We start from the raw sequence: 48,935 nt of genomic DNA, 5'->3' as shown, positions 1-48,935 counted from the left end.
ACACGCCCGCCGCCCCGCCAAGGCGGAGGCCGCGCCCGCGGCGCAGCCGCAATCAGACACAGCAAATCCCGTCAGGACCGCAGTATGAGGGGCCCGTCCGATGATGGACGGGCCCCTCGGTCTTTTCCCGGCACGCCCGCCGCCCCGCCAAGGCGGAGGCCGCGCCCGCGGCGCAGCCGCAATCAGACACAGCAAATCCCGTCAGGACCGCAGTATGAGGGGCCCGTTCGTCACGAACGGGCCCCTCGGTCGTTTCCCGTGGCAGCGCCAACGCCTGCCTCGCAACGGGCGGGCAAACGGCCGAGAATCGCCCTCACGCCCCCGCGGAGCGGTCGCGGAGCTTCCGGCTCCTCTTGCGGCCGGGCGCCCTCGAGAGGGCCCCGCGGCCTTGACGGCGTCACATTCCGCCAGTACCCCAGAAGCACGGACCCGTTCCCCGCGGGACTGACGGAGGTGGCGTATGGCGGCATCGGCGAAGCACGAGACGCGAGCGCTGCTCCGGGCGCATCTGTCGGCCGCTTCGTCGTACCGGCATCTGACCCGTCACTGCCCGATCTGCCACCGCCTGCAGCGGCTGGCGCTGGCGACGGCTCCGGCGAGCCCGCCGCCGGCCGGTGAGCCCGCCGAGGTCGAATCCCCCGGCGAGGCGTGACGGCGTACGCGCCCAACACCCGTACGCGCGTGGGAGGCTGGAACCTGCGCTTCCACTAGCGCACCCCGACGCCGGGCAACAAGGACAGTGGCATGTGACGGGAGTCACCGCACGAGTTTCCGGAGCCCCCCTTCTTACCCCGCTCCTACAACCCGTCAATTTAATATGTGCAATTGCACCTGGGTCAGGGCTTCCCCGCAGCGTCCCACCAGACTCCGACACGGGCACTCACAGACCCCCGCCGGGACACGCACAGTCGGCACCGCACGCACAAAAAAGATCGCGCTGGACCCGGCGGAGTCCAGCGCGATCGACGACGCACCCTTGCGTTCCGTGTGGGCGTGGGGCCTGTTGGGGCAGTCCCCGCGTCGTTTGGAGCTGTGATTCCGGGCGGCCCGACAGGTTGGGGGACCTGGCGCTTCGCCCGTTATTCGGTTGTTCAGGCCTCGCTGCGCTGCTGCGGGATGCCCGCGAGCAGAGCGCGGACCTCGGCCTCGCGGTAGCGGCGGTGCCCGCCGAGCGTGCGGATCGACGTGAGCTTGCCGGCCTTCGCCCAGCGCGTGACCGTCTTCGGGTCGACGCGGAACATGGTGGCGACCTCAGCCGGGGTCAGCAGCGGCTCGGCATCAGGGGTGCGAGCGGTCATGAGCGGCCTCCTCGGGAGAACCGAACCTTCTCGGTTCTTTCCTCTAAATTCTGCACCTTGACCCGCGTTGCCCGAAATGGCGGACGCGAGTCGAGTCGGTTATAGGACGAACGGCTTGTCCTCGGCACTACAACTACACCATCTGTCCAGCCGCGTCGGCCAAACCGATGGAATTGCCCTCCCAGGTGTTCATCAGCGACGGAAGCCGATGGACCATGCCATAGCGGACAGTCACGCCACTGTGACGATCAGTCACAGTGGCGTCAGGAGATACCAGACCCCCCAAAGCGTGCAATGCTGAGATTCCGCCCACAGTGGAACACAGTTGGGCGGACGGAGCCCTCCCCGGACTCCTTGTCCTATTTTGGCACGAGGGCGGGTAACGGGCGCAAGGGGCGTGTACGTGCGGTCTGTCACGCTTGACGCAAACGCCCGGATCGGGGCCTACGTCCCGTCAACTCGCGTAGTGCGGAGTCCGTCCGGTGCGTAGACCGTACGCGGTGACCGGCGTCACGGCCGTGACGCACATCACTCCACTCGAACCTCTGTCGGATCCTCCGTCACACGGCTCACGCGGCCTGGCGATATGTCAGTTCGCCGAGCGCAGCTCGCGCACCGACCGCCAGCGCTCCACCAGCCGCCCGTAGGCCACGCCGGCCGCGGCCCCGTCCCCGCGCCGCAGCGCCGCGATCCCCTCGGCCACGTCCGCCGCCGAGTGATCGTCCTCCAGCGCCCCCGCGGGCAGCGCGTGCACCAGACCGCCGTAGTCGAGCTCCACCAGGGAGCGCGGGTGGAACTCCTCCAGCCAGCGCCCCACGTCGACGACCCCCTCGACCAGCGGCCCCTCGTCCATGGTGTCCTTCAGCGTGCGCAGCGCCCGGGCCACCCGGCGCCGGGCCTGCACCATCGGCGTGCGGTAGCGCAGCACCGGGGCCAGGTCGGCGGAGCCCTTGTCGTACTCCCGCTCCTCGTCGGAGACCAGCACGAACCAGTTCAGCGGCACCTGCCAGGTGGCCGTGCGGATCCACGGCCGCGCGTCGGGGTTGCTCTCCCGCCAGCGCTCGTAGTCCTGGGCGGCCTGGCGGCGCACCACCTCGGGCAGGACGGCCTCCAGCACCGGCTTCGGCAGTTCCTCGCCGAGGTCGGCCAGCGCCTGCCAGCCGCGCAGCCGGGTCCGCCACGGGCACACGCACACCACGCCGTCGACCTCCAGCACGAAGGCGTCGTCGCTCTCCCGCACCGGCACCGCGACGGGCGGGGTGGGCAGCAGGTCGGCCAGCGAGCGGCGCAGCTCGTCCTGGTAGGAGGGGAGCTCGGGGCGGCGGGCGTAGCGCGTCCAGTGGCCGCGCTCCGGTTCGGAGAAGGCGGCCAGCGGCTCGTACACCCGCAGATACGCCGCATACGGGACGATCACCGAGGACACCTTGGGCACGCCTGCTCCCTCCCCCGCGGGCCGCTGCGGAAACCTGCCGGGCCCGCACCCGCGCCTGCGGGAAATCCATGCAAATCGTCGCACGGCCGCGCACGCGCGTACGTGGTCGTACTCCCTGAGAAGGTGATCTGGGGCACTGCGCGGCGCGTGGCCGGTAACAGGCTCTACCCTCATGCCACGGGGCCCCGTCCACCCCCATGGAGCCCCGCGTCACTCGCCGCTACTTACTCAGGAGTCACCACCGTGACCGACGTAACCGGCGCACCTGTTGGTGTACTGCACACCCTGTTCCACTCGGACCAGGGCGGCCATGAGCAGGTCGTGCTCTGCCAGGACCGCGCGAGCGGCCTGAAGGCCGTCATCGCCCTCCACTCCACCGCGCTGGGCCCCGCCCTCGGCGGTACGCGTTTCTACCCGTACGCCACCGAGGAGGAGGCCGTCGCCGACGCCCTCAACCTCGCGCGCGGCATGTCGTACAAGAACGCCATGGCCGGACTCGACCACGGCGGCGGCAAGGCCGTGATCATCGGCGACCCGGAGCGGGACAAGACCGAGGAGCTGCTGCTCGCCTACGGTCGTATGGTCGCCTCGCTCGGCGGCCGGTACGTCACCGCCTGCGACGTCGGCACCTACGTCGCCGACATGGACGTCGTGGCCCGCGAATGCCGCTGGACCACCGGCCGCTCCCCGGAGAACGGCGGCGCCGGCGACTCCTCCGTGCTCACCGCCTTCGGCGTCTACCAGGGCATGCGCGCCTCCGCGCAGCACCTGTGGGGCGACCCGTCGCTGCGCGGCCGCAAGGTCGGCATCGCCGGCGTCGGCAAGGTCGGCCACCACCTGGTCGAGCACCTGCGCGCGGAGGGCGCCGAGGTCGTCATCACGGACGTGCGCGACGACGCCGTACGCCGCATCCTCGACCGGCACCCCGAGGGCGTGAGCGCCGCCCTCGACACCGAGGCGCTGATCCGCACCGAGGGGCTGGACATCTACGCCCCCTGCGCGCTGGGCGGCGCCCTGAACGACGACACCGTGCCGGTGCTGACGGCGCGGATCGTCTGCGGCGCCGCGAACAACCAGCTCGCCCACCCGGGGGTGGAGAAGGACCTCGCCGACCGCGGGATCCTCTACGCGCCGGACTACGTGGTGAACGCGGGCGGCGTCATCCAGGTCGCCGACGAGCTGCACGGCTTCGACTTCGACCGCTGCAAGGCGAAGGCCGCGAAGATCTTCGACACCACGCTGGCCATATTCGCACGTGCGAAGGAAGACGGCATTCCGCCGGCCGCGGCGGCCGACCGGATCGCCGAGCAGCGGATGGCCGAGGCCGCCGCCGCCAAGCGCGGACGCTGACGTTCCGTGCCGCTCCCCGCAGGGCGAGCGGCACGGGTTCGTGCGGTACCTGCCGGTGGCGACTTCGAGAGAACTCTCACTTCCACCGGCGGGTCGTCCTCGGATAAGTGGTTAAAATCGCCATTGACCAGCGAGGACGGGGCGCCTCGGTGGTCCTGTGCACACGCGCGTGCTGCGGGCGACGTACCGTATGGGCGCGGGCTCAGGTACCGTGGAAGCCCTACGGACCGGCCTCTCTGCGGAGAGTCCGTGCCGGAACATGAACGCGTGTCAGACTCTGGGGCCGTCGAGCCCCGTCGTTGAGGGGGTCGAGCCATGGGGCGCGGCCGGGCCAAGGCCAAGCAGACGAAGGTCGCCCGCCAGCTGAAGTACAACAGCGGTGGGACTGACCTCACACGCCTGGCCGAGGAGCTGGGCGCATCGACATCGAATCCGTCGCCGCCGAACGGCGACCGTTTCGAGGACGATGAGCACGACGACGATGACCTGTACTCCCGGTACGCCGACCTCTATGACGAGGACGACGACGAGGAGGACGAGGACGGCCCGTCCTCGCAACACCGTCGCGGCGCGTAAGGCTGCGCGGCATTCGCCGTTTCACCCGGTCCGGGGTCCTGCTCCGGACCGGGTTTCGTGCTGCCGTACAACGGGCTCACGCCCCTGAAGGCCCCCGCGCTCCGCGAGCGGGTGGGGCCCCCAGGGGCCGGGCCGGGCGTCAGGCGTAGTCGCCGACCAGCTCCGCGCCGGTGGTGTGCTCGCCGCGGTCGGTGATCTCGCCGGCGACCCATGCCTCCACGTCGCGGTCGGCCAGCGTGGCCAGGGCCACGTCCACGGACTCCTGCGGGACGATCGCCATCATGCCGACGCCCATGTTCAGCGTCTTCTCCAGCTCCAGCCGCTCCACCTTGCCGGTGCGGCCGACGAGGTCGAAGATCGGGTCCGGCGTCCAGGTGGAGCGGTCGACCACGGCGTGCAGTGTGTCCGGGATCACCCGGGCGAGGTTGGCGGCGAGACCGCCGCCGGTGATGTGGCTGTAGGCGTGGACCTCGGCGGTCCGGATGAGCGCCAGGCAGTCCAGCGAGTAGATCTTGGTGGGCTCCAGCAGCTCTTCGCCGAGGGTGCGGCCGAGCTCCTCGATCCGCGCGTCCAGCGACAGACCGGCCTGGTCCAGCAGGACGTGCCGGACGAGCGAGTACCCGTTCGAGTGAAGCCCGGAGGACGCCATGGCGATGACGGCGTCACCCGTGCGGATGCGATCCGGGCCGAGCAGCCGGTCGGCCTCCACGACGCCCGTACCGGCGCCCGCGACGTCGAAGTCGTCCGCGCCGAGCAGGCCGGGGTGTTCGGCCGTCTCACCGCCCACCAGGGCGCAGCCGGCCAGCACGCAGCCCTCCGCGATGCCCTTGACGATCGCGGCGACCCGCTCGGGGTGGACCTTGCCGACGCAGATGTAGTCGGTCATGAACAGCGGCTCGGCGCCGCACACCACGATGTCGTCCATGACCATCGCGACCAGGTCGTGGCCGATGGTGTCGTACACGCCCAGCCGGCGGGCGATGTCGACCTTCGTGCCGACGCCGTCGGTGGCGGAGGCGAGCAGCGGCCGCTCGTAGCGCTTGAGGGCGGAGGCATCGAAGAGGCCGGCGAAACCGCCGAGGCCGCCGAGGACCTCGGGGCGCTGCGTCTTCTTCACCCACTCCTTCATCAGCTCGACGGCGCGGTCGCCCGCTTCGATGTCGACGCCGGCAGCCGCGTAGGAGGCACCAGTTGTCTCAGACATGGTGAGGAGAACTTTCGTGTCGTACGGCAGGTGATGCGGCGCCCTACGGGCGGCGGATGGCGTCGGCGGCGGCCGTGGCGGCGGGGCCGGCGGCCAGCTCGGTCTCCAGCAGCTGCTTGCCGAGCAGCTCCGGGTCGGGCAGCTCCATCGGGTACTCGCCGTCGAAGCAGGCGCGGCACAGGTTCGGCTTGGCGATGGTGGTCGCCTCGATCATGCCGTCGAGGGAGATGTACGCCAGCGAGTCGGCGCCGAGCGACGTGCCGATCTCGTCGATGGTCATGCCGTTGGCGATCAGCTCCGCGCGCGTGGCGAAGTCGATGCCGAAGAAGCAGGGCCACTTCACGGGCGGCGACGAGATCCGGATGTGGACCTCGGCGGCGCCGGCCTCGCGCAGCATGCGCACCAGGGCCCGCTGGGTGTTGCCGCGGACGATCGAGTCGTCGACGACGACCAGCCGCTTGCCCTTGATGACTTCCTTGAGCGGGTTCAGCTTCAGCCGGATGCCGAGCTGGCGGATGGTCTGCGAGGGCTGGATGAAGGTCCGGCCCACGTAGGCGTTCTTCACCAGGCCGGCGCCGAACGGGATGCCGGAGGCCTCCGCGTAGCCGATGGCGGCCGGGGTGCCGGACTCCGGCGTCGCTATCACCAGGTCGGCCTCGACGGGCGCCTCCTTGGCGAGGCGACGGCCCATCTCGACCCGGGAGAGGTAGACGTTCCGGCCGGCGATGTCGGTGTCCGGGCGGGCCAGGTACACGTACTCGAAGACACAGCCCTTGGGCTTTGCTTCCGCGAATCGCGATGTCCGCAGGCCGTTCTCGTCGATGGCGACGAACTCGCCCGGCTCGATCTCGCGCACATAGCTGGCGCCGCAGATGTCCAGGGCGGCGGACTCGGAGGCGACCACCCAGCCGCGCTCCAGACGGCCCAGGACCAGCGGGCGGATGCCCTGCGGGTCGCGGCCGGCGTAGAGGGTGTGCTCGTCCATGAAGACGAGGCTGAAGGCGCCCCGCACCTTCGGGAGGACGACGTGCGCCGCCTCCTCGATGGTCAGCGGCTTGCCGTCGTCGTCGACCTGGGCGGCCAGCAGGGCCGTCAGCAGGTCGGTGTCGTTGGTGGCCGCGACCCGGGTGGAGCGGCTGTTGTTGTCGCTCGGCAGCTCGGCGACCATCTCCGCGAGCTGCGCGGTGTTGACCAGGTTGCCGTTGTGGCCGAGCGCGATCGAGCCGTGCGCGGTGGCACGGAACGTCGGCTGGGCGTTCTCCCACACGGAGGCACCGGTGGTCGAGTAGCGGGCGTGTCCGACCGCGATGTGACCCTGGAGCGAACCGAGCGAGGTCTCGTCGAAGACCTGGGAGACCAGGCCCATGTCCTTGAAGACGAGGATCTGGGAGCCGTTGCTGACCGCGATTCCCGCGGATTCCTGACCCCGGTGCTGGAGGGCGTAGAGCCCGAAGTACGTGAGCTTTGCGACCTCTTCACCGGGAGCCCAGACGCCGAAGACGCCGCAAGCGTCCTGGGGGCCTTTTTCGCCGGGAAGCAGATCGTGATTGAGTCGACCGTCACCACGTGGCACGCCTCCGAGTGTAGGCGAGATCGACCACTGGTCCGAATTGGGGATGTGCGGACCCTACGGATCACTTCCGTGCGACGGCTTGGATGATCGTTCCGTTTGTGCAGGTCAGAGTGAGGGTGCCGCGCTCGATGCGGTACTTGAGGGTGGTGTTGAAGACGCCGAGGAGGGTCCGCTCGGTGCGCATGAGTGAGGCGTCGCACATCATTCGGGTCGTGGTCGGGGACCCCAGGGTGATACCCCCGTCGCGCACGGTGGCGGTGGCGCCGAAGTGGTTGCAGCCGAGGCGGCCGCCGGCCTTGCCGGTCCTCGCGTCGAAGCTCATGTGCGCGGTGCTCCCGGGGCGGTCCGTGCTGCCGTGCGCGGTGATGCTCTCGATGCGCCAGTCGGTGCCGGTGAGAGGCGGTTCCGGGGTGACCGAGGCACTGCCGGCCCGCTGTCCCGCCTGCTCGCTGCCGCAGGCCGCCAGTAGCGGGACGAGCACGGCGGCGGCCCCGAGAGCGATGCGCTGTGCGTACCGGTTCATGCCCTTGTGACGGGGTACGGCAGCAAGCGGTTCCGTCACATCAGCAACGGCAGCAGCCCGCTCAGGTCGGCGCGCTCCCCGCTCGCGCTGACCTTGGCGGCCTCGACGGCGTCCTTCCACTCGAGCCGCCCGGTCGCCAGCCGGATCCAGGTCAGCGGGTCGGTCTCGACCACGTTGGGCGGGGTGCCGCGGGTGTGCCGGGGCCCCTCGACGCACTGCACGACGGCGTACGGCGGGATGCGCACCTCGGTGGCGCCGCCGGGCGCCTTCGCGGCGAGGGCGTCGGCGAGCAGCCGGGTGCACGCGGCGAGCGCCTGCCGGTCGAAGGGCACCTCCAGCCCCGGTACGGCGGCGTTGAGGTCGTCGGTGTGGACGATCAGCTCGACGGTACGGGTGACGAGGTAGTCGTCGAGGGTCAGCGGGCCGGCGCTGGTGTCCAGCAGCCGGGTGCCGGGGTGGGCGGCGAGGCCGGCGGTGAAGCGCTCCTCGGTGGCGGCGAGGTAGGCGTCGAGGTCCGGGTGCTCCTCGGCGAGCCGACGGGCGTACCCGGCGATGCCGGGCGCTTCGGCGGCGATGGCGAACGGCCAGTCGTGCAGTGCCCCTTGCGCGCCGGTGGGCGCCGGCAGGCCGAGCAGCCGGGTGGCCGCGCCCAGGGTCATCCCGAGGTGGGCGACCAGGTCCCGCACGGTCCACTCGCCGAGCCGGGTGGGCGACCGCAGCTGCTCGGGGGTGAGGGTGCGCACCGCCTCGCGCACGTGCCCGAACTGGGCGTGGACGGCGGTACGGATCTTGGCCGGGTCGTAGGTCCGGGTGCGCTTCTTCGCCGTGGGCATGGCGGCGAGCCTATGCCTTCGCGCCCTGTCCGCTCACGCCGTTTCCGATCGCCTCGACGCCCGTCGGCGCGAACGCGAAGGCCCCGCCCGTCGGACACGGGCGGGGCCTTGGCGGTCGTACGGCCGGCGTTACTTCAGCAGCGCCGGGATCGTCTCCTCGTGGGCCGTGCGCAGCTCGTCCAGGGACAGCTCGAACTCGCCCTGGAGCTCGATGGTGTCACCGTCCACGACGCCGAAGCGGGTGGCCGGCAGACCCCGGGCACCGCACATGTCGTTGAAGCGGACCTCCTCCGAACGCGGCACCGCGACGATCGCGCGGCCCGCCGACTCGGAGAACAGGAAGGTGAACGCGTCCAGACCGTCCGGGACGATCAGGCGGGCGCCCTTGCCGCCGAGCAGCGCCGACTCGACCACGGCCTGGATCAGACCGCCGTCGGACAGGTCGTGCGCGGAGTCGATCATGCCGTCACGGGAGGCGGAGATCAGGATCTCGGCGAGCAGGCGCTCGCGCTCCAGGTCCACCTTCGGGGGCAGGCCGCCCAGGTGGTCGTGGATCACCTGCGACCAGGCCGAACCGCCGAACTCCTCACGGGTGTCGCCCAGCAGGTAGAGGAGCTGGCCCTCTTCCTGGAAGGCGACCGGCGTGCGGCGGGCGACGTCGTCGATCACACCGAGGACCGCCACGACCGGGGTCGGGTGGATGGCGGCTTCGCCGGTCTGGTTGTACAGCGAGACGTTGCCGCCGGTCACCGGCGTGCCCAGCTGCTGACAGCCATCCGCCAGACCGCGCACGGCCTCCGCGAACTGCCACATGACGGCCGGGTCCTCGGGCGAGCCGAAGTTCAGGCAGTCCGACACCGCGAGCGGCTTCGCTCCGGTCGTGGCCACGTTGCGGTAGGCCTCGGCGAGGGCCAGCTGCGCGCCCGTGTACGGGTCGAGCTTGGCGTAGCGGCCGTTGCCGTCCGTGGCGATGGCCACGCCGAGACCGGACTCCTCGTCGATGCGGATCATGCCGGAGTCCTCGGGCTGGGCGAGGACGGTGTTGCCCTGCACGAAGTGGTCGTACTGGGACGTGATCCACTTCTTCGACGCCTGGTTCGGGGAGGCGACCAGCTTCAGGACCTGGTCGCGCAGCTCCTCGGAAGTCGCCGGGCGCGGCAGCTTGTTCGCGTCGTCGGCCTGCAGCTCGTCCTGCCAGGACGGGCGGGCGTAGGGGCGCTCGTAGGTCGGGCCCTCGTGCGCGACCGTGCGCGGGTCGACGTCGACGATCTTCTCGCCGTGCCAGAAGATCTCCAGACGGTCGCCGTCGGTCACCTCACCGATGACCGTGGCGATGACGTCCCACTTCTCGCAGATCTCGAGGAAGCGGTCGACCTTCTCCGGCTCGACGACCGCGCACATGCGTTCCTGCGACTCGCTCATGAGGATTTCCTCGGGCGAGAGCGTCGAGTCGCGCAGGGGTACGTCGTCGAGGGTGACGCGCATGCCGCCGGAGCCGTTGGACGCCAGCTCGCTGGTGGCGCAGGAGATGCCGGCGGCGCCCAGGTCCTGGATGCCGACGACCAGCTTCTCCTTGAAGGCCTCCAGGGTGCACTCGATGAGCAGCTTCTCCTGGAAGGGGTCGCCCACCTGGACGGCCGGGCGCTTCGAGGGCTTCGCGTCGTCGAAGGTCTCGGAGGCGAGGATGGACGCGCCGCCGATGCCGTCACCGCCCGTGCGGGCGCCGTACATGATGACCTTGTTGCCCGCGCCGGACGCCTTCGCGAGGTGGATGTCCTCGTGCCGCATGACGCCGATGGCACCGGCGTTGACCAGCGGGTTGCCCTGGTAGCAGGCGTCGAAGACGACCTCGCCGCCGATGTTGGGCAGGCCCAGGCAGTTGCCGTAGCCGCCGATGCCGGCGACGACGCCGGGCAGGACGCGCTTGGTGTCGGGGTGGTCGGCCGCGCCGAAGCGCAGCGGGTCCACGACCGCGACCGGGCGGGCGCCCATCGCGATGATGTCGCGGACGATGCCGCCGACGCCGGTCGCTGCGCCCTGGTAGGGCTCCACGTACGACGGGTGGTTGTGCGACTCGACCTTGAAGGTGACCGCGTAGCCCTGGCCGACGTCGACGACACCGGCGTTCTCGCCGATGCCGACCAGCAGGGCGTCGCTCTCGGGGGCCTTCTCGCCGAACTGGCGGAGGTGGACCTTGGAGGACTTGTACGAGCAGTGCTCGGACCACATGACCGAGTACATGGCGAGCTCGGCGCCGGTGGGCCGGCGGCCGAGGATCTCGACCACGCGCTCGTACTCGTCCTTCTTCAGGCCGAGTTCGGCCCAGGGCAGCTCGACGTCGGGGGTCGCGGCCGCGTGCTCGACCGTGTCCAGAGGCGTCCGGCTCATGCGTTGACCAGCTTCTTGAGGATCGAGGTGAAGAACGGGAGACCGTCGGTGCGGCCGGTGCCGATCAGCGGCTCGACGGCGTGCTCCGGGTGCGGCATCAGGCCGACGACGTTGCCGGCCTCGTTGGTGATGCCGGCGATGTCCCGCAGGGAGCCGTTGGGATTGAAGTCGACGTACCGGAAGGCGACGCGGCCCTCGGCCTCGAGCTTGTCGAGGGTGTACTCGTCGGCGACGTACCGGCCGTCCATGTTCTTCAGCGGGATGTGGATCTCCTGCCCGGCGCTGTAGTCGCTGGTCCAGGAGGTTTCCGCGTTCTCCACCCGCAGCTTCTGGTCGCGGCAGATGAAGTGGAGGTGGTCGTTGCCGAGCATCGCGCCCGGGAGGAGGTGGGCCTCGGTGAGGATCTGGAAGCCGTTGCAGATGCCGAGGACCGGCATGCCGGCCTTCGCCTGCTCGATGAGGGTCTCCATCACCGGCGAGAAGCGGGCGATCGCACCGGCGCGCAGATAGTCGCCGTAGGAGAAACCACCGCACAGCACCACGGCGTCGACCTGGTGGAGGTCCTTGTCCTTGTGCCACAGGGCGACGGGTTCGGCGCCCGCGAGGCGGATCGCGCGCTGCGTGTCCCGGTCGTCGAGAGATCCCGGGAAAGTGACGACGCCGATACGAGCGGTCACTTCGCCGCCTCCGCGACTTCCTCGACCTTGACGATGAAGTCCTCGATCACGGTGTTGGCGAGGAAGGACTCCGCAAGATCGTGAATGCGGGCGAGGGCGGCCTCGTCGACCGGGCCCTCAACTTCCAGTTCGAATCGCTTTCCCTGACGGACGTCCGAGATCCCTTCGAATCCCAGGCGCGGCAGCGCACGCTGGACCGCCTGGCCCTGGGGGTCGAGGATCTCCGGCTTGAGCATGACGTCGACTACGACGCGTGCCACTGGCACTCCCGGTGTGTGGTGCTGAGCAGGTTCCTTCAGACTACCCGCACAAAATTTCTACGCGAGTAGAGTTGTAGGAAACTACGTGACCGCCATCACGATGAGGTACCGGCCGGGGACGGCCGCGAAAAATTCTGGGAAAGATCCCCGATGGGCTCGCGGCACCTATTGCGCCGGGACACGCGGGGCGATTTAGTCGGGCTTCACTTTCCAATGGCACGCCCTGTACAAATGAAATACCGATAACCGATACTCGGCACGTCATCGCAGATGAGCTGTATCAAGGTGCCGCAGAAGGGACCGATATTCGTGGCGCAGAAGGTCGTGGTCACGCTCTTTGACGACATGGACGGCTCGGAAGCGGCGGAAACGGTCGCCTTCGGACTCGACGGCAAGTCGTACGAGATCGACCTGAACGAAACCAACGCCAAGAAACTGCGCAAGGCGCTCGCGCCCTACGTGGAGGCCGGCCGCAAGCGCTCGCGGTCCGGCAAGGCGTACCAGCAGACCGAGGTCGCCCCCGACCCGGCGGCCGTGCGGGCCTGGGCCCAGGCCAACAAGATGGACGTCCCGGCCCGCGGCCGGATCCCGAAGAAGGTCTACGAGGCGTTCGCGGCCGCCCGCTGAAACGCCGCCCGAACCGGCCCGCGACGGCCGGGCGCGGCGCGGGCGGCCCGCAGGCGACCCGGCGTCCGTGTGCGGTGCCGGGCGCGAGCATCCGGCACCGTGCCGCCGGGGCGGGTCCGCGTCTCGCCGGGACCCGGACGCCCCTGGCCCGTTCCGGTGCGTGCGCCGGCAGGTCGAAGCTCCGCGCCCGACGCCCGGTCAGCCGCCCCTGCGGGAAGCCGACTTGCGCTGCACCCCTCCCGGTCGGCTAAAGTCTGAGCACGCCGCGGGGCAAAAGCCGAAAGGCCCAGCTCATACCGGCCGTGCGGGTGTAGTTCAGTAGTAGAACATCCCCCTTCCAGGGGGAAGGCGCAGTGTGCGATTCCTGTCACCCGCTCTGCATCGCCGTCATGACCACTCCGGTGGATCAGGTAGGCTGGTGCACGCACCGATCGGTGGGAGCCGGTCGGCCGCAATGCGGACGTAGCTCAGTTGGTAGAGCGCAACCTTGCCAAGGTTGAGGTCGCGAGTTCGAGCCTCGTCGTCCGCTCGGGAATGAGACCCCGGTCCTCTTGGGACCGGGGTCTTCTTCGTGTTTCCGCCCTTTCTGACATTTGTCATGCGCAGTGATGACAGCGCGCACTGCCGATCGCTCCGGTGCGCCGGGACGCTGAAGTCATGGACACGAAAGAACACGTGATTGAGGTCACCGACCTCCGGCGTGTGTACGGGGGCGGCTTCCAGGCGGTGCGCGGCATCACGTTTCACGTGAAACGCGGGGAGGTCTTCGCGCTGCTCGGCACCAACGGCGCCGGCAAGACCTCCACCGTCGAGCTGCTGGAGGGGCTCGCCCGGCCCTCCGGCGGTCGCGTGCGCGTCCTCGGCCACGATCCCTGCACCGAGCGCGCCGCCGTACGGCCGCGCACCGGAGTGATGCTGCAGGAGGGCGGCTTCCCGTCCGAACTGACCGTCGCCGAGACGGCACGGATGTGGGCGGGATGCGTGAGCGGGGCCCGGCCCGTGGCCGAGGCGCTGACCATGGTGGGGCTGACCGGCCGGGCCGCGGTGCGCGTGAAGCAGCTCTCCGGCGGCGAACGGCGCCGGCTCGATCTGGCGCTCGCCCTGCTCGGCCGTCCCGAGGTGCTGTTCCTGGACGAGCCGACGACCGGACTCGACGCCGAGGGCCGCCGGGAGACCTGGGACCTGGTCCGGGCGCTGCGGGACACCGGTACGACGGTCCTGCTGACCACGCACTATCTCGAGGAGGCCGAGGACCTCGCCGACCGGCTGGCGATCCTGCACGACGGGCGCATCGCGGCCGCCGGTACCCCGGCCGAGGTGACCGCGGCACAGCCGTCCCGGATCACCTTCGAACTGCCCGAGGGCTATGTCCTCGGCGATCTGCCGGCGCTGCCCGGACTGGGGGTGTGCGGACACGAGGTGGACGGCCGGGTCGTCCGGCTGCGCACCCGCGAACTGCAGCGCACGGCCACCGAACTGCTGGCCTGGGCCCAGCGGGCACGGGTGGAGCTGCGCCGGCTGGATGTGCGGTCGGCCTCGCTGGAGGAGGCGTTCCTCGGGATCGCGCGGGAGGCAGCCGGATCGAGGACCGAGGAGTACGCGGCATGAGCAGCACGACGACCACCACCCCCACGGGCCGGATGGCGGCACTCGCGCGGGCCGAGCTGACGCTGCTCGGGCGGAGCAAGGGCGTGATCGTCACGGCCGTGTTCGTGCCGCTGGCGATGCCGGCCACGGTCCGGTCGACGGTCAAGGACATGGACCTCGCGAGCGCCGGACTGAACGTCGGACTCGCCGTGCTGCCCGCCGCGATCGGCTTCTCGCTGCTGTTCGCCGTCTACGCCGGGCTGGTCGGTGTCCTCGCCTCCCGGCGCGAGGAGCTGGTGCTCAAGCGACTGCGCACCGGCGAACTGCGGGACGCGGAGATCCTCGCCGGGGCTTCACTGCCGGCGGTGCTGACGGGACTGGTGCAGTCCCTGGTGCTGGTGGCGGCCTGCACGGCCGTACTCCATGTGGACGCCCCCAAGGCGCCGCATCTCGCCGTCCTGGGGCTGCTGGCCGGGCTGGTCCTGTGTGCCGCGCTGGCCGCGCTCACCGCGAGCTTCTCTCGGTCGGTGGAGAGCGCCCAGGTCACCTCGCTGCCGCTGATCATCGTCTCGATGGCCGGCTCCGGGATGATGGTCCCGCTGGAGCTGTTCCCCGACCGGATGGCCTCGGTGTGCGAACTGCTGCCGCTGAGCCCGGTGATGACGCTGATCCGGGGCGGCTGGACCGGCGGGCTCTCGGCGCACGAGACGCTCGGCGCCGTGGCGACCGCGCTGGCCTGGATCCTCGTCGCGGTGTTTGCTGTACGCCGGTGGTTCCGCTGGGAGCCACGGCGCTGAACACGCCGGGCGGGGGACAGGGAACCGGGCAGAGACGGGTCGCCTCGGCACACGGCGCGCCGGGCGAGGAGCAGGGGGAAGCGGTGCTGGGCCGGATACGGGGGTGGCAGCGGCGCCACTGGCGGGAGCGGAGCAAGGCGCAACGGGTCGAGCTGCAGTCCCTGGTGAGCTGGTACGTCAGCATCTGGGTCTTCACCGGGACCTGGATGCTGCTGCCCCTCGCCGGAGACCTGCGCCACGATCCGGTGTCCGTGGTCCTGGGCGGCCTGCTCGGGCTGGTCGGTGCGGCGCAGTGCCTGTGGGGAAACCTGCTCACCCGCCCCGCACTCGACCACTACCTGGGGCGTCGCGCCCTGCCGGGCCGCCGGCTGGCCGGTCCTGCCGTGCTGCTCACGGTGGGCGTGGTGCTCGTCGAGGTGATGCGCGCCACCGGCTCCGTCTCGTCGTTCATCGGCCGGCTGCTCCTCGGCGCCGTCCTGATGGCGTTCGGCGTCGTGTACGCCCTCTGGGTGCCCCCGCGGAGGTTCCTGCTGCACGGCGCCGCGCTCGGGGCGGTCTGCCTGATCGCCTGCGCCCTCACGGGAGGCACCGGTGTCGACGTGCTGCTGGACGGCTGTCTGGTCGCCTTCAGCCTGCTGTTCTCCCTGGCCGCCTGCCGCTGCGGCGCCTGGACCCTGTCCGTGCTGTGGGAGGCCGAGCGGTCCCGGGAGATCGAGGCACGGCTCGCCGTAGCCGAGGAACGGCTGCGGTTCGGGCGGGACCTGCACGACGTCATGGGCCGCAACCTCGCGGTGATCGCGCTGAAGAGCGAGCTGGCGGTCCAGCTGGCGCGGCGGGGCCGGCCCGAGGCGGTGGAGCAGATGATCGAGGTGCAGCGGATCGCGCAGGAGTCGCAGCGCGAGGTGCGGGAGGTCGTACGCGGCTACCGGGAGGCCGATCTCGGCGTGGAACTGGCCGGTGCGCAGGGCGTTTTGGCGGCGGCCGGGATCGCGTGCGAGATGTCCGGTGCGGTGCGGGGGCTGCCGGCGGGGGTGCAGTCGGCGCTGGCCTGGGTGGTGCGCGAGGCGACGACGAACGTGCTGCGGCATGGGGACGCAGGATGGTGCTCGGTGGTCGTAGAGGTGTCGGAGGGGCGTGTGGTGCTGACGGTGGAGAACGACGGCGCGGACGCCGTGCGCGCCGGCACGGGCGGTTCGGGGCTCGCCGGGCTGCGGGAACGGCTCGCGGAGGTCGGCGGGACGCTGACGGCGGGACCGGCGGAGGGCGGGCTGTTCCGGGTCGTCGCCGAGGTGCCGCTTGCCGTTTCCGCGCAGACGCAGACAGAGACACAGACACAGACACAGACACAGACGCAGACACAGACGCAGGCGCAGGCGCAGGCGTCCTCGGCGCCGGCCGCGGCCGAGGGGGTCGTGGCGTGAGTGTGCGGGTGCTGCTCGCGGACGACGAGCACCTCATCCGGGGTGCGCTGGCCGCCCTGCTCGCATTGGAGGACGACCTGGTGGTGGTCGCGGAGGCGGCGAGCGGGCCGGAGGCGCTGGCGATGGCGCGGGCCCACGAGCCCGATGTGGCGGTGCTGGATCTGCAGATGCCGGGGGCCGACGGTGTGAAGGTCGCCACATCCCTGCGGGCCGAACTGCCGGGCTGCCGGGTACTGATCGTCACCAGTCACGGCCGTCCCGGGCATCTGAAGCGGGCCCTCGCGGCCGGGGTGCGGGGCTTCGTGCCGAAGACGGTCAGCGCGCAGCGCCTCGCCGAGATCATCCGTACCGTGCACGCGGGAAACCGCTATGTGGACCCGGAGTTGGCGGCCGACGCGATCTCGTCCGGGGACTCGCCGCTGACCGCGCGGGAGGCCGAGGTGCTCGAACTCGCCGCCGACGGGGCGCCCGTCACGGAGATCGCCGAGCGGGCCGCGCTCTCGCCCGGAACCGTCCGCAACTACCTCTCCTCCGCCGTGACGAAGCTGGGGGCGGAGAACCGGCATGCGGCAGTGCGTCTCGCACGCGAGCGAGGTTGGGTATAGTTGCTCTCGCGCCACGGCGCACTGCGGACGTAGCTCAGTTGGTAGAGCGCAACCTTGCCAAGGTTGAGGTCGCGAGTTCGAGCCTCGTCGTCCGCTCTGTGGAAGAAGCCCCCGGTTCACGCCGGGGGCTTCTTGCGTTTCCCGTCGCGCACGCCGGCCGGCGGCCCAACGGCGGACGCCCCCAGGAACCGGGCGAGAGACGCCCCCGGCTCTCACCGGGGGCGGTACGCGTCAGCTCCAGCGCACGCCGGTCAGGCGCTCGTACGCCTCGACGTACTTGGCGCGGGTGGCCTCGACCACCTGCGCGGGCAGCTCCGGCGGCGGCTGCTCGCTGTGGCGGTCCCAGCCGGACTCGGCCGAGGTGAGCCAGTTGCGCACGAACTGCTTGTCGTACGACGGCTGGGTGCGGCCCGGCTCCCACTGGTCGGCCGGCCAGAAGCGGGAGGAGTCCGGGGTGAGCACCTCGTCGGCGATGACCAGCTGATCGCCCTCGAAGCCGAACTCGAACTTGGTGTCGGCGAGGATGATCCCGCGCTCCCGGGCGATGTCGCGGGCCCGGGCGTACACGGCGAGGGTGGCCTGGCGCAGCTGGGCGGCGGTGTCGGCGCCGACCTGACGGGCGACCTCCTCGTAGGAGACGTTCTCGTCGTGCTCGCCGACCTCGGCCTTGGTGGCCGGGGTGAAGATCGGGGCGGGCAGCTCCGAGCCGTCGACCAGGCCCTCGGGCAGGGCGAGGCCGCACACCGTGCGGGTGGCGTCGTACTCCAGGAGCCCCGAGCCGGTGAGGTAGCCGCGGGCGACGCACTCCACCGGAACCATCTTCAGCGACTTGCACACCAGGGTGCGGCCGCGCCAGTCGTCGGGGGCGCCCGCGGGCAGCTCGGTGCTCAGCACATGGTTGGGCACCAGGTCGACGAGCTGGTCGAACCACCACAGGGAGAGCTGGGTGAGGATGCGGCCCTTGTCGGGGATCTCCGTGGGCAACACCCAGTCGTAGGCGGACATGCGGTCGCTGGCGACCATCACGAGGTCGCCCGCCTCGTTCTGGTACAGCTCGCGCACCTTTCCGGTGTGCAGATGCACCAGGCCCGGCACCTGAAGGGGCTCGGGCTTTTCTACGAATCCGGACACGGTTCCTCCCCGTGGGTCTGTCCAATGGCTCGATTGTCCCGTATGAGGGACGTGCCCCGGACGCCGGGTGGGCCGGAGGGGGCGCGGCACACCCCCCGGACGCTCAGTCCCGTTTGCAGATGCGGTCGAGGAGGTTGGCCGTGGCCCGCTGGATGCGCGGGTCCACATGGCCGGGGCGGTCCAGGGCCGGGGACCAGGCGAAGGTACCGGCGGCGAACACCCAGGCGCCGGAGGATGCCCGGTACAGGGACGTCTCCTGGTGGCGCAGGGCGCCGTCGCTGTCGGTGTACGGGGAGTGGGCCAGCAGGATGCGTTCCTCGTGCTCGGGCAGCGCGGTGCGCGGGAAGTAGCGGTCGGCCTCACCGGCGACCAGACCGTCCAGCGCGTCGCCCTCGTGCGCTCCGGACGCCTCCCACAGCCAGTGGTCGGCGTTGCGGACGATCAGCGGGTGCGGCTCCGGGACCCGGCCGGCGTACTGGATGCCGACCACCTGCTGCTCCGGGCGGTCGATCTCCCGCCACAGCACGGGCCTGCCCGGGCCCTTGCGCTTGCGGCAGGTCAGCAGGCGGTCGGGGACGCCGGACGGGGACGGGCCGAGCTCGACCTGCCAGTACATGGTGTTGGCGGACAGGAACACCAGGGACGTGCCGTGGTCGCGGGCCTGCTCGACCGCGCGGCGCATCGGGGCGGACCAGTACTCGTCGTGGCCGGGGAAGACCAGGCCGCGGTAGCGGGTGGGGTCGACGCGGCCGGCGTGCAGGTCGCGGGCGTCGGCGTAGGCGAGGTCGTAGCCGTAGCGCTCGGCCCAGCGGATGAAGTCGTAGGCGTGCCCGACGTGCAGGGGAAGGCCCGCGCCGGCGTAGGGGCGGTCGAAGGAGACGGTCGTGGCCGCGTCCGCCTCGCCGAGCAGCCGGCCCTCCTCGTCCCACGCGTGGTACAGGCTGGCGCCGGTGCGCCCGTCCTCCGGATAGAGGTTGTACGCCTGCCAGGTGACGTCCGGCAGGAGCAGCAGCAGGTCGGCGGGCCGGTCGTCGCGCACGGTGAACGGGATGTGGGAGCGGTAACGGCCGTCGCCCGTGGTGAGGACCGCCACATAGGCGCCGACACTCCAGGAGGACGGGATCTGCAGCCGCCAGGACAGCCACCAGTGGTGGCAGGAGACCGTGCGATCCGCGGCGAGCGGAGGCGGCTGGACGATGCCGGACAGCCGGGGGCTGGTGGTGATCTTGGCGGCGCCGTCACCGCCGTAGTGGCCGATGCGGTAGACGTCGACGGAGAACTCCTGGGGCGGGTCGACCGTGACGTGGAAGTCGACCGCCTCGCCCGGGGCGACCGCGCCGGTGGAGACGAAGCCCTTGATCTGGCGGTGCACGTCGTCGGCGGAGCGCAGGTCGTGCCGCTCGGCGCGGGGGGCCGGGACGCGGGCGGCGCCCTTGCGCGTGCTCTGCGGCGGGACCGGGTCGACGTACCAGGGGACGACATGGCCGGTGTCGTCGAAGTACGTCTCGCTGCCGCGCAGCCAGGGAACGGGGCCCTGGCCGAAGGGGTCCGTCACGGCGTGCGCCAGCGCTCCGGACTCCCAGCGGCGGATCTGCTCCGAGCCCATGGTCGCTCCCCTCCCTCACGCCCCCGTACGCGCCTGACGTCGTGCTCGTTCACCTGTCTTATGTCGCACGCGCTTGCCATGTGCGTGACCCGGTCCCAGCACATCACATTACGCACGCATGTTGTCACTGTTCGTTGCGAATTGGCCGAAAGTGGAATCAGGTGCTCCGGCCAGGCCGGCGCCTCGGCATCCGCCCGGCGGTCAGACGAGCCGCAGGGGCTTCTCGGGGCGTATGCCGGTCGCGGTGAGCCACTCCCGCAGCGGGGAGGCGTCGCCGTCCTCTATCAGGCTCAGCACTCTGGGCGTGAGATCGGTGGCACGTTCGCCGTTGATCAGCAGGGTGGGGCCGTCGAGCCAGTCGAGGCCCGGTGCGGCGCCGGCGGTGTCGATGGCCGCGCAGCACACCGTCGCCGTGACGTGGTCGGTGAGGATCTCCCGCGGGGTGCGCGGGGGCTGGAGCGGGAAGAGCGGGAGCGCGGCGTCGGCCCAGAGGGCGGCCGGGGCGTGCTCCGGGGTGCCGGGGGCGGCGGTCTCCTCGCCGGCCAGCTCCGCGCTCAGGCTCGCGGCGAGCGCCGCGCTGCGGGGGTGCGCCAGGTCGTCGTCGGGCGCGATCGGGCCGTCCTGGTCGAAGGGATCGACCGGATCTGCCGGGCAGGCCGACTCGTCCGGTCGAACCGGATCAGCGACCGGTGCGTCCGGCTCGCCGGACCGCGCGTCCGGCTCGACCGGGCCGTTGTACCGCGGCGGGGTGCCCCCGTCCGGGGCGCCCGGCTTCGACAGGGCGGCCGGCAGGGGGGCGGCGCCACCGTGGGTCCGCGGGGTGGACAGGTGGTCGAGGACGCGGGCGAGTGTGGGGCCTGCCGGGTCCGGGGTGGCGGCGTCACTGGGGCGGCGCACACCCAGGGTGTCCAGGACCCGGTGGAGCCGGGCGGCGTCGGTGCGCCACTTGCGGTCGACGACCTCCTCCGGATACGCCTGCCAGTCCACCGGCGACCAGTCCGGGCCGGACGCGGCGGGACCGCCGTGGAAGAGACGGGCGGCGAGCAGCGAGGCGGCCTCGTCCACCAGGCCGGGCTCCTCCAGCAGATCGCACGCGGGACGCTCGCCGAGCCGGGAGGTGAAGCCCTCCGCGAGCCGGTCGCGCCGGGACAGCTCGGTGAGCGCGGCCACCACACCGGCGTCCAGCCGGGCCGGCCAGCGGCCCATCCGCCAGGCGGGCAGCGCGACCCGGGTGAGCAGGCGGTCCCAGCCCGCGTAGGCGAGGCCGACCTGCTCCTGGGCGACGATCCGCAGGCCGTAGTCCACGGCCTGGGCCCGCTCGGAGGCCGCCGCGGCGACCCCGCGCTCCATCTCCGCCGCATGCCCGCGGCAGCTGCGCAGCAGCAGACGGGACACCCAGCCGACGACCGCGCAGGCGGCCTTCAGGAACCGGCAGCGGGCCGGTGAGGCGGCGACGGCCACGGCCGCGTCCAGCCCCCGTACGAAGCGCCGGGCGGCGGCTATGTCGGGGTGCGCCGCGGGTCCCGTACCGGCGACGACCGGGGCGAGCAGGGCGCGCAGCTCTCCGACCCGCATCCACCACAAGAACGGCGAGCCCACGACGAGGACGGTGGCGGGGGCGCGCCGGTGGGGCTTGTCCGCTCCGGCGAGGTCGTCGCGGTTCGCCGGGCCCGCGGCGGGGACGGGCGGGCCGTGCGGCGGGTGGGTGCGTTCCTCCAGCCAGCTGTCGCAGTCCGGGGTGAGCGCTATGGCCGACGGGGCCGGAACGTCCAGGCGGTCGGCGAGGTCGCGCACCAGCCGGTACAGGTCCGGCGCGGCGTCCTCGGCGATCGGGACCGTCGGGCTGACGGCGGGATGGGCGCGGGCGACCACCAGGGCGATACCGGCGGCGGCGAGCAGCACGAGCAGCGCCGGGACCGAGACCACCCAGCGCACGACGTCCCAGCCGGGCCCGACGAGATGCCCGGTGGCGCCGCCGGCCAGGAGGATCACCGCGACGGCCGCGGGCAACAGGGCCACCGCGGTCGCCCGGCTGCGGATCCGCAGCACGGCGAGGGCCCGGGCCCGCGCGGCCTGTGCTCCCGCCTCCACACCCATACCGGTCACGACCGGACCTCACCCCCAACCTGTCGCCGTGGCTTGCTGGACTTGCTCACTCCCCCACTGTGGCACCCGCCACTGACATCGCAATGCCGGTGGGCCAAGTGCCGGAACCATTGCGCCGCACCCTAGTTGGGGGCCCGGCTCCCGTCAGCAGATAAGCCCATCGGTCACTCGATGGAATGGCTTTGGTCAGAGCTGGGTGACGGACAGCAAAGATCAGGCCCCGGGTTCCACGAGGGCGCCCGGGGCCTGAACATGCCTGGTGAGAGGGATTACGCCCCGGCCGCCGCCTTCGCCGCGATGTCCGTGCGGTGCTGGGAGCCGTCCAGACCGATCCGGCCGACGGCGGCGTACGCCCGCTCGCGGGCCTCGGTCAGGTCCTTGCCGGTGGCCGTGATCGACAGCACCCGGCCGCCGGCGCTGACCACGTGCCCGCCGTCCCGCCTGGTCCCGGCGTGCAGGACGTAGGCGTGCGGGGCGTCCTGCCCGGCCACCTCGTCGAGCCCGGTGATCGGGTCACCGGTGCGCGGGGTGCCGGGGTAGTTGTGGGAGGCGACGACCACGGTCACCGCGGCCTCGTCGCTCCAGCGCAGCGGCTCCAGGTCGGCGAGGTTGCCGGTGGCGGCGGCCATGAGGATCCCGGCCAGCGGCGTCTGCAGCCGGGCCAGGACCACCTGGGTCTCGGGGTCGCCGAACCGGGCGTTGAACTCGATGACCCGCACGCCGCGGCCGGTGATGGCCAGACCGGCGTACAGCAGCCCGGAGAACGGGGTGCCGCGGCGGCGCATCTCGTCGACGGTGGGCTGCAGGACCGTCTGCAGCACCTCGTCCACGAGCTTGGGGTCGGCCCAGGGCAGCGGGGAGTACGCGCCCATGCCGCCGGTGTTGGGGCCCTCGTCGCCGTCCAGCGCGCGCTTGAAGTCCTGGGCGGGCTGGAGCGGGACGACGGTTTCGCCGTCGGTGATGGCGAAGAGGGAGACCTCGGGTCCGTCGAGGTACTCCTCGATGACCACCCGCTCGCAGGCCGCCGCGTGCTGCACGGCGGTCTGGAGGTCGTCGGTGACGACGACGCCCTTGCCGGCGGCCAGCCCGTCGTCCTTGACGACGTAGGGGGCGCCGAAGGCGTCGAGGGCCTCGGCGACCTCGTCGGGCGTGGTGCAGACGTAGGAGCGCGCGGTGGGCACGCCGGCGCCCGCCATCACGTCCTTGGCGAAGGCCTTGGAGCCCTCGAGCTGCGCGGCCTCCTTCGAGGGGCCGAAGACCGGGATGCCGGCCGCGCGCACGGCGTCGGCGACACCCGCGACGAGCGGCGCCTCCGGGCCGACGACCACCAGGTCGGCGCCCAGCTCACCGGCCAGCGCGCTGACGGCGGCGCCGTCCAGGGCGTCCACCTGGTGCAGCTCGGCGACCTCGGCGATGCCGGCGTTGCCGGGAGCGCAGTGCAGCGCGGTCACGGCAGGGTCGAGGGACAGGGAGCGGCACAGGGCGTGTTCGCGGGCGCCGCTGCCGATGACGAGGACCTTCACGGGGTCAGCCTAACGGCAGGCGACGCGGTGGCCTTGTGCGGGTTTCCGAGGGACCACGGCCCGACGCTTCGTGGTTTTCTCCGAACGGACGGCCCTGAGCTGCCCTGACCGGGGCCCGGGGCCGTCGCTCGGAGGGTCACTCGTTGCTGAACTCCTCCACGACCGTCGCTCCCAGCTCCTTGACGATCAGTTCGTAGCCGGACAGCGCCGACTCGTTCAGGTCCGGGTCGTCGTCCTCCGGGATGTCGTCCTCGAGGGACACCGGGGGCGGCTCGGGCGGCGCGGACTGCCGAACCGGCGAGGGGACCGGGGACGGTCCCGACGCGGACGCCTGCGGGGACGGCCCCGGTCCGGACGCCGGACCGGCGGACTGCGCGGGCGCCGGGCGCTGTACGGCCGGGGCGCCGCCGCCACCGCCGTAGCCGCCACCGCCGTAGCCGGAGGAGCCGCCGCCGAAGCCGGACGGGCCGCCGGACTGCGGCGGGGCCGAGCCGCCCGAGGGGTCGACGACGGCCTCGATCTTCCAGTGGACGTTGAACTGCTCGGCCAGCGCCTGGCGCAGCACGTCCTCGCTGCCGCTGCCGGCGAAGTTGTCCCGGGCACCGGCGTTGACGAAGCCGATCTGGAGCGTGGTGCCGTCGAAGCCGGTGACCTGGGCGTTCTGGCTGAGCAGGATCCAGGTGAAGCGGCGACGGTTCTTCACGGCCTCCAGGATGTTCGGCCACAGCCCCCTCGGGTCGAGCCCGCCGGCGGCGGGCGCCGGGGCCGCGGCGGGGGATGCGTCCGGGGCCGCGGGCGCGGCGGGAGCGGGAGCAGAGGCGGGGGCGGGGGCACGACCGGGGCCGCCACCCGCGGGACCTGCCCCGGCGGCGGGGCCTTGGCTGCCCGGACCCGGACCGCCGGGGCCGGGGGCCGCGGCCGGGCGAGCGCCGCCGCCCGCCGGAGCGGCCGTGGGCCAGCCGCCGGGCCGTCGGCCGCCACCCGCAGGTGCGGCCGTGGGCCAGGCGCCGGGAGCGGAGGCGGAGGGGGCGGCGGCATCCGGAGCGGTCGGCGCCACGGGGGCCGCGGGGGCGGTGGGCGGGTGCTGAGCCGCGGTGTCGGTGTCGGCCGGTGCCGGCGCCGAGCCGTACGCGGCCGGGCCGCCGGCCTCGACGCCTCCGGCATCGGGCTGCCCGCCCCCCGGCTGCCCGGACGCACCGGGGGCCGGGGCCGCAGCGGCGGCCTGAGCGGCGGCGGGAGCGGGAGCGCCGGGGGAAGCGGGAGCGGGAACCCCCGCGCCCGGTCCTGCGCCAGGGCCCACGCCAGGGCTTCCGCCGGGCCCCGCACCCGGACCGCCACCGGTCCCGGGCGCACCGGCGGGCGCACCGGCGGGCGTGCCGCCCGAAGCGCGGACCGCCGCGCGGGCCGCTGCCGGGCCGCCGCCGGGCGGGACGGACTGGACGGGCGGTACGGGCACACCGGCGCCCGCCGGGCCGCCGGGGTACCCGCCCCCGTGGGCGTCGGGCCCCGGGACGTACCCCATGGCCGGCATGCCGGCACCGGTGGTGAAGTTCACGCCGCGCTCGATGCGGTCGAGGCGGGCCATGACGGAGCGCTCGTCGCCGTAGGCGGCAGGGAGCAGGACGCGGGCGCAGATCAGCTCGAGCTGCAGGCGCGGCGAGGTGGCGCCGCGCATCTCGGTCAGACCCTCGTTGACCAGGTCGGCGGCGCGGCTGAGCTCGGCGGCGCCGAAGGACCGCGCCTGGGCCTGCATGCGCTCGATGACGTCGGCCGGGGCGTCGATGAGCCCCTTCTCGGCGGCGTCCGGCACGGCGGCGAGGATGACGAGGTCGCGCAGCCGCTCCAGCAGGTCGGCGACGAAGCGGCGCGGGTCGTTGCCGCCTTCGATGACCCGGTCCACGACCTCGAAGGCGGCGGAGCCGTCACCGGAGGCGAAGGACTCGACGACGGAGTCGAGCAGCGAGCCCTCGGTGTAGCCGAGGAGGGACGTGGCCATGGCATACGTCACACCGTCCGCACCGGCGCCGGCGAGGAGCTGGTCCATGACGGACATGGAGTCACGCACGGAGCCGCCGCCGGCCCGCACGACGAGCGGCAGCACGCCGTCCTCGACCGGGATGTCCTCCTTCTGGCACACCTCGCCGAGGTACTCGCGCAGCGTGCCCGGCGGGACCAGGCGGAAGGGGTAGTGGTGGGTCCGCGACCGGATGGTGCCGATGACCTTCTCGGGCTCGGTGGTCGCGAAGATGAACTTCAGGTGCTCCGGGGGCTCCTCGACGACCTTCAGCAGCGCGTTGAAACCGGCCGACGTGACCATGTGGGCCTCGTCGATGATGTAGATCTTGTACCGGCTGCGGGCGGGGCCGAAGAACGCCTTCTCGCGCAGGTCACGGGCGTCGTCCACGCCACCGTGGGAAGCGGCGTCGATCTCGATGACGTCGATGGACCCCGGGCCGTTGCGCGCGAGGTCCTGGCAGGACTGGCACTCCCCGCACGGGGTCGGGGTGGGACCTTGCTCACAGTTGAGGCAGCGGGCCAGGATCCGGGCGCTGGTGGTCTTGCCGCAGCCGCGGGGACCGCTGAACAGGTACGCGTGATTGACCCGGTTGTTCCGCAGCGCCTGCTGCAGCGGGTCGGTCACATGCTCCTGCCCGATGACCTCCGCAAAGGTCTCCGGGCGATAGCGGCGGTACAGCGCGAGAGACGACACGCTTACGAGGTTATAGGCGCCCACTGACAACAGGCTCCGCCCGCGGAAGCGGAAGGCGTCCCGCCCGAGGAACCGGAAGGCGTCCCGCCCGCGGAACGACGATGTCCGCGCTGTCGGCCCCGCCAACGCAAGCGCCCCCCACGCACCCGCCAGAGCCAACCTACCCTTGCTGCCTTCCGGCCCTGGGGGAGTTCAGTCAGATAGCGCCGCGTGAGGGGCTGCGCACAGCGTACCCGATCCGGGCCAGGGGGAACGAGTTCGCGAGCACCCTCCTCGGTCATGTAATGTTTCCGGCGGAGGATTCGCCTAGAGGCCTAGGGCGCACGCTTGGAAAGCGTGTTGGGGGCAACCCCTCACGAGTTCGAATCTCGTATCCTCCGCCAGCCCAGAGGGCCGGACCGTGAAAGCGGCCCGGCCCTCTGGCGTTTCGTTCCGTCGGCACCAGCCCCTCGATCGAGGCGATCGGAGCGCAGATCCTGATGAGCGAGCCGTGGAACCCGGCCGCGCCGGGCGTCGTCACGTTTCCGTCGGGCCGCAGGATCCGCGGGCGTGGGCTCCGGTACGGCGTCCCGGCGGGACAGACTCCGACGCTGGCCGTCCATCTGACGGATCACCGGCCGCCGGAGCCCCCGTGGGAGTCGCTGTGGGTCGCCTGGCGGGACTTCTGGCTTCCCGCCGATGCCGTGGACGCGATGCGCACCCTCCGCCTCGCCTACGACCGCGCCGCCGGCGAACGCGTGGAGATCTGTTGCGGGGGCGGCGTCGGGCGGACCGGTACGGCGCTCTCCGCGATGTGCGTCTTCGAGGGCATGACTGCCGGGGAAGCGGTCACCTGGGTGCGGCGGAACTACCGCTCCCGCGCGGTGGAGGTGCCGTGGCAGCGGCGCTTCGTCCGCCAGGTGTTCGCAGCCGGCCGGGCCGGCCCGCGGCAGCCGTAGCCATAAGGCCCCGAGCCGCGCGGAAGATCCGCCTCCGCCAAGGCACCTCGTCCGGACACCTCCGTCAGGGCACCAGCCGGCGTTCCTTCGCCACGGCCACCGCGCCGGAGCGGGTGTCGACGCCGAGCTTGTCGTAGATGCGGCGCAGGTGTGTCTTGACCGTGGCCTCGCTGATGTGGAGGGCGCGGGCGATGTCGCGGTTGCCGAGGCCGCGGGAGAGGTGGGCGAGGATGTCCCGCTCGCGCGGGGTCAGCGTGGGGGCCGGGTTGCGCAGGTGGGCCATGACACGGCCGGCGACGGGGGCGGACAGGGTGGTGCGGCCCTGCGCGGCGGAGTGGATCGCGGCGAACAGTTCCTCGGGGCGTTCGGCCTTGAGCAGATAGCCGGTGGCACCGGCCTCGATCGCGCGGGTGATGTCGGCGTCCGTGTCGTAGGTGGTGAGGACCAGCACGTGCGGGGCGGCCGGTCCCGCGGCCAGGCGGCGGGTGGTCTCCACGCCGTCGATGCCCTCGCCGAGCTGGAGGTCCATCAGGACGACGTCCGGGCTCAGTTTGCGGGCCAGGGCGATCGCCTCCTCGCCGCTGCCCGCCTCGCCGATCACCTCGATGGCGGGGGCGCTGCCCAGCAGGGCGAGCAGCCCGGCGCGGACCACGGCGTGGTCGTCGCAGACGAGGACACGGACGGCGGTGCTCATACGGGCGGCTCCAGGGGGATCGCGGCGGACAGCACCGTGCCCTCGCCCGGCGCCGACTCGATGGTGAGGGTGCCGCCCAGCTGACGCAGCCGGGCGCGGATCGCGGGCAGGCCGTGACCGCGCACGGAGCCGGCCGGCCGGTCGGCGGTCGCGGAGGCGTCGAAGCCCCGGCCGTCGTCGGCGACGTCCAGCACGATCTCGTCGTCCAGGCAGGTCAGGGTCAGGGTCGCGGTGCGGGCGCCGGCGTGTTCGCGGACGTTGGCGAGCGCGCCCTGGGCGATGCGCAGGAGCGCCGACTCGACGAGGGCGGGCAACGGGTGCGCCAAGGAGCCCTCCGTGTGGACGCGGACCGTCAGCTCCTCCGCGCTCGCGCGCTCGGCGACCGCCCGCAGGGCCTTCACCAGTCCGCCGCCCTCCGCGAGGTCCGCCGGGGCCAGGTCGTGCACGAAGCGGCGGGCCTCGGCGAGGTCGCGCTCGGCGACGGAGGCGGCCGTACGGACGTGGGTGCGTGCCGTGGCCGGGTCGGCGTCCCACAGCCGGTCCGCGGCCTGGAGCAGCATGCGCTGGCTGGACAGGCCCTGGGCGAGGGTGTCGTGGATCTCCCGGGCGAGCCGCTCGCGTTCGGCGAGGGTGCCCTCGCGGCGTTCGGTGGCGGCCAGTTCGCGGCGGGTGCGGATCAGGTCGTCGATCAGCGCGCGCTGCCGGCGGGCCTGGCGCTCCATGACGACGAACACGGCCGTGGCGATCGCGGCCACGGCCGGCGGCGCCAGAAGCACGTTCGGGTCGGCCCAGCCCGCGAGTTGCAGCTGGGCGGCGACGGCGAGCGCGGTGAGCCCGGTGACGAGGACGATCGCTGCGCGCGGTGGCAGGGTGCGCAGTCCGGTGTAGAAGAGGGGGACCGCGCACCAGGCGAAGCTCGGGGCGAGCGTCACCAGCACCGCCCAGGCGGCGACCACGGCCGTCAGCCAGACCAGCCGGCGTGCCGTGAGGCGGGCGCCGAGCGCGGGCCCGAGGACGTAGAGCACCGCGAGGAAGAGGGACAGGGCCAGCACCCACGGGGTGCGGGGCTCACCGGGGTGGCGCAGCAGGAAGCGGGCCAGGGAGGCGCCGAGCAGCACGAAGAACGCCGTGTGCATGATCACGGCGAGGATGCGGGCGTCGGCGTCGCCGTCCCGTCCGGACGCGGCCGCCGCCATCGTGTCCATGACCCGCCCACACCTCCCCGGTACGCCGTTGAACTGGGCAAACACCTTCATTGTCGCCCCGTTTCGGCGCCCGGGGGGTCATCCGATCGGTTGACCGTCGTCCGGGGCGTCCGAGTCCTCCCGGCCCTTCCGGGCCTCCCGGTCGTCCGTGTCGTCCCGGAGTTCCCGTGCCCGCCCTGCCGCCCGGCGCAGGGCGGTGACGAGGATGCCGTGCAGGTCGTGCTCCTGAAGGGTGAGGATGCCCTGCTCGGTCGTACCGCCCGGTGTCATGACGCTGCGGTAGACCTGTTCGGGGTCCTGGCCGGTGCGCTCCAGCAGGTCGGCGGTGCCGCGCAGCACCTGGCAGGCGATGTCCAGGCCCTGCTCGGCGGTGAAGCCGGCGGCCTCGGCGAAGTCGCGGAACGCCGTCGCGATGTACGCCACGAACGCCGGGCCGCCGCCTGCCAGCGCCGTCGCGTCGTCCAGCAGCGCCTCGTCGGAGACGACCAGCACCCGGCCGACCGAACCGAGCACGCCTTCGGCCCGGGCGGCCTCGGTGGGCGGGACGCCGGGTCCGCAGCACAGCACCGTCATGCCCTGGGACACCTGCGAGGCCATGTTCGGCATGGCGCGCACGACATGTGGGGCGCCCAGGCGCCGGGTCAGCGCGGCGATCGGCACCCCGGCCATCACCGACACGACGGTCGCCTCGCGGAACGCGCCGGGTGCGGTGGTGGCGGCGAAGGAGTCCAACGCCTGCGGCGGAAGGGCGAGGAGGACCAGGTCACCGGGCACGGGCAGGTACTCCGGCGCCGTCTCTACCCCGTCCGCCCGCAGCGCCGCCGCCCGCTCGTCGGCCGCCTCGACGACGGTCAGCCGCGCGTCCGGCAGAGTCGCCCGCAGCCCCTGGACGAGCACGGAGCCCAGGTGTCCGGCTCCGACGACGACGATGCGCTGGTGCAGGGGCATGCCCCCAGCGTCCCCGGCACCGCCAGGCCGCGCGCCCCCGCGTGCTCCGACCGGGTGCCGGTCCGGCTACGACTGCCACCGCACGAACTCGACCGGCCGCCCCGCCCGCCCCCGCACGAATCCATGCCCGGGCCGCCCAGCCCGTCCGTCACCACGCGCACGTGTGGCCGCCCCGCCCATCACCACCCGAACTCCTCCCCGCCCCTCACCGCGCGATCTCGACCGTGCGGACCTCGCTGACCTGGTCCGTTTCCGAGACCCGTACCGTCACCTTCATCGTCCAGGTGCCGGCCAGCGGCAGGGTGACGCGGTCGGCCGCCCAGTAGCCGCCGCGGTCGGTGACCCGGGCGTCGAGCGGTCCGATGCGCTGCGCGGGCAGGGTGAACGACACCCGCAGTTCGGGTACGGCGGCCAGGCCGCCGTCGGGGCCGTAGACGACCGCCTGCACGGAGTTGTCGCCGATCCGGCCCGGCTCCAGCGTGATCTGCACCTTGCCCCGGCCGCCCGGGGTGCCGACGTCGAAGGGCACGTCGGTGACGGAGGCGCCGGGCAGCCCGGGCGCGGCGAGCGGCTGCCGCTCGGCGGACTCGGCGGCGGCGCGCCCAGGGACCGTACCCGCGAGCACCGTCGAGATCAGGAGCACCAGGACGCCCAGGGCGGCCTCGGTGATCACCGCCCCGCGCAGCCGACGTCGGCCGGTCCCGGACGCGGCGGAGACCTCCGGCGGCGCCTCGCTCGGCGCACCGCCCACCACGGCCGGCACCCGCACGGGCACCGCGGCCCGCGTGCGCAGCCGCCCGGCGAAGTGCCGCGCGCACGCCGCCCCCGCCAGCAGCAGGCTCACCGCGGCCAGTTTGATCAGCAGCAACCGGCCGTACGCCGTGCCGGTGAGCGCGGTGAGGGAACCGAGACCCCGCCAGGACTGGTAGACACCGGTCACCACCAGCACGGCGACGCACCCGAAGGCGAGCCGCGAGAACCGGTCGACGGCCGGCGCCGGTACCTCGGCCGTGCACAGCAGCGTCACCAGCCCGCCCAGCCACACCGACATCGCCAGCAGGTGCAGTACGGCGGAGACGACGGCGACGGGCACCTGGATCCCGGCGCCGGCGTGCTCGGCGACCGCCCAGGTCAGGGCGAGGCCGACGGCCACGGCGGCGCCCGCCGCCCGTGCCGTACGCCCCCAGGCCGGCCTGCGCAGCAGCACCGCGGCCGCCGCCAGCAGCGCCAGCCGGGCCGCCAGGGCGAGCCCGGGCCGGGTGGTCGGCGTGCGGGCCGCCCCGGCCGGGTCGAGGACCGTGGACAGTCCGGTGCCCGCCTCGTAGGGGGCGCGCAGGAGCAGCAGGACGACGGTGACGCCGGCCAGCGTCCACGCCCCCACGGTCGCCGGGGCGCGCGCCGCTCCCGGCGTCACCACCCGGAATACGCCCCCGCCGATGAGCAGGGCGACGCCCAGGGAGGCGACGTAGCGGGCGAGGTCGTACAGGCCGCCGGTGGCCGGGTCCTCGGCCGTCCCGGTGTCGAGGGGGGCCGGGGCGGGGGTGGGGGCGCCGACGGAGAAGGTGAACGCGCCGGAGACGGGGTGGCTGTCGGCGGACACCACGCGCCAGGCCACGGTGTACGTGCCCCGGCCCAGCCCGCCCGGCAGGTCGACGCGCACCGTGTCGGAGTGGCCGGGGACGTGCCGGGCCTCGCCGGTGCGCAGCCGGTGGTTGCCGGGGTCGAACACGCGGAAGGAGCCGTCGAGCAGGGCCACGGACTCGGTGAAGGTGAGGGTGAGCCGGTCCGGGGCCGTCTTCAGGACGGAGCCGTCGGCGGGTGCGGTGTCCCGCAGGGCGGCGTGCGCGGAAGCGGTCCCGGCACCACCGAACAGCAGCAGCGCGAGCAGGAGTCCGAGCAGCGCGGCCCGCCCGCACCGCCGTCGGCCGTCGACCACGCCGCCCGCTCCCTCCCGCCGGCACCCTTCGCGCAGAGATACGCACGCGCGGCGTGGATCACTCAGGCAGACGCAGGAAAGACGGCCTCCCGGCGCAGAAAGGCCAGTCGGGCGTGTTTCTCGGGCAGGTACACGTCCGGCAGATCGACCTCGGGCAGGACGACGGCCGGTCCCTCCTCGAACCCCAGCCGCTCGAACCGGGCGATCGCCTTCTCGTTCCGCACGTCCGGGTCGACGACGATCCGCCGCCGGTCCAGCCCGAGCAGTGCGTACGACGTGATCACCGAGGCCAGCCGTGCGGTCCAGCCGGGCCGGGCGCCGTCGGCACCGGCGGGCGCGAGCAGCAGGTGGAGGCCGATGTCCCCGGGCCGTACGGGGTAGCACTCACCGACCCGGTCGGCCTCGGGTTCGTAGGTCTGCAGCAGCGCGGCACCTTGGCCGTCCTTGACGACGAGAAAGGCGTGATGGGTGTCCAGCGTGGCCATGTGGCCGTAGACACCGGCCACTTCGGCGGCGGACAGGCCGGTCATGCCCCAGAACACGGCCCGTTCCTCGCTGACCCAGCGGTGGATCAGCCCGGCGTCGGCGGACGGGTCGACGGGCAGGACGCGTACGGTGCCGAAGCCGTCGATCCGCTGCTCGTGCACGGCCTGCCGGTGGCGCAGGTCAGACATCGGTCTCCTTCGTGAGCCGGTCCCAGTCGGTGACGACGGGAACGAGTTCTCCCCTGAGCCACAGGGGGAGTTGGTCGCGGTGGTGGGCGGAGCCGGGCGTTCCGTCGGCGCCGAAGGGCACCACCCACAGGCTGTCCTCGCGCCGGGCGAGGTCCCAGACGTAACGGGCGGCGGGCCCGCGCGCGGCCCGGTCGGTGACGCCGGGCACGGCGGAGGTGCACAGCACGCAGTCGTGGTCCCCGGACAGGGCGGGTTCCTTCTGCGGCGCCGACGGCAGCGCCCGCCAGGGTGCGAGGCGGTGGGTGTCGCCCCAGGTGCCGGCCGGGGGCGCGGCGGCGACCTCCTCCAGGGCGGCGCGCACCACGGCGGGCCGGTCGATGCCGTACAGCGTCCCGGCGCGCAGCAGGTGTTCCAGGGCGAAGCCGATGCGCGGGGTCAGGGCGAGCCAGGGCTGGAAGACCTCGGGGTAGGCGGGCGGTGAGGCGAGGGCCGCGAACGCCTCGTGTGCGGCCAGCCGCCGTACGACCGCGCCGCGCACGGCGGAGTACAGCGCCGCGTCCCGGCTGCCGGCGTCCATCCGCCGGTCCCATCCGAGCAGCCGCTCCCGCAGCGCGCCGGCCTCATCCCCGAGCCCGTCGAGCGCGGCCACCTGGTCGAGCAGCGCTCCCGCGGAACCGAGGAAGACGTCCGTGTGTACGGCGCCCATGTCCGCGGCGGACCATTCCCGCCGCTCGCCGAGCAGCCGGCGGATGCGGTCGGCGCGATGGGAGGGCGCGAACTCGGTGCCCAGCTCTGCGGCGATGCCGCGGGCGTTGGCCATGACGGCGACTCCGTCGTCGAGCCCCGCCCGGGGCATGGCGTGCCAGCCGGTCCACTCGTGTCCGGGCTCCCACGCCGGCACCACGCGCACCCGGTTGGCCGGGTCGCGCACGGGCACGCGTCCGGCGACCCGGTGCAGCACGCCGCCCTCGGTGTCGGCGGCGTGGACGACGTTGACGGGCTCCGCCCAGGCGTCCAGGGCGCGGTCGACGTCGGCGACCCGGCGGGCACGCAGCAACGGCAGCAGGGCGCTGAAACCGAGGTCGCCGGTGACCCTCGGCGGGTAGCGCAGGCTCACCGCCCCCGGGGTGCCGTCGTCGAGCCCCTCCGGTCCGCCGGCGATGACGGGACCGCGCGCGGTCTCGACGACCTCGACCTCGACCGTGTCCTCCCCGGCCACGCGGACGAGCTCGGTGTGCCGCAGGGCCCGGTGCCAGCGGCCGTCCGGCCCCAGCGCCTCGATCCCGGCGCCGGTCCGGCGCAGTCGCTCCCGGTACAGATCCTGGTAGTCGGCCATGGCGTTGGTGATGGCCCAGGCGACGGTGCCGGTGTGCCCGAAGTGGGCGATGCCGGGCACCCCCGGCACGGCGAACCCCACGACGTCGAACTCGTCGCAGGCCAGCCGGATCTGCTGGTAGACGCCGGGGTCCTCGATGAACCGGTGCGGATCGCCGGCGATGATCGCCTGCCCGCTCGTGCTGCGCTCCCCGCCGACCAGCCAGCCGTTGCTGCCGGCGGTGGCGGGCCCGTCGGCGGCGAACAGGCCGACGGCCTCCGGCCCGAGCCGCCGGACGGCCTCCTCCCGCCACAGCTTGGCGGGGAACCCGGCGAACAGGATGTGAGCGGACAGCCAGACGGCCAGCGGGGTCCACGGCTCCCAGCGCCCGGGGGTCAGGCCGGCGCGGCGGAACTCCTCGCCGGTCCGCAGCCCGTCGTTCACACCGTCGATGTAGGCACGCACCCACTCCGCCGTTTCGGGATCGCGCTCCTCCAGGGCGCTGAAGCAGCGGCGGGCGGTGTCGGCGAGCCGGGCCCGGCGGGCGAACCGGTCCCAGTCGAGCGCGCCGGGGCCGAGGAAGGCGGCGGACGTGCCCTGCGCACGGTGCCGCTCGACCTCCAGTTGCCAGGCGCGGTCGCGGGCGGTGACCAGTCCCTGGGCGCGGGCGAGTTCGCGGACGCCCGCGGCACGCAGATGCGGGATGCCCCAGGCGTCCCGGTGCAGGTCGGTCGTCACCCTGTAACCCCTCTTTTAGGTTAGCCTCACCTAACTAAGATCGTACACGACCGGTGAGGGAGCGCCATGGGGCAGGGGCACGCAAGGAGCCGCGCCGACACCGGCGCGGCGCCCCGCACCTGAGCCGACGACCACACGCCGCAACGGGCCGCCGCAGGCACAAAAAGGGGCGCGGGGAACGGCGCGACCAGCCACAACCAACCGGCACGGGACAACGCACCCCGCACGGGACAACGCACCCGGCACCGGACAACGCACCCCGCCCCACCCCGACAGGCACACCCACCCCCCGCGCGACATCATCGAAGACATGGACGTCACCCTGCACCTCGCCCAGGACGCCGACGCCGACGCGCTTCTCGGCCGCTCCCCTCTCGCCGCCCTGATCGGAATGCTGCTGGACCAGCAGATCCCGATGGAGTGGGCGTTCAAGGGCCCCCGCACCATCGCCGACCGCCTCGGCGCCGACGATCTCGACGCCCACGACATCGCCGCCACCGACCCGGAGGCCTTCGCCGCCCTGCTCTCCGAGAAGCCGGCCGTGCACCGCTACCCCGGCTCCATGGCCAAGCGCATCCAGCAGCTGTGCCAGTACCTCGTCGACCACTACGACGGAAACGCCGAACTCGTCTGGAAGGGCGTCGACGACGGCGGCGAGCTGCTCCGCCGCCTCCAGGAGCTCCCCGGCTTCGGCAAGCAGAAGGCACAGATCTTCCTCGCCCTGCTGGGCAAGCAGCTCGGCGTACGCCCCGCCGGCTGGCAGGAGGCGGCCGGCGGCTACGGCGAGGCGAAGTCCTTCCGCTCCGTCGCCGACATCACCGGCCCGGAGTCGCTCGCGAAGGTGCGGGCCCACAAGCAGGAGATGAAGGCCGCGGCGAAGGCGAAGAAGCAGGCGTCGACCGGCTGAACCCCGCTCGCCGCGAACGGCCGTAACCCGAGCGGGCGGTTCTCCCGCCCGGACGCGCACCCCCGCGCCGCCCCCGGGGAGACGTCCTGGCATGAGCCGCGCCGCACGAGCCCTCCCCCGCAGCCGCACCTGGCTGCGGGCGCTCGTGCTGCTGCTCGCCCTGCTCGTCCCCGGCGAGGCGTACGCCGCCACGGCCCCGCCCGTGACCACCGCCGCGGCGAGCGCCGAGCACGACGTCACCGACACGGCCGTACGCCTGCCCGCGCACCGCGCGCACCGCACGGCCGTGCCGCCCCCCGCGCCCCTGCCGGACGCCCCACGACCCCCCGGCACCGGCACCGGCACCGGCGCGCGGACGGCACCCCGGACGCCGTACGCCACCCTCCTGGCCCTGTGCTGCCTGGTCCTGCGCTGCTGACCGAACCGGCTCTCCCCCGCCCCGGTCGGAAACACAGGCACCCAAGGAGCACAGCCATGCCCACGGACCCCTACGCGGTCCTGCGCGCCCTGCTGCGCGCAGAGGCCGCGCGCAGCGCGCCGAAACAAGGCGACCCATCGCAACCACCACAACCGCCGCAACCGCCGCGACCCCCGCATCGGCCCCCGGCCGAACCCGGCCCGTCCCCCGCGCAGCGCGACCGCTGACACACCCGGCGGGGGCAGGGTGGGACTACCGCCTCCGCCGGGCCGTACCGAACAGGGAGCGCGTGATCTCCCGGCCGATCTGCGTCCCGACCGACCGCGCCAGCGACTTGAACATCCCGCTGCTCACAACCTGCTCGATCACCGAGGACTCCTCCCGCGCCTCCCCGCGCCGCGCGGCCCGCCCCTCCTCGCGCCCCTCCGTGCGACCCTCCTCATGCCCCGCGGCAGCCGCGCTCCGCGTCTCCCGCGGCGCGGTCAGCTTCTCGTACGCCGACTCGCGATCCACAGCCTGTGCATAACGCCCGTACAGCGGCGAGGACGTCACCGCCTGCTCCAGGGCGGCCGTGTCGTACGGCGCCATCAGGGACTCCGGTGCACGCAGCCGCGTCGCCGCGACCGGCGTGGGCGCGCCCTTCTCGCTCAGCACCGTGATCACGGCCTCCCCGGTGCCGAGCCCGGTCAGCAGCTCCTCCAGGTCGTAACCGGAGTCCGGAAAGGTCCGCACGGTCGCCTTCAGCGCCTTGGCGTCCTCCGGGGTGAAGGCCCGCAGCGCGTGCTGGACCCGGTTGCCGAGCTGGGCGAGGACGTCGGACGGCACGTCCTTCGGGGTCTGCGTGACGAAGAAGACGCCGACCCCTTTCGAGCGAATCAGCCGTACGGTCTGCGTGATCGACTCCAGGAACGCCCTGGAGGCGTCGTGGAACAGCAGATGCGCCTCGTCGAAGAAGAACACCAGCTTCGGCTTGTCGGCGTCCCCGATCTCCGGCAGATCGTGGAAGAGATCGGCCAGCAGCCACATCAGGAACGTCGAGAACAGCTGCGGCTTGTCCTGTACGGCGGGCAGCTCCAGTACGGAGACGACGCCCCGCCCGTCGGACGCCGTCCGCAGCAGCTCGCTCGTGTCGAACTCGGGCTCACCGAAGAAGTCCGCCATGCCCTGCGCCTCGAAGGCGGTCAGGGACCGCAGGATCACCCCGGCGGTGGCGGTGGACAGCCCGCCGATGTTCTTCAGCTCGGCCTTGCCCTCGTCGGAGGTCAGGAAGGCGACGACCGCGCGCAGGTCCTTGAGGTCGATCAGCTCCAGGCCCTTGGTGTCGGCGTAGTGGAAGATCAGGCCGAGGGACTGCTCCTGGGTCTGGTTGAGCCGGAGCACCTTCGACAGCAGCACCGGGCCGAAGCTGGTGACCGTGGCCCGCACGGGGATGCCGTGGCCCTGGCCGCCGAGCGCGTAGAACTCCGCGGGGAAGCCGGTCGCCGTCCAGTCCTGACGGACCTCGGCGGCACGGGAGCGCACCTTGTCCCCCGCGAGGCCGGGCGCGGCGATGCCGGACAGGTCGCCCTTGATGTCGGCGAGGAAGACGGGCACACCCTGCGCGGACAGCTGCTCGGCGATGAGCTGGAGCGTCTTGGTCTTGCCGGTGCCGGTGGCACCGGCGACCAGGCCGTGCCGGTTGAGCACGGGCAGCGGGATGCGCACCGGCGCGTCGGGCAGGCAGTTCCCGTCCCACAGCAGGGCGCCGAGGTCGAGCGCGGGGCCGGAGAAGGCGTACCCGGCGGCGATGGCGGCGGCCGCGGCGGGCAGCGAGGAGGGGGTGTCACCGGAAGGGCCGGGGGCGGAAGGGGTGTTCGCGCCTGCCGCACGGGTCTCGTCGCTGCTGCTCATCGGCCGGCCCCTCGTTTCCGTTTCGCCCAGCTATGCAACACCTTTTCCAGCGTCGCACTCCGCCTCCATGGCTGCGCCCGGAACGCCGGGACCGGTAGGCTTTCCGTGTGATCTTCAAGCGCATCGGAAACGGCCGGCCGTACCCCGACCACGGCCGGGAAAGCACCCGGCAGTGGGCGGACGTCGCGCCGCGCCCGGTCCGCCTCGATCAGCTGGTGACCACCAAGCAGCAGCTCGACCTGGAGACCCTGCTCGCCGAGGACTCGACGTTCTACGGCGACCTCTTCGCGCACGTCGTGAAGTGGCAGGGCGACCTGTATCTGGAGGACGGCCTGCACCGCGCGGTCCGCGCCGCACTCCAGCAGCGCCAGGTGCTGCACGCGCGCGTCCTCGAACTGGACTGACGAGCCGGACCGACCGGACTCCGAAGCGGCACCGACCCGACGGAAGGACTCCGTCCGGTTACGGTTTGGCCCTTTCGGGTTCTCCTGGACGGATCGAATGATCATCTAGTAGGAATCGCCGCCCGGGCGCACTACGCTGCGCCCATGAGCATGCTGACTCCCCCCGGCATGGGCGGTAAGTACCGGATCACGGGAGACAAGTACCCGCGCATGCGCCCTCCCCGGCGCCGCGGCAGGCTCGTGCTCCTCACCGCCGCCTGTGCCGTCGTGCTCGGGCTGATCGGCTGGGGCACGCTGCAGCTCATCGACGTCTTCACCGGGGGCGGCGGCAAGAAGGCCACGGCCGGCGGGAAGGCCGTCTGCGTGGCCAAGGCGAGCGCGTCGCCGGCGACCACCGCCGCGCTGCCCGCGCCCGCTCAGATCACCGTCAACGTCTTCAACGCCACGCCCCGCGGCGGCCTCGCCAAGCAGACCGCCGACGAGCTGAAGAAGCGCGGCTTCCGCATCGGCGAGGTCGGCAACGCGACCAAGCAGTACGACAAGAAGGTCCCCGGCACCGCGGTGCTGCTCGGCCCCGCGGCGTCCCTGAACAGCTCGCTGCCGGTCCTGGCCACGCAGCTGGCCGGCGCCGAGCGCCGCACCGACGCCGCCCGCAAGGGCCCGGCCATCGACCTGATCCTCGGCAACACCTTCAAGTCCCTGGACGCGAAGCCGGCCGCCGACCAGGCCCTGACGAAGCTGCGGACGCCGGCGGCGAACGGAACGAAGAAGGGCTGCTGAGGGCTCCGCCGGACGGCGCCCCGCAGCAGCCTCTCGGTTTCACGGCGGCCGTCACTCCACGACCGCGCAGGCTCCCGCGCCGGTGTTACTCCGCCGACCCGTACAGCCGGTCGCCCGCGTCGCCGAGGCCCGGGATGATGTAGCCGTGTTCGTTGAGGTGGTCGTCGACCGCGGCCGTGACCACCGTGACCGGCGTGCCGGCCAGCTCGCGCTCCATGATCTCGACGCCCTCGGGGGCGGCCAGCAGCACGACCGCCGTGACGTCGTCCGCGCCGCGCTTGATCAGCTCGCGGATCGCGGCGACGAGGGTGCCGCCCGTGGCCAGCATCGGGTCCAGGACGTACACCTGGCGGCCGGAGAGGTCCTCCGGCATCCGCGTGGCGTAGGTCGAGGCCTGCAGCGTCTCCTCGTTGCGGATCATGCCGAGGAAGCCCACCTCGGCGGTCGGCAGCAGCCGGACCATGCCGTCCAGCATGCCGAGGCCGGCCCGCAGGATCGGCACCACCAGCGGACGCGGCCGGGCCAGCTTCACACCGGTGGTCCGGGCCACCGGGGTCTGGATGTCGACGGCCTCGGTGCGCACGTCCCGGGTCGCCTCGTAGGCGAGCAGGGTGACCAGTTCGTCGGCGAGCCGGCGGAAGGTCGCGGAGTCGGTGCGCTGGTCGCGCAGCGTGGTGAGCTTGTGGGCGACCAGGGGGTGGTCGACGACGTGGAGACGCATGTCCACAACAGTAACCGGGCGCACCGGCCCCGGCGTCCGCACGCTGCGTGAGCCTTTGCGGATCGTTTTCTTCCGCCTGCTGGCATCGGACCGGCTGCCGGGGGGAAGGTGGTGGAGACGGACCGGGGGTGGTGATCTCATGGCTGACCTGTCTGAACCCGACGTACCCGACCGCGCGTCCAGAAACGAACCGGAGCCCCCGCAGCGGGACTCGCCCGAGAACGACGTGTCGCGGCGCCGCCGCCGCGCCCAGTTCCTGCGGGACCTGGCCGAGGCGCGGGAGCTGCGCGACCGTGTGCAGCCCCGCCGCGCCAAGGCGGCCCGGCTGCGCCACGCGATGCGCATGCGCACGTTCCGCTGGTGAGCCACGCCGGCGAGGCCGGCCCGCCGCCGGCGCACCGCGCCGACGCACGACGCGCGCCGTGGCGGTGACTCGCCGGGCCACAGCACGCGCCGTAGCGGTGACCCACGGGGACGCATCGCGTGCCGTACCCGTGACTCGCCGGGGCGCGCCGAGCGCCGCGCCGGTATCTGCGCGGGTGCGCCGCGCGCCGTGGCGGTGACGTCCGTGGGTGTGCCGCGTCTTCCGGTGGCGGGTGCGCCGGCGTGCCGCGGATGCGGGCCGCACGCGGGAAGATCCGCGGGCCGTACGCGCGTTGCCGGGGTGGACGTGCGGAGGAGATGTGAAAAGCCGCGTACGATCCGCAGGTGGTGGCAACGAGTGCGCTGGTGAGTCCGGACGGACGTGCCCGCGGACCCGCGTGCAAAACTGCCGGACACAGGGAGCCGAAGACGTCCCCTGAACGCCTTGTTTCTGCCACGATTCCGAGTGGGTGGGGCTCGGAGCCCGAGCTTCTCCCCGTCCGTAACCTCCGCCGGGGGGACCCCCAACCGGCACGCCTAAGACCAGTGGGAGAGTCACGGTGTACTTCACCGCACTGCTCGCGCGCACCGAAGACGGGTGGGAAGCGAGCGACACAGAGCTCGACGATGTGGAGACCCTGTCGGATCTGGCCGACCTGGCCCGGGAAGCCTCTCCCGACGAGGACACGGTGCTCGTCCTGATCGAGCAGGAGGACGCGTGGTTCGGCGTCGTCCGCGTGGACGGCGAGGAGGACCCCCGGGTCTTCGTCTCGAACGCCGCCGTCGCCGCCCGCAGCTCCTACGGCGAGCTGCTGCTCACCGACGAGTTGCTGGGCCGGGAGCCGGGTGACGACGACACCGACCTGGACTCCCTGGACCTGGACGGCACCGAGGACGGTGAGCCCGAGGACGCCGTCGCGGTCGACGAGGAGGCCGGCACCGACGCAGGCGCCGTGCCCAACGGCCCGGTGGGCGACGCCGGGCTGCTGAACGACCTGGGTGTCAGCGGCAAGGAGCTGCTGGCTCTGGACGGCGACGCGCTGACGGAGATCGCCGACGCCCTCGGCGCCTCGGAGATGCTGGAGGCCGTTCGCTGACCGCCCCGTACGACACCACGCCGGCCCCGGACCCGGTGCGCGACCGCTGGCGGGCCGCGATGCGGCTCGCCCTGGACGAGGCGGAGCGGGCCGCCCGGGCCGGTGACGTGCCCGTCGGTGCGCTCGTGCTCGCGCCCGACGGTACGAGCGTGCTCGGCACCGGGCACAACGAACGCGAGGTCACCGGCGACCCGACCGGGCACGCCGAGATCCTCGCGATCCGGCGGGCCGCCGAGCGGCTCGGGGAGTGGCGGCTGACCGGCTGCACGCTCGTGGTCACGCTGGAGCCGTGCACGATGTGCGCGGGCGCGCTCGTGCAGTCCCGGGTGGACCGGGTGGTCTACGGCGCCCGCGACGAAAAGGCGGGCGCGGCCGGCTCGCTGTGGGACGTGGTCCGCGACCGGCGGCTCAACCACCGGCCCGAGGTGATCGAGGGCGTGCTGGCGGACGACTGCGCGCGGCAGCTCACAGAGTTCTTCCGCGCTCGCTGAATACCGATTTCTGAGCACGGCCCCGCGTGCTGTAAGGTCTCCCTCGGTAGCGTGTCCGAGCGGCCGAAGGAGCTCGCCTCGAAAGCGAGTGTGGCGCAAGTCACCGAGGGTTCAAATCCCTCCGCTACCGCTGACAACACCCCCTGACCGTGGGACCACGGACAGGGGGTGTTCTGCTTGTCCCAGGGGGCAGGCCTGAAGTTACACTCACCGCCGGCAACAGGGGACCCTCAAGGCACGTCGGTGACAGGGAGGCCGCGATGGCGGTGAACGCGAAGAAGATCGCCGTCTATGCGCTCGTGGTCTTCGCGCTGTACGTGATCATCACGGACCCGGCCAAGGCCGCGGACTACGTCCAGATAGGGTTCGAGGGCATATCGGACGCCGCCAAGGCCATCGGTGACTTCATGACGTGGGTCGCCCATGGAGGCAAGGGCTGACACCCGGGAGTACCCATGATCCGCCACCTGGTTCTCTTCAAGCTCAACGAGGGCGTCGAGCGCGACGACCCGCGGGTCGTGAAGGGCGTCGAGGCCTTCCAGGCGCTCGACGGCAAGATCCCCGAGATCCGCTTCTGGGAGCTCGGCTGGAACCTCAGCGACCGCCCCATCGCCTACGACTTCGCGATCAACTCCGGCTTCGAGGACGCCGAGGCGCTGCGCCGCTACGTCGAGCACCCCGAGCACCAGGCGGGCGTGGCCCTGTGGCACGAGTTCGCCACGTGGGTGATCGCCGACTACGCGTACTGAGCCGTCCGGCTGCACGCCGACGACCCCGCACCCGTCATGGGTGTGGGGTTTTTGTCGTCTTATGCACCGCCTCTTACCCCAACACGTAGATATGCGGTGCTTGCACACAGTGGACATGTCTTGTGATGCTATGACCGCTTTTGACGGATGAGTTGACCGATGCGCTGACCGATGCGCTGACCGATGCGTTGACGGATGAGCAACGGATGAGCGACGGATGAAGAGGTGGAGTTGACCGTGCCGGCCAGTACTGCGCCTCAAGCACCGCCCCAGGAGGCCGCCCCGCGGCGCAGCCGCGGCGCCGACACCCGGGCACTCACCCAGGTGCTCTTCGCGCAGCTGAAGGACCTCACGCCGGGCACGCCGGAGCACAATCGGGTGCGGGGGGCGCTGATCGAGGCCAACCTCCCGCTCGTGCGCTACGCCGCCGCCCGTTTCCGCTCCCGCAACGAACCGATGGAGGACGTCGTCCAGGTCGGCACCATCGGGCTGATCAACGCCATCGACCGGTTCGATCCCGACCGCGGTGTGCAGTTCCCGACCTTCGCGATGCCCACGGTCGTCGGCGAGATCAAGCGCTACTTCCGCGACAACGTGCGCACCGTCCACGTACCTCGCCGGCTGCACGAGCTGTGGGTGCAGGTGAACAGCGCCACCGAGGATCTGACCACCGCGTTCGGGCGTACCCCGTCCACCGCCGAGATCGCCGAGCGGCTGCGGATCAGCGAGGACGAGGTGCTGTCCTGCATCGAGGCCGGGCGGTCGTACCACGCCACCTCACTGGAGGCCGCCCAGGAGGGCGACGGGCTGCCGGGGCTGCTCGACCGGCTCGGCTACGAGGACCCGGCGCTGGACGGCGTCGAGCACCGCGATCTCGTACGGCATCTGCTGGTGCAGCTGCCCGAGCGGGAGCAGCGGATTCTGCTGCTGCGGTACTACAGCAACCTCACCCAGTCGCAGATCAGCGCCGAGCTGGGCGTCTCCCAGATGCACGTCTCGCGGTTGCTCGCGCGCAGCTTTCAGCGATTGCGGTCGGCCAACCGGATCGAGGCGTAGCCGCTCCGCCGGGGGGCGGGGGGTGCGGGTGGGGTTGGGGGTGGTTGAGGGGGGTGGCCGGGAGGGGGGTGGGGTTTTCGTCATCCGTTCGTGCTACCGGCGCACAACCGAATGTGAGATCGAGCGATCACCGTGGAGAGTGGATCGCTCATCAGCGCGGATCGCCGGTTTTTCGGGCCGACAGGCCGTCAGGCCCCCTGTTTCCAGGGGGGATTCGTGTCTCGGATGTCGACATGTCACTACGGCGCGTTGCCGACATGTGACATTCTGCGGGAAGCGCGTTTGCCGGAGCTCCGGCTCCGGTATTCAGGTGAAGGCTGCGTTCCTTCTGTGGGAGCGTCCGCCGCGACCGTCCCGCGACCCAAAGGGGGTGGCATGTCCGCAGACCAGGGCAGCTCGAAGGTGCTCACGCTCACGAAGAGCGAGACAGCGCCGGAGACGCTCGACGCTCTCGATGACGCCTCGGCCCTCGAGGCCGTGCCGGCCCCCGCCCTTCCGACGGAGCCCCCCGCGGCTCCGCCGGTCTCCGGGGACATCGACACCCGCACGCTCTCCCGCTCCCTTTTCCTGCGGCTCGCCGCCCTCGACGAGAACAGCCCCGAGCGGGCGTACGTCCGCGACACCCTGATCGAGCTCAACCTGCCGCTGGTGCGGTACGCGGCCGCGCGGTTCCGCTCCCGCAACGAGCCGATGGAGGACATCGTCCAGGTCGGCACCATCGGGCTGATCAAGGCGATCGACCGGTTCGACTGCGAACGGGGCGTGGAGTTCCCGACGTTCGCGATGCCGACGGTCGTCGGGGAGATCAAGCGGTTCTTCCGGGACACGTCGTGGTCGGTGCGGGTGCCGCGGCGGCTGCAGGAGCTGCGGCTGGCGCTGACCAAGGCAAGTGACGAGCTGTCACAGAAGCTGGACCGGTCGCCGACCGTCGCCGAACTCGCCTCCGTGCTCGGGGTGTCCGAGGAGGACGTCGTCGACGGGCTCGCGGTGGGCAACGCGTACACGGCGTCCTCGCTGGACTCGCCGGCGCCCGAGGACGACGGCGGCGAGGGGTCGCTGGCGGACCGGCTCGGTTACGAGGACACCGCGCTGGAGGGTGTGGAGTACCGGGAGTCGCTGAAGCCGCTGCTGGCGAAGCTGCCGCCGCGGGAGCGGCGGATCATCATGCTGCGGTTCTTCGCGAACATGACGCAGTCGCAGATCGGTGAGGAAGTCGGGATCTCGCAGATGCATGTGTCGCGGCTGCTGACGCGGACGTTGGCGCAGCTGCGGGACGGTCTCATCGCGGACTGAGGTCGTCGTTCGGGCGCGGGTGAGCTGTGGCTGGTCGCGCCCACGCGGCGGAGCCGCATATCGAGCACAGCCCCGCGCCCCTTTTTTGCCTGCGGCGGCCCGTTGCGGTGTGTGGTCGGTTGCGGTCCGCGCCTACGGCCGGTGGGTGAGTCGGGGCCGGGGCGGGGGGTGTCCGTCCTCGGTCCGGCCGCCCGTCCCCGACGAGTGCTCGGTGTCACGGTGCCGGCCGCTGCGGGCGGACACCCCCCACCCCGCCCCCTCCCCGCCGCGGGCGGCTGCACCAACGCCGTGGCGCGCGGCTGCGGGCCGGCGTCGCTGCGGCGGCCGCAGCGGCGGGCGGCCGCCATGCCGACCCAGCTGCGGGCAGTCGTGCCGCTGGGGCGGCACGGGTGGGCGCTGGGGGTCCCCCCTGCTCGAAGAGCTTGGGGGAGGCACCCGGCCAGCGCCGGTGAGCGTGCCCACCCCCGGCCGGCCCAGACGCCGGGGACTGGGAAACGCCGGTCCACGTGGACCCGGCCAAACCGCGCCGCTGTTCGTTACTTCAGCGCCAGCCAAGCCACCGCTGCCACGATCGCCACCGCGGCGATCACGCCGATGATCAGGCCCACGCGGGGGCCGGAGGACGCCGGGGCGGCCTGCTGCTGGCGGCCCTGGGGAGCCTCGTCGACGAACGCGCGGAACATCTGGGTGCTGCCGGCGGGGTCGTAATTGCCCTGGGGGCCCTGGGTGTTAGCCATGGGCCGAGACACTAGCGAATCTGCCGGTGCGGCCCAAGTGCGGGGCCGACCACCCCTACGGCCACCCTCACCTGCGCATTTACTTCCGCAATACTTGCCTTTGCCAAGTTTTTGTGCGGGACGCCACCGTTTTATTTGCCTGCGGCAACCAACCAAGCCTATGGTTGCCCTAAGCAACGAACACGGGAGGCGTGATGGCCGCACAGGCGCAGTACGAGGAGCTGATCCGTCAGTTCAGCGCCTTCGGCGCCGTCAAAAGGGAGCTGGGACGGATCCTGCCGTCCGACTGCCCCAGCGGTTCGGCCGCCGTACTGACGCTGCTCGGCCGGTACGGCGACATGCGCATGAGCAAGCTCGCGGAGCTGCTCGCCGTGGACATGTCGGTCACCAGCCGGCATGTGGCGCACGTGGCCGAGAGGGGCTGGATCGAGCGCTCCCCGGACCCGGCGGACAAGCGGTCGCGCATCGTGCGGCTCACCGCGGCGGGCAACCACAAGCTCGACGATCTCTCCCGGGCCACCACCCGGCTGCTGGCCGAGCGCCTCGGCGACTGGAGCGACGAGGAGGTCGCCCAGCTCAGCCGGTTGATGCAACGGCTGCGGGCCAGCTTCGACGACTGCCGAGCGCCGTTCAGGCCACCCGTGCTCGAGACGACCACCCGTACACCCGCAAGCACGTAAGTAAAGGAAGCCCATGGCAACGACCACACCAGCCGGTGTGCGGGCTCATGCCAAGCACGGGGGAGGCGCCTCCGGCGACCACGCTCCGATGACGCACCGGCAGATCATGGAGGCGCTCTCCGGGCTGCTGCTCGGCATGTTCGCCGCCATCCTGTCCTCCACCATCGTCTCCAACGCGCTGCCCGAGATCATCACCGACCTCGGCGGCGGTCAGAGCGCGTACACCTGGGTCGTCACCGCCTCGCTGCTGGCGATGACGGCCACCACTCCCCTGTGGGGCAAGCTCGCCGACCTGGTCAGCAAGAAGGCGCTGGTCCAGATAGCGCTCGTGGTCTACATCGCGGGCTCGGTCGTCGCCGGTCTGGCGCAGAACCCCGGCATGCTGATCACCGCGCGTGCCGTACAGGGCATCGGCGCCGGTGGTCTGTCCGCCCTGGCGCAGATCATCATGGCCGCGATGATCTCCCCGCGTGAGCGCGGCCGGTACTCCGGCTACCTCGGCGCGACCTTCGCCGTCGCCACCGTCGGCGGCCCGCTCATCGGTGGTGTCATCACCGACACCGACTGGCTCGGCTGGCGCTGGTGCCTGTACGTCGGTGTGCCGTTCGCGCTGATCGCCCTGCTCGTGCTGCAGAAGACGCTGCACCTGCCGGAGACCAAGCGCAAGGTCAAGGTCGACTGGGCCGGTGCCTTCTTCATCACCGCGGCCGTCTGCCTGCTGCTGATCTGGGTCACCTTCGCCGACGACAAGTACGACTGGCTGTCGTGGCAGACCGGTGTGATGGTCGGTGGCGCGGTGCTGCTGACGCTGCTGTTCGTCTTCACCGAGACCAAGGCCAGCGAGCCGATCATTCCGCTGCGCCTGTTCAAGAACCGCACCATCACGCTGGCCTCTGTCGCCTCGCTGTTCGTCGGTATCGCGATGTTCGCGGGCACCGTCTTCTTCAGCCAGTACTTCCAGCTGGCCCGGGACAAGTCGCCGACGATGTCCGGCGTCATGACCATCCCGATGATCGGCGGCCTGTTCGTGTCGTCCACGGTCTCCGGCCAGGTCATCACCCGCACCGGCAAGTGGAAGGCCTGGCTGGTCTCCGGCGGTGTGCTGCTGACCGCGGGTCTGGGCCTGCTGGGCACGATGCGCTACGACACCCCGTACTGGCACCTGGCGATCTTCATGGCGCTGATGGGTCTCGGCGTCGGCATGATGATGCAGAACCTGGTGCTCTCCACCCAGAACCAGGTCGCCCCGAGCGACCTCGGCTCCGCGTCCTCCACGGTCACCTTCTTCCGCTCCCTCGGCGGTGCGGTCGGCGTCTCCGTGCTGGGCTCGGTGATGACCACCCGGATCAGCCACTACGCCAAGGACACCATCGGCCAGCTCAGCCCCAGGGAGCAGCTGGCCGCGGCGAAGGCCGCCGGCGGCAGCACCCTGCCGAACATGGACGCGCTGCCCGCCCCGATCCGCAACTGGCTCGAGAGCGCCTACGGGCACGGCATCGGCGACATCTTCCTGTACGTCGCGCCGATCGCGTTCCTCGCCTTCCTCGTGACCCTGTTCATCAAGGAGGTGCCGCTGCGTACCAGCGGTGCCCTGGCGCAGGCCGCCGAGGCGAACACCGAGGCCGCGGCCCCCGCCGCCGCCCCCGTCGTCGCCGAGGCCACCGTCACGCCGGCCCAGGACAAGACCCCGAGCTGGGCGTCGGCCGCCTCGGACACCGAGGCCGCCACGGACGGCACGCAGAAGCTCGCCGCCGTCGCCACCCTCGAGCGGGACGAGCCGGTCTCCGGCGGCATCCCGGTCCGCGGCTTCGTCCGCGGCGCGGAGAGCGCGCCCGTTCCGCAGGCCGCCGTCACGCTGATCTCACTGGCCGGCCGGCAGCTCGGCCGCTCCGTGGCGCAGGCCGACGGCTCCTACGCGGTCCACGCGCCGGGCGCCGGGTCGTACGTCCTGATCGCCTCCGCCGACGGCTACCAGCCGCAGGCGTCCACCATCGTGGTGGGCGAGGAGCCCGTCGCCTACGACATCCTGCTGAGCGGCACCAGCGGTCTGACCGGTGTGGTGCGGGCCATGGAGTCGGCGCTGCCGGTCAAGGACGCGATGGTCGTCGTCACCGATGTGCGTGGTGATCTGCTGGCCAGCGCCACCACCGGCGAGCAGGGCGAGTTCTCCTTCGCGGAGCTGGTCCCGGGCACGGTCACGATCGCGGTCAACGCCGCCGGCCACCGGCCGCGCGCGCTGCCCGTCGAGGTCGGCGGCACCGGGGTGACCCGCGTCGAGATCGACCTGGAGACCGGCGCCCAGGTCCAGGGCGTCGTCCGGGCGCCGCACGGCCCGCTGGCCGACGCCCGGGTGACCCTGGTCGACGCCGCCGGCAACGTCGTCGGCACCTCGACCACCGGCTCGGACGGGGCGTACGCCTTCACCGACCTGGACAGCGGCGAGTACACCGTCATCGCGACGGGCTACCCGCCGGTGGCGACCTCGCTGACCGTCAACGGCGGCGGCGTGGACGGCCACGACATCGAACTCGCCCACCCCGGCGAGTAGCGCGACCCCGGCCCGGGGGGGGGGGGGGGAGGGGGGGGGGGGAGGGGGGGGGGAGGAGGGGGAGAAGCCTGAGAGCCGGACTGGCCAGTTCGGCGGGGGGGGGGGAGGGGGGGGGAGGAGGGGTGA

Annotated in this window: 45 protein-coding genes, 5 tRNA genes and 1 other RNA gene; 27 read left to right on the top strand and 24 right to left on the bottom strand. The window is 72.4% G+C overall.

Annotated elements, in window-relative coordinates:
* The first annotated feature begins 460 nt into the window (after positions 1-460).
* Positions 461-652: a DUF6274 family protein gene (locus ACZ64A_RS32225; RefSeq protein WP_469815425.1), complete on the top strand. Its 192-nt coding sequence runs from the start codon at positions 461-463 to the stop codon at positions 650-652.
* Positions 653-1,091: 439 nt separating this feature from the next.
* Here the strand turns inward: ACZ64A_RS32225 and bldC are convergent, their stop codons facing one another.
* Positions 1,092-1,298: a developmental transcriptional regulator BldC gene (gene bldC, locus ACZ64A_RS32220; RefSeq protein ID WP_003949541.1), complete on the bottom strand. Its 207-nt coding sequence runs from the start codon at positions 1,296-1,298 to the stop codon at positions 1,092-1,094.
* 589 nt (positions 1,299-1,887) lie between these two features.
* On the bottom strand, positions 1,888-2,730 hold the full coding sequence (locus tag ACZ64A_RS32215; RefSeq protein ID WP_469815423.1) for a DUF8083 family protein: 843 nt from the start codon (positions 2,728-2,730) through the stop codon (positions 1,888-1,890).
* Positions 2,731-2,973: 243 nt separating this feature from the next.
* Between ACZ64A_RS32215 and ACZ64A_RS32210 the strand changes: the two genes are divergently transcribed.
* Together ACZ64A_RS32210 and ACZ64A_RS32205 are read left to right on the top strand one after the other, a co-directional pair.
* On the top strand, positions 2,974-4,080 hold the full coding sequence (locus ACZ64A_RS32210) for a Leu/Phe/Val dehydrogenase (RefSeq protein ID WP_469815422.1): 1,107 nt from the start codon (positions 2,974-2,976) through the stop codon (positions 4,078-4,080).
* A gap of 315 nt (positions 4,081-4,395) precedes the next feature.
* Positions 4,396-4,656 (top strand): DUF3073 domain-containing protein, encoded by a 261-nt coding sequence (locus tag ACZ64A_RS32205; RefSeq protein ID WP_469815420.1) that lies wholly within the window; start codon positions 4,396-4,398, stop codon positions 4,654-4,656.
* 139 nt (positions 4,657-4,795) lie between these two features.
* On the opposite strand, the gene purM is transcribed toward ACZ64A_RS32205, so the two are convergent.
* From purM to purS, 7 genes are all read right to left on the bottom strand, one after another.
* Positions 4,796-5,860, bottom strand: a complete 1,065-nt coding sequence (gene purM / locus ACZ64A_RS32200; RefSeq protein ID WP_469815418.1) for a phosphoribosylformylglycinamidine cyclo-ligase — start codon at positions 5,858-5,860, stop codon at positions 4,796-4,798.
* 43 nt (positions 5,861-5,903) lie between these two features.
* Positions 5,904-7,433, bottom strand: coding sequence for an amidophosphoribosyltransferase (gene purF, locus ACZ64A_RS32195; protein WP_469815416.1), 1,530 nt, complete (start codon positions 7,431-7,433; stop codon positions 5,904-5,906).
* 61 nt (positions 7,434-7,494) lie between these two features.
* On the bottom strand, positions 7,495-7,956 hold the full coding sequence (locus ACZ64A_RS32190) for an META domain-containing protein (RefSeq protein ID WP_469815415.1): 462 nt from the start codon (positions 7,954-7,956) through the stop codon (positions 7,495-7,497).
* A 35-nt stretch (positions 7,957-7,991) separates the two neighbouring features.
* The gene (locus ACZ64A_RS32185; protein ID WP_469815414.1) at positions 7,992-8,789 is read right to left on the bottom strand and encodes a maleylpyruvate isomerase family mycothiol-dependent enzyme; all 798 of its coding nucleotides are present in this window, start codon (positions 8,787-8,789) and stop codon (positions 7,992-7,994) included.
* Positions 8,790-8,918: 129 nt separating this feature from the next.
* Positions 8,919-11,177, bottom strand: coding sequence for a phosphoribosylformylglycinamidine synthase subunit PurL (purL, locus tag ACZ64A_RS32180; RefSeq protein WP_469815413.1), 2,259 nt, complete (start codon positions 11,175-11,177; stop codon positions 8,919-8,921).
* Positions 11,174-11,854 (bottom strand): phosphoribosylformylglycinamidine synthase subunit PurQ, encoded by a 681-nt coding sequence (gene purQ / locus ACZ64A_RS32175; RefSeq protein WP_469815411.1) that lies wholly within the window; start codon positions 11,852-11,854, stop codon positions 11,174-11,176. The genes purL and purQ overlap by 4 nt, the downstream gene beginning before the upstream one ends.
* Positions 11,851-12,114, bottom strand: coding sequence for a phosphoribosylformylglycinamidine synthase subunit PurS (gene purS, locus ACZ64A_RS32170; protein ID WP_469815409.1), 264 nt, complete (start codon positions 12,112-12,114; stop codon positions 11,851-11,853). Before purS ends, purQ begins: the two co-directional genes overlap by 4 nt.
* Before the next feature lie 309 nt (positions 12,115-12,423).
* Here purS and ACZ64A_RS32165 point away from each other — a divergent pair, with 309 nt between their 5' ends.
* The 8 genes from ACZ64A_RS32165 to ACZ64A_RS32130 all read left to right on the top strand — a co-directional run bounded on the left by ACZ64A_RS32165 (position 12,424) and on the right by ACZ64A_RS32130 (position 17,247).
* Positions 12,424-12,741, top strand: a complete 318-nt coding sequence (locus tag ACZ64A_RS32165) for a histone-like nucleoid-structuring protein Lsr2 (RefSeq protein ID WP_361636330.1) — start codon at positions 12,424-12,426, stop codon at positions 12,739-12,741.
* 304 nt (positions 12,742-13,045) lie between these two features.
* Positions 13,046-13,117, top strand: a tRNA-Gly gene (locus ACZ64A_RS32160).
* Between the two features lie 80 nt (positions 13,118-13,197).
* A tRNA-Gly gene (locus ACZ64A_RS32155) sits at positions 13,198-13,270 on the top strand.
* A 128-nt stretch (positions 13,271-13,398) separates the two neighbouring features.
* Positions 13,399-14,349: an ABC transporter ATP-binding protein gene (locus ACZ64A_RS32150; protein WP_469815407.1), complete on the top strand. Its 951-nt coding sequence runs from the start codon at positions 13,399-13,401 to the stop codon at positions 14,347-14,349.
* Positions 14,346-15,125 (top strand): ABC transporter permease, encoded by a 780-nt coding sequence (locus tag ACZ64A_RS32145; RefSeq protein WP_469815406.1) that lies wholly within the window; start codon positions 14,346-14,348, stop codon positions 15,123-15,125. Before ACZ64A_RS32150 ends, ACZ64A_RS32145 begins: the two co-directional genes overlap by 4 nt.
* Before the next feature lie 83 nt (positions 15,126-15,208).
* Positions 15,209-16,546: a sensor histidine kinase gene (locus ACZ64A_RS32140; protein ID WP_469815469.1), complete on the top strand. Its 1,338-nt coding sequence runs from the start codon at positions 15,209-15,211 to the stop codon at positions 16,544-16,546.
* Positions 16,547-16,548: 2 nt separating this feature from the next.
* A complete protein-coding gene (locus tag ACZ64A_RS32135; protein WP_361636328.1) occupies positions 16,549-17,151 on the top strand; it encodes a response regulator transcription factor in 603 nt (200 codons plus the stop codon).
* Positions 17,152-17,174: 23 nt separating this feature from the next.
* Positions 17,175-17,247, top strand: a tRNA-Gly gene (locus ACZ64A_RS32130).
* A 135-nt stretch (positions 17,248-17,382) separates the two neighbouring features.
* Here the strand turns inward: ACZ64A_RS32130 and ACZ64A_RS32125 are convergent.
* From ACZ64A_RS32125 to ffs, 6 genes are all read right to left on the bottom strand, one after another.
* Positions 17,383-18,282: a phosphoribosylaminoimidazolesuccinocarboxamide synthase gene (locus ACZ64A_RS32125; RefSeq protein WP_469815405.1), complete on the bottom strand. Its 900-nt coding sequence runs from the start codon at positions 18,280-18,282 to the stop codon at positions 17,383-17,385.
* A 103-nt stretch (positions 18,283-18,385) separates the two neighbouring features.
* The gene (locus ACZ64A_RS32120) at positions 18,386-19,888 is read right to left on the bottom strand and encodes a N,N-dimethylformamidase beta subunit family domain-containing protein (RefSeq protein ID WP_469815404.1); all 1,503 of its coding nucleotides are present in this window, start codon (positions 19,886-19,888) and stop codon (positions 18,386-18,388) included.
* A 201-nt stretch (positions 19,889-20,089) separates the two neighbouring features.
* Positions 20,090-21,994, bottom strand: a complete 1,905-nt coding sequence (locus ACZ64A_RS32115) for a hypothetical protein (protein WP_469815402.1) — start codon at positions 21,992-21,994, stop codon at positions 20,090-20,092.
* 269 nt (positions 21,995-22,263) lie between these two features.
* Positions 22,264-23,517, bottom strand: coding sequence for a phosphoribosylamine--glycine ligase (purD, locus tag ACZ64A_RS32110; RefSeq protein ID WP_469815401.1), 1,254 nt, complete (start codon positions 23,515-23,517; stop codon positions 22,264-22,266).
* Between the two features lie 136 nt (positions 23,518-23,653).
* Entirely contained in the window at positions 23,654-26,227 is a 2,574-nt protein-coding gene (locus ACZ64A_RS32105) for a DNA polymerase III subunit gamma and tau (RefSeq protein ID WP_469815400.1), read from the bottom strand.
* A gap of 124 nt (positions 26,228-26,351) precedes the next feature.
* Positions 26,352-26,450: signal recognition particle sRNA small type (gene ffs / locus ACZ64A_RS32100), an RNA gene on the bottom strand.
* A gap of 72 nt (positions 26,451-26,522) precedes the next feature.
* Here ffs and ACZ64A_RS32095 point away from each other — a divergent pair.
* Both ACZ64A_RS32095 and ACZ64A_RS32090 read left to right on the top strand, forming a co-directional pair.
* Positions 26,523-26,610: transfer RNA gene (locus ACZ64A_RS32095), tRNA-Ser, on the top strand.
* 96 nt (positions 26,611-26,706) lie between these two features.
* Complete coding sequence (locus tag ACZ64A_RS32090; protein WP_469815398.1) at positions 26,707-27,165, top strand: protein-tyrosine phosphatase family protein; 459 nt, start codon at positions 26,707-26,709, stop codon at positions 27,163-27,165.
* 64 nt (positions 27,166-27,229) lie between these two features.
* Here the strand turns inward: ACZ64A_RS32090 and ACZ64A_RS32085 are convergent, their stop codons facing one another.
* The 6 genes from ACZ64A_RS32085 to ACZ64A_RS32060 all read right to left on the bottom strand — a co-directional run bounded on the left by ACZ64A_RS32085 (position 27,230) and on the right by ACZ64A_RS32060 (position 34,675).
* Positions 27,230-27,859: a response regulator gene (locus tag ACZ64A_RS32085; protein ID WP_469815397.1), complete on the bottom strand. Its 630-nt coding sequence runs from the start codon at positions 27,857-27,859 to the stop codon at positions 27,230-27,232.
* Complete coding sequence (locus tag ACZ64A_RS32080; RefSeq protein WP_469815396.1) at positions 27,856-29,064, bottom strand: sensor histidine kinase; 1,209 nt, start codon at positions 29,062-29,064, stop codon at positions 27,856-27,858. Before ACZ64A_RS32080 ends, ACZ64A_RS32085 begins: the two co-directional genes overlap by 4 nt.
* 78 nt (positions 29,065-29,142) lie before the next feature.
* Complete coding sequence (locus ACZ64A_RS32075) at positions 29,143-30,012, bottom strand: pyrroline-5-carboxylate reductase family protein (protein ID WP_469815395.1); 870 nt, start codon at positions 30,010-30,012, stop codon at positions 29,143-29,145.
* Positions 30,013-30,217: 205 nt separating this feature from the next.
* Entirely contained in the window at positions 30,218-31,948 is a 1,731-nt protein-coding gene (locus ACZ64A_RS32070) for a copper resistance CopC/CopD family protein (protein ID WP_469815393.1), read from the bottom strand.
* A gap of 62 nt (positions 31,949-32,010) precedes the next feature.
* Positions 32,011-32,622 carry a GNAT family N-acetyltransferase gene (locus ACZ64A_RS32065; protein WP_469815392.1) on the bottom strand — a complete coding sequence of 204 codons (612 nt, stop codon included), beginning with the start codon at positions 32,620-32,622 and terminating at the stop codon, positions 32,011-32,013.
* Positions 32,615-34,675 (bottom strand): penicillin acylase family protein, encoded by a 2,061-nt coding sequence (locus ACZ64A_RS32060; RefSeq protein ID WP_469815391.1) that lies wholly within the window; start codon positions 34,673-34,675, stop codon positions 32,615-32,617. Before ACZ64A_RS32060 ends, ACZ64A_RS32065 begins: the two co-directional genes overlap by 8 nt.
* A 310-nt stretch (positions 34,676-34,985) precedes the next feature.
* Here ACZ64A_RS32060 and ACZ64A_RS32055 point away from each other — a divergent pair, with 310 nt between their 5' ends.
* Both ACZ64A_RS32055 and ACZ64A_RS32050 read left to right on the top strand, forming a co-directional pair.
* Complete coding sequence (locus ACZ64A_RS32055; protein WP_469815390.1) at positions 34,986-35,582, top strand: HhH-GPD-type base excision DNA repair protein; 597 nt, start codon at positions 34,986-34,988, stop codon at positions 35,580-35,582.
* 91 nt (positions 35,583-35,673) lie between these two features.
* Complete coding sequence (locus ACZ64A_RS32050; protein ID WP_469815388.1) at positions 35,674-36,000, top strand: hypothetical protein; 327 nt, start codon at positions 35,674-35,676, stop codon at positions 35,998-36,000.
* 252 nt (positions 36,001-36,252) lie between these two features.
* Here the strand turns inward: ACZ64A_RS32050 and ACZ64A_RS32045 are convergent, their stop codons facing one another.
* Positions 36,253-37,890 carry a helicase HerA-like domain-containing protein gene (locus ACZ64A_RS32045; RefSeq protein WP_469815387.1) on the bottom strand — a complete coding sequence of 546 codons (1,638 nt, stop codon included), beginning with the start codon at positions 37,888-37,890 and terminating at the stop codon, positions 36,253-36,255.
* A 107-nt stretch (positions 37,891-37,997) separates the two neighbouring features.
* Between ACZ64A_RS32045 and ACZ64A_RS32040 the strand changes: the two genes are divergently transcribed.
* Positions 37,998-38,294, top strand: a complete 297-nt coding sequence (locus tag ACZ64A_RS32040) for a type II toxin-antitoxin system VapB family antitoxin (RefSeq protein WP_004943146.1) — start codon at positions 37,998-38,000, stop codon at positions 38,292-38,294.
* A gap of 144 nt (positions 38,295-38,438) precedes the next feature.
* Positions 38,439-39,074: a LytR C-terminal domain-containing protein gene (locus ACZ64A_RS32035; RefSeq protein ID WP_469815386.1), complete on the top strand. Its 636-nt coding sequence runs from the start codon at positions 38,439-38,441 to the stop codon at positions 39,072-39,074.
* Between the two features lie 85 nt (positions 39,075-39,159).
* Here ACZ64A_RS32035 and upp read toward each other — a convergent pair whose 3' ends face one another.
* Positions 39,160-39,795: a uracil phosphoribosyltransferase gene (upp, locus tag ACZ64A_RS32030; RefSeq protein ID WP_361636194.1), complete on the bottom strand. Its 636-nt coding sequence runs from the start codon at positions 39,793-39,795 to the stop codon at positions 39,160-39,162.
* Between the two features lie 139 nt (positions 39,796-39,934).
* Here upp and ACZ64A_RS32025 point away from each other — a divergent pair, with 139 nt between their 5' ends.
* The 8 genes from ACZ64A_RS32025 (at position 39,935) to ACZ64A_RS31990 (ending at position 44,844) form a co-directional block, all read left to right on the top strand.
* On the top strand, positions 39,935-40,159 hold the full coding sequence (locus ACZ64A_RS32025; protein WP_469815385.1) for a hypothetical protein: 225 nt from the start codon (positions 39,935-39,937) through the stop codon (positions 40,157-40,159).
* Positions 40,160-40,718: 559 nt separating this feature from the next.
* Complete coding sequence (locus ACZ64A_RS32020; protein ID WP_469815383.1) at positions 40,719-41,255, top strand: tRNA adenosine deaminase-associated protein; 537 nt, start codon at positions 40,719-40,721, stop codon at positions 41,253-41,255.
* Between the two features lie 59 nt (positions 41,256-41,314).
* Positions 41,315-41,746, top strand: a complete 432-nt coding sequence (gene tadA, locus ACZ64A_RS32015) for a tRNA adenosine(34) deaminase TadA (protein WP_469815467.1) — start codon at positions 41,315-41,317, stop codon at positions 41,744-41,746.
* 45 nt (positions 41,747-41,791) lie between these two features.
* Positions 41,792-41,876 (top strand) — tRNA-Ser (locus ACZ64A_RS32010).
* 130 nt (positions 41,877-42,006) lie between these two features.
* On the top strand, positions 42,007-42,186 hold the full coding sequence (locus tag ACZ64A_RS32005) for a hypothetical protein (protein ID WP_361636187.1): 180 nt from the start codon (positions 42,007-42,009) through the stop codon (positions 42,184-42,186).
* A 15-nt stretch (positions 42,187-42,201) separates the two neighbouring features.
* A complete protein-coding gene (locus ACZ64A_RS32000) occupies positions 42,202-42,495 on the top strand; it encodes a Dabb family protein (RefSeq protein WP_469815382.1) in 294 nt (97 codons plus the stop codon).
* A gap of 237 nt (positions 42,496-42,732) precedes the next feature.
* Positions 42,733-43,551 carry an RNA polymerase sigma factor SigF gene (locus tag ACZ64A_RS31995; RefSeq protein WP_469815381.1) on the top strand — a complete coding sequence of 273 codons (819 nt, stop codon included), beginning with the start codon at positions 42,733-42,735 and terminating at the stop codon, positions 43,549-43,551.
* 375 nt (positions 43,552-43,926) lie between these two features.
* Entirely contained in the window at positions 43,927-44,844 is a 918-nt protein-coding gene (locus tag ACZ64A_RS31990; protein ID WP_469815379.1) for an RNA polymerase sigma factor SigF, read from the top strand.
* A 536-nt stretch (positions 44,845-45,380) separates the two neighbouring features.
* Here the strand turns inward: ACZ64A_RS31990 and ACZ64A_RS31985 are convergent.
* Positions 45,381-45,581, bottom strand: coding sequence for a hypothetical protein (locus tag ACZ64A_RS31985; protein ID WP_469815378.1), 201 nt, complete (start codon positions 45,579-45,581; stop codon positions 45,381-45,383).
* A gap of 194 nt (positions 45,582-45,775) precedes the next feature.
* Between ACZ64A_RS31985 and ACZ64A_RS31980 the strand changes: the two genes are divergently transcribed.
* The gene (locus ACZ64A_RS31980) at positions 45,776-46,261 is read left to right on the top strand and encodes a MarR family winged helix-turn-helix transcriptional regulator (RefSeq protein WP_469815377.1); all 486 of its coding nucleotides are present in this window, start codon (positions 45,776-45,778) and stop codon (positions 46,259-46,261) included.
* An 88-nt stretch (positions 46,262-46,349) separates the two neighbouring features.
* Positions 46,350-48,809, top strand: coding sequence for an MFS transporter (locus tag ACZ64A_RS31975; RefSeq protein WP_469815465.1), 2,460 nt, complete (start codon positions 46,350-46,352; stop codon positions 48,807-48,809).
* The last annotated feature ends 126 nt before the right edge of the window (positions 48,810-48,935 follow it).

It is taken from the genome of Streptomyces sp. NPDC104814, assembly GCF_055583185.1.
Note: the sequence above shows the minus strand (reverse complement) of the source record. Positions and strands in the feature narration are given on the sequence as shown.

What these genes read in the sequence shown, in the direction of transcription:
- ACZ64A_RS32050 (WP_469815388.1), top strand. Translation starts at nt 35,674, where the DNA reads ATGAGCCGCGCCGCACGAGCCCTCCCCCGCAGCCGCACCTGGCTGCGG.
- ACZ64A_RS32085 (WP_469815397.1), bottom strand. Translation starts at nt 27,859, where the DNA reads ATGAGCACCGCCGTCCGTGTCCTCGTCTGCGACGACCACGCCGTGGTC.
- ACZ64A_RS32080 (WP_469815396.1), bottom strand. Translation starts at nt 29,064, where the DNA reads ATGGACACGATGGCGGCGGCCGCGTCCGGACGGGACGGCGACGCCGAC.
- ACZ64A_RS32225 (WP_469815425.1), top strand. Translation starts at nt 461, where the DNA reads ATGGCGGCATCGGCGAAGCACGAGACGCGAGCGCTGCTCCGGGCGCAT.
- ACZ64A_RS32145 (WP_469815406.1), top strand. Translation starts at nt 14,346, where the DNA reads ATGAGCAGCACGACGACCACCACCCCCACGGGCCGGATGGCGGCACTC.
- ACZ64A_RS32205 (WP_469815420.1), top strand. Translation starts at nt 4,396, where the DNA reads ATGGGGCGCGGCCGGGCCAAGGCCAAGCAGACGAAGGTCGCCCGCCAG.
- ACZ64A_RS32150 (WP_469815407.1), top strand. Translation starts at nt 13,399, where the DNA reads ATGGACACGAAAGAACACGTGATTGAGGTCACCGACCTCCGGCGTGTG.
- ACZ64A_RS32045 (WP_469815387.1), bottom strand. Translation starts at nt 37,890, where the DNA reads ATGAGCAGCAGCGACGAGACCCGTGCGGCAGGCGCGAACACCCCTTCC.
- ACZ64A_RS32025 (WP_469815385.1), top strand. Translation starts at nt 39,935, where the DNA reads ATGGCTGACCTGTCTGAACCCGACGTACCCGACCGCGCGTCCAGAAAC.
- ACZ64A_RS32035 (WP_469815386.1), top strand. Translation starts at nt 38,439, where the DNA reads ATGAGCATGCTGACTCCCCCCGGCATGGGCGGTAAGTACCGGATCACG.
- purL (WP_469815413.1), bottom strand. Translation starts at nt 11,177, where the DNA reads ATGAGCCGGACGCCTCTGGACACGGTCGAGCACGCGGCCGCGACCCCC.
- ACZ64A_RS32000 (WP_469815382.1), top strand. Translation starts at nt 42,202, where the DNA reads ATGATCCGCCACCTGGTTCTCTTCAAGCTCAACGAGGGCGTCGAGCGC.
- tadA (WP_469815467.1), top strand. Translation starts at nt 41,315, where the DNA reads ATGCGGCTCGCCCTGGACGAGGCGGAGCGGGCCGCCCGGGCCGGTGAC.
- ACZ64A_RS31990 (WP_469815379.1), top strand. Translation starts at nt 43,927, where the DNA reads ATGTCCGCAGACCAGGGCAGCTCGAAGGTGCTCACGCTCACGAAGAGC.
- ACZ64A_RS32055 (WP_469815390.1), top strand. Translation starts at nt 34,986, where the DNA reads ATGGACGTCACCCTGCACCTCGCCCAGGACGCCGACGCCGACGCGCTT.
- ACZ64A_RS32090 (WP_469815398.1), top strand. Translation starts at nt 26,707, where the DNA reads ATGAGCGAGCCGTGGAACCCGGCCGCGCCGGGCGTCGTCACGTTTCCG.
- ACZ64A_RS32065 (WP_469815392.1), bottom strand. Translation starts at nt 32,622, where the DNA reads ATGTCTGACCTGCGCCACCGGCAGGCCGTGCACGAGCAGCGGATCGAC.
- purM (WP_469815418.1), bottom strand. Translation starts at nt 5,860, where the DNA reads ATGTCTGAGACAACTGGTGCCTCCTACGCGGCTGCCGGCGTCGACATC.
- ACZ64A_RS32190 (WP_469815415.1), bottom strand. Translation starts at nt 7,956, where the DNA reads ATGAACCGGTACGCACAGCGCATCGCTCTCGGGGCCGCCGCCGTGCTC.
- ACZ64A_RS31980 (WP_469815377.1), top strand. Translation starts at nt 45,776, where the DNA reads ATGGCCGCACAGGCGCAGTACGAGGAGCTGATCCGTCAGTTCAGCGCC.
- ACZ64A_RS32120 (WP_469815404.1), bottom strand. Translation starts at nt 19,888, where the DNA reads ATGGGCTCGGAGCAGATCCGCCGCTGGGAGTCCGGAGCGCTGGCGCAC.
- ACZ64A_RS31985 (WP_469815378.1), bottom strand. Translation starts at nt 45,581, where the DNA reads ATGGCTAACACCCAGGGCCCCCAGGGCAATTACGACCCCGCCGGCAGC.
- upp (WP_361636194.1), bottom strand. Translation starts at nt 39,795, where the DNA reads ATGCGTCTCCACGTCGTCGACCACCCCCTGGTCGCCCACAAGCTCACC.
- ACZ64A_RS31975 (WP_469815465.1), top strand. Translation starts at nt 46,350, where the DNA reads ATGACGCACCGGCAGATCATGGAGGCGCTCTCCGGGCTGCTGCTCGGC.
- bldC (WP_003949541.1), bottom strand. Translation starts at nt 1,298, where the DNA reads ATGACCGCTCGCACCCCTGATGCCGAGCCGCTGCTGACCCCGGCTGAG.
- ACZ64A_RS32075 (WP_469815395.1), bottom strand. Translation starts at nt 30,012, where the DNA reads ATGCCCCTGCACCAGCGCATCGTCGTCGTCGGAGCCGGACACCTGGGC.
- ACZ64A_RS32185 (WP_469815414.1), bottom strand. Translation starts at nt 8,789, where the DNA reads ATGCCCACGGCGAAGAAGCGCACCCGGACCTACGACCCGGCCAAGATC.
- ACZ64A_RS32005 (WP_361636187.1), top strand. Translation starts at nt 42,007, where the DNA reads ATGGCGGTGAACGCGAAGAAGATCGCCGTCTATGCGCTCGTGGTCTTC.